The sequence below is a fragment of the Pseudomonas sp. TE3786 genome, assembly GCF_054057335.1.
In genome coordinates, this window is the sequence record NZ_JBSRZF010000020.1 from 57,672 (window position 1) to 101,878 (window position 44,207).

Here is a 44,207-nt window from a genome sequence, read left to right on the forward strand (position 1 = left end):
CGCACGCCCTGCCCTTCGAGTTCCTGGAACCAGCGCAGCAGCAGGTTGAATGCCACGGGCTGGAGGTTCACCTGCAGGCTGCCATCGCCCTGGTTGTCGATACGCTCGATGGTCAGTTGGGCAGCAGAAGCGCTGGTGGTGACCAGCCCTTGCAGTTGTTCCGGAGCCACACTGCTGCTGGGTTTTTCCACCAGCGCCCGGGCCTGGGGTGCCTTGGCCTGCAGATAGCCACTCAACTCCAGCTGTTGCGCCAAGGCTTCGCGGGCGTTGTGCAGGCGGTGCTGGGCCGGTTGCCAAAGGCTGATGTACAGCAGCGCCACGAGGATGCAGATCAGCATCAAGGCCAAGGCCAGACGCTCCCGGGGCACCAGGGTCTGCCAGCGGCGTTGCAGCGGCGAACGCTGCCAACGCTCGAGCAATTGTTCTTTAAGCACACTGCTGTTCATCCTTGACCTCCTACTACGAGACGCGCACTGACGCCGTTACCTTCACGGCTGGCCGAGCCCAGTTGCACCGGCAAACCTGCATCCGCCAAGCGCTGGCGCAGGCGTTCGAGGGCGGCGAAATCCGGTGCTTGCAGTTGCAGCGCCAGATCGCCGCGGATATCGCTGAAATCCAGTTGTTGCACCCGCACCAGACCACCATCGGCTTGCACGGCGGTGCTCGCCAGCTCCATCAGCGACAGCAGACGACTCTTGCCGCCCGCCGCGCCCTGGCCGAGGTGCTCGTCGAGCTGATGGCGCAAGTTGATCAACTTACTGTCCTGGGGAAACAACTCCCGATACAGGGCGGTGTTGGCCGCGGCAATGGCATCGCTTTTATGTTGCAGCTGCCAGGCCTGGGCCAGATTGAAACCCCATTGCAGCACCAGCCACAGCCCGACCAGGCCCAGCACCGGGCGCCAGCGCTTGAGGCCTTGGCTTTCTTCGCGGATCGCCAAGTCGCCCTGGGCCAGGTTGCAGCCGCCGGTCTGGCTGGCCAGCCACAGGTAAGGGTGTTCTTCGCGCTGGGCGGTCTCGATGCCTTCGGGTAGCGCCTGGCTTGGCGGGGCGATGGCGTGCACCGGCAACGGACACTGTGCGACTAGCGCCGGCCAGTCTTCCTGGGCCAGCGCCAGACGGGTCGCCACCTGGCCGCCAAGCAACCAGCGCTCCCCCACCCAGCACAGCTGGGTGCCCTGCTCCGGCAGCAGATCGGCATCGATCTGAATGCTCGCCGGCGGCGTGGCTGGGCACAGCGCCAGCCAGCCCTGCAGCCAGCTCTGGCGGGTGGCGTAGATACGGTGGCGACCATCGGCCAAAGGCGTGCCCAGCGCCAGGTGAAACAGCTCCACCTCTTCAGCCAGCAGCTCCTCGACCGCAAAAGGCAACGCCTGCCGCAACCAGCGCGCCTTTTGCGTGGGCAATTGCACGGCGCAGGCGGTGATCGCCTCCACCGGCACGACCAGCCGCCAGGGCCCATCCAGCTCCGCCAACGCCTCGGCCAGCAGCGGTTGATCGTGCACGCCAGCGCGCACCCGGTTGACCACCAGGCTGTCATCGACGGCCACCGCAGCGGCCGCCGGCAGAAAAATCGTTATCAGGCTCATGGTGCCTGCTCCTTGTTTACCGTGCCTTGCACCAATCCATCCTGTCCGAGGTCGCGTGCCAATACCCGCACACGGCCCTGCTCATCGCGCTGAACGGTGCTGACCACCACTTGGCGGCGCTCGCCCATACGCACCTCACTGATCACTTGAAAATACTGGGTACCCACGGTCAGCCCCTGGCCATCGATGCCCTGCCCGGCCAGAGCCGGCTGGCCGGTGAAGGCCTCCACCGTGGCAAAGCCCTGGTTGCCGCGGGCGAGAATCACGCCCTCGGCCAGATCCGGGCTCAGGCCATCGGCAAGACTGGACAGCACCATGGCCCCAGCGGTGTTGACGTTAAGCCCGACATCCGCAGGCAACGCGCTGACATAGGGCAGCAGGCGGCGGTAGTCGGCCTCGGTCATGCCCAACAATAACCGTAGCTCGGAGATGTCCTGCAGACGGCGATTGGCGGTGCGGTACGCCGGCTTGCTCAACAGGTACTGATTGTCTTCGGCGCCCTCGCCGCCCGTGGGTTCCTGATCGCTGTCCAGCCAGTCGACCAGGCGCTCGGCATACGGCGCAACTATGCCCAGGCGCAACAGCAGGCGGCGAAAGCGCGCCACGGCGAGTTCGTTGACCTGCTGCTTGTTGACCAGGCTGTTGAGATTGAATCGGCCGCTGGGGTCCTGGATACGCACATTGAGCACGCCGCCCTCGTCCAAGCTGAAGGGTTGCAACGGCTTGGCCCAGGGCTCGCCAAGATGGTCAACGGTCTGCCGCGGATCACCGCGGCGGGAATCCTGTTTGAGGATGGCCTTGGCCAGGGTTTCCCCACCCAGGGCGTAGTGCCAGGCCTGGCGCACGTCCAGCAGGTTGGCGCTGCTGCGAATGGCCACCTGCTGGCGGGCGATCATGCCGGCGCAGACCACCGTTACCACCGCTACCACCAGCAGCACGGTGATCAACGCCACCCCTTGCTGGCGCTTCATTGTTGCCCCTGCCCGGCAGCGGACTCATCGCCCTGCCCTGATTGGCCGGCGGCGGCCTTGCTGTCTTTGGGGATATCCGGCAAACGCAGCACGCGGCGCAACTGGCCGTATCGGCGATGTTCGAGCACCAGCTCCACGGCTCGCGGCAACTGTTCCAGGCGTTCGCTGGTGTTGCCATCAGTTGGCGGCCAGCTCGGCTGCCATTGGCCCTGACGATCCATATAGCGCAGGGTGAAGGACGTCACCCCGTCGAGTACCGCCTGTACCTGCGGCTGACTGTCCTGGGCCTGGTCGAGCACGCTCCAGTAGCGGCGTTGCCATTGTTCGCCGCTGAGTTCCCAGCGCACCCGCTGCAAGCGCGAACGCGCAGCACCCATGGGGTTGCGCCAGCCACTGCGGGTGAACTCCAGAGCGGTAGCATCGCCGTCCTGGCCCAGCAGCGCAGCGCGCTCTTCGCCAAAGGGGTCGCGGGTCGGGCGCGGCACCACCTGCAACATATCGCGCTCGAACGCAGCCATGGCCCGCACCAGTTCCCGCAGTTGCTGTTCATGCTCACGGGTAGCGCCATCGGCCTGCATCACACTGCTGAGCATGCGGTAGGTGGCCAGCGCCAACAGGGCGAAGATGGCCACGGCAATCAGCAATTCCAGCAAGGTAAAGCCACGCTGGTGCCTCATTGTTCGACCCCGACCGGCTCGGTGCTGACAAAGCCCACCAGATTTGCCACGGCGCGGTCCTTGAGCTCGCCGCCACGGCCGCGCTCGTCACGAACGGCCACCCAAAGGGTGATGCGGCGCATGGTCGGCTCGCTGGTGTTTTCCACCGTGCTCTGCCATTGCCATTGACGGTTGGCAAAGTCCACCTGGCCCTGCTGATCGCCGGTAGCAGGCACGCTGGGGGCCAGTTGCATCTCGCTCAATTGATTATCGGCTACCCACATGGCCAGGGTTTTGTCTTCCAGCCGCGCGGCGGTCTGCAGGCTGCGGGCGCTGACGCCCAGCACGCTGGCGGCAACCAGGGCAAAAATTGCCAGGGCCACCAGCACTTCCAGCAAGGTAAAAGCACGGGCGTGTTTCATTTCACCGCCTTCTTGCTGTCGGCCGCTTCCACCTTGGGCAGGCGAAAACCATCACTGGCCATCTCCAGGCGCACACCCTGGGGACGACGTTCAGCCATCTGCAGACGAAACGGGCTGAGTTCACCACTGGACAGGATCAACAGTTGCGGGCTGCGCTCGGCACCTTTCTGCCCCTCGTCGTCGCCGTTCGGACTCGGCAGCTTCAACGCCGAACCTTCCAGTTCCAGGGTCAGCACGGCCCACACCGGCAGCGCATGGGGCGTTTTATCCACGGCCTGCCACTTGCTGGTGACCGAGTCATAACGCAACACCTGATAGGACGAAGCATCGAACCACAGACCGTACTCACGGTTATCCAGCACCGCCTCGTCCGCCAATACGCCAATCAGGCCGGTCAGACGCTCGGCCTCGTTGCGCAGCTCCCGCGAGGGACCGGCGATGCCGGTGCTGAGCACTGCCAGACCAATCAAGGTGCCAAGGATCACCAGCACCACCATGATTTCGATCAGGGTGAAGCCGGTCTGGGCCCGTGCCCGCATTGCGATCACTGATCCCAGTTACCGATATCGGCATCGTTGTCGCTGCCGCCTTCCTTGCCATCGGCACCGAACGAGTACAGATCGAACGGGCCTTTGCTGCCTGGGGCCAGGTACTGGTAAGGGTTGCCCCACGGGTCGATCGGCAGGCGCTTGAGGTAGCCATCGGCGTTCCAGTTTTTCGCTGGCGGGTTGCCGGTGGGTTTCTTCACCAGGGCTTCGAGGCCCTGTTGGGTATTGGGGTAGACATGGTTGTCGAGCTTGTACATGTCCAGGGCGGCGCTGATGCCTTTTACATCACCCTTGGCCACGGTGATCTTGGCCTGGTCCGGACGGCTCATGACCTGGGGCACGATCAGCGCGGCCAGAATGCCGAGGATCACCACCACCACCATGATTTCGATCAGGGTGAAGCCCTGCTGTCGACGTCGCTTGTTCATTGCAATCACCCCACTAATTGGTTCAAAGACAGAATTGGAAGAAGAATCGCCAGCACGATGAGCAACACCACAACGCCCATGAATACCAGCATGAACGGCTCGAACAAGCCGACCATCAAGGCGATCTGCGCGGCCAGGTCGCCCTCCTGATTGCGTGCGGTGCGGGCCAGCATCTGGTCCAGTTCGCCGGAGCGCTCGCCGCTGGCAATCATGTGCAGCATCATCGGTGGAAACTGGCCGCTGGCCTCCAGGGCACGGGTCAGGCTGCCGCCCTCGCGCACCTTCTGCGCCGCCAGCACCACGTCGGCACGAATCACCCGATTGGAAATTACCTGGGCACCAATGCTCAGCGCCTCCACCAGCGGCACGCCACTACGGGTGAGGATCGCCAGGGTCGAAGCAAACCGCGCGCAATCGGTGGCGCGCACCAGACGACCAACCAGGGGCAGGCGCAACTGAAAGGCATGCCAGCGCCGTTTCACCTTGTCGTCACGCAAGGCCCAGCGGGCGGTAAAGCCGGTCGCCACGGCCAGCAGGACAAACAGCCAGCCCCAGCTTTTCACCGCATCACTCAGGGCGATCAGGCCGCGCGTGAGAGCCGGCAGGGTCTGCCCGGAATCGATAAACACCCGTACCACATCCGGTACCACATAGCCGAGCAGAAAGCCGACGATGATCAGCGAGGTGATCATCAACACCAGCGGATACAGCAGGGCCAGCTGCACCTTTTGCCGCGACTGTTGGCGCTGCTCGGTGTAATCGGCCAGTTGTTCCAACACAGGGCCCAGGTGCCCGGCATGCTCGCCCGCCGCCACCGTGGCGCGGTACAGCTCGGGAAAGGCCGCAGGAAATTCCTTGAGTGCCGCCGCCAGGCTATGGCCTTCAAGCACCCGAGCGCGCACCGCCAGCAACATGGCTTGCACCCGGGGTGCCGAGGCCTGGGCAGCGGCGGCGCGCAGGGCTTCTTCGATGGGCAAGGCCGCCTGAATCAGGGTTGCCAATTGCCGGGTAAGCATCGCCAGATCGCGCGCCGAAAGACCGCGAACAAAGGTGAAGTGACCGTCATTGCTGGCTTGCTCACGGGTACGGGTGGCGTTGACCTGCAGCGGTGCCAGCTGTTTATCGCGCAGCATCTGCCGTACCTGACGGGCGCTGTCGGCCTCCATCACGCCCTTTTGTTGGCGCCCCGCTTGATCCAGGGCCAGGTATTCGTACGCTGCCATCAGAGTGTGCCCAACGAATTGAATGCCGGGGCCGTATCAATCGCCATCAACGCCTGTCGCCCCTACGTTGCTGTTGAGTTGGCGCTGCGGAAGATAGTTCGCGCCGCTGGGCACCCGCAGTCGGCGCTTCGTCCTCACGGGTAACGCGCAGCACCTCTTCCAGGCTGGTGACCCCTTCGAGCACCTTGCGCCGGCCATCGTCGCGAATGCTCGGGCTATTGCCACGCGCGTGACGGGTCATTTCCTGCTCGCCGGCACCGCTGTGCACCAGGGTGCGCATATGGTCGTCGAACACCACCAATTCATAGATACCGGTACGGCCTCGATAGCCCTGCTGCTTGCATTCCGGGCAGCCGCGGGCGTGATGGATCACCGGTGTCTCGCCACTGCGTACGCCAAGCACCTGAGCCTCAGCTTCAGTGACCGGCAGTCCTTCCTTGCAATGCGGGCACAGCACCCGGACCAGGCGCTGGGCCAATACACCAAGCAGGGATGAGGACAGCAGAAAGGGTTCCACGCCCATGTCCACCAGGCGGGTGACGGCACCAATCGCGCTGTTGGTGTGCAGGGTGGAGAGCACCAGGTGCCCGGTCAACGAGGCCTGTACGGCAATCTGCGCGGTTTCCGCGTCGCGGATTTCGCCGACCATCACCACGTCCGGGTCCTGCCGCAGAATGGCGCGCAGACCGCGGGCAAAGGTCATGTCGACCTTGGTATTGACCTGGGTCTGGCCGATGCCTTCCAGGTGGTATTCGATCGGGTCTTCGACAGTGAGGATATTGCGCGTGCGGTCATTCAGGCTGACCAGGCTGGCATACAGGGTGGTGGTTTTGCCCGAGCCGGTGGGGCCCGTGACCAGGATGATGCCGTGGGGTTTGCGTACGCTGGCTTCCATCAGCTGGCAATCGCGGCTGGACATGCCCAGGTGCTGCAGACTCAGACGCCCGGCCTGCTTGTCGAGCAGCCGCAGCACCACCCGCTCACCGTTGGCCGAGGGCAAGGTGGAGACCCGCACATCCACCTCACGCCCACCTACCCGTAGAGAAATACGACCATCCTGCGGCACCCGTTTTTCCGCGATATCCAGGCGCGCCATGACCTTGATCCGCGACACCAGCAAGGCCGCCAGCTCGCGTTTTGGCTCCAGCACTTCGCGCAGCACACCGTCGACGCGAAAGCGCACCACCAGGCGTTTTTCAAAGGTTTCGAGGTGAATATCCGAGGCGTTTTCCTTGATCGACTCGCCGAGGATGGCGTTGATCAGACGGATGATCGGCGCGTCGTCTTCCTGCTCCATAAGGTCTTCGGTTTCCGGCACCTGATCGGCCAGCGCGGCCAGATCGAGGCGGCCACCGATGTCTTCAGCCAGTTGCATGGAAGCCGAGTCATGCTGGTAGGCCGAGGCCATTGCCTGGTCGAAGGCGGCAGGAGCCAGAGCGCGCAATGGCAGGCGGCGTCCCACAAAGCGCTGGGCTTCGGCCAGAGCCACCATATCCACCGCCGGGCGAAAGCCCAGGCAAACCTGCCCCTGATCGATCATCAGCACCACGCCATTGCGCTTGGCATAACTGAAAGGCAAACGGCGTGGCAGGGTTTCCACCGGAGACACGTTCATCTGTAACTCGACCTCGGCATCGTCATATTCAGTTCATGTTCAAGATTAAGGATGACGATTGCTCGCCATGCCGCTGTTTTTTTGTTGTTTTGTGTTGTGCGACTCGTAGATTTCGCAGCGGGCGCTATCTTTACCACACTGCCGAAAAAACACACGCCTCCCCAAAATAAACAGAATAGGACTACGAGGCGAAGTGGATGCTAAAAAACCCGGGCCTGCTCTATGATCGGCCGCCACCAAATGCAGCATCTAAAATCATCCGACAGTAGCGAGTAATTTCTTTGTCCGTGCCCGAAACCCTCCGCAGGCTGCTGCAAAGTGCCCCGACACTGCTGGGCGTATTGTTGATCCTGCTGATCAGCCTGAGTTTCGCCACACAAACCATCGATTGGTTACAGCTCAACCGAAGCCACGCCAATGTCCCCGCCAGTGACAACAACGAACTGAGCAGCACGCCGACACTGGACAGCATGCAAACCCTGTTCGGTGCCGCCCGCGTCAACCAGGACACCGCCCCACCCGCCACCAACCTGCGCCTGACCCTGCGCGGCAGCTTCGTGCACAGCGATGCACGCAGTTCCAGCGCGATTATCCAGCGCGAAAGCAGCAAGCCCCTGCGGTTTGCCGTGGGCAGTGAAATCGACAAGGGCATCCGCCTGCATGCGGTGTACCGCGACCGGGTGGAAATCGAGCGCAACGGCCGCCTGGAAACCCTCACGTTCAGCAAACGCAAGGGCGGTCCCGGCGGCAACCAGCCAATCAATGAAGGTGCGGTGGACGAGTTGTCCGCCCTCCAGCAACAGGATGAACAGCAGTTGCGTGACCGCATGGAAGCGTTGCGCCAACAGATGGAAAGCGCTGGCGGCCAGCCTGAAACCGCACCGGTGCCTGAGCCGGAATACCAAGGCGAACCAGCGGCTGCGCCGCAATCAAATGAACCCCTTCCCACTGAACCGTCTACGGAAAGCGATTAAGCCGATGCCCTCGACCCTTTCACGCCTGACCCTCGCCCTGCTCGCCTGCGGCCTGCTCAGCATCAGCGTTAGCGCCAACGCAGCGATCTCCCCCGCGCCAGCCAGCGCCAGCCAGGATCAGCAACAGGACCAGGAGCGTTGGACGATCAACCTCAAGGACGCCGAGATCGGCGAGTTCATCGACCAGATCGCCGATATCACCGGTGAGACCTTCGTCGTCGATCCGCGCGTGAAGGGCCAGGTCAATGTGATTTCCAAGACACCGCTGACCCTCAGCGAAATTTACCAATTGTTCCTCTCGGTGATGGCCACCCACGGGTTCAGCGTGATCACCCAGGGTGACCAGGCGCGCATCGTGCCCAACGCCGAAGCCAAGGCCGATGCCGGGGAAGGCCGGGCAGCACCGGATCGTCTGGAAACCCGGATGATTCAGGTCCAGCACGGCAATGTCGCCGAACTGATTCCGCTGATCCGCCCGCTGATTCCGCAATATGGCCACCTGGCGGCAGTGACCTCGGCCAATGCCCTGATCATCAGCGATCGCAGCGCCAACATTGCCCGCATCGAAGACCTGATCCATCAACTGGACCAGAAGAGTGACCACGATTACAGCGTGCTCAACCTGCAATACGCCTGGGTTACCGACGCCGCCGAGGCGATCAACGCCAGCGTCAACCGCGGCCAGGCCAAAGGCACCTCCGGTGGCACCCAGGTCATCGCCGACACCCGCACCAATCGCCTGATCATTCTCGGCCCGCCTGCCGCTCGCGCACGCTTGATCGGCCTGGCCAAATCCCTCGACACCCCGAGCACCCGTTCGGCCAATACCCGAGTGATTCGCCTGCGCCATAACGACGCGAAAACCCTGGCCAAGGTGCTTGGGGAAATCTCCGAAGGCATCAAGAACCCCAGCACTGGCGCAGCCGAAGGCGGCGGCAAACCGCAGAACATCATGATTCGCGCTGACGAGAGCCTGAACGCCTTGGTATTGCTGGCCGAGCCGGACACCGTGGCGATGCTCGAAGACATCGTGCACCAGCTGGATGTACCGCGGGCGCAGGTAATGGTGGAAGCTGCCATCGTCGAAATTTCTGGCGATATCACAGACGCTCTGGGCGTGCAGTGGGCGGTGGATGCCCGCGGTGACAGCGGCGGTCTGGGCGGGGTGAACTTCGGCAATACCGGGCTTTCGGTAGGCTCGGTACTGCAAGCGATTCAGGATGAAAAAGTGCCGGAAAGCCTCCCTGACGGCGCCATCATCGGCATCGGCAGCAAGAACTTCGGAGCCTTGATCACCGCCCTGTCGGCCAATAGCAAAAGCAACCTGCTCTCCACCCCCAGCCTGCTGACTCTGGACAACCAGAAAGCGGAAATTCTGGTGGGCCAGAACGTACCGTTTCAGACCGGCTCCTACACCACCAACGGCAATGGTTCAGACAACCCCTTCACCACCATCGAACGCAAGGATATCGGCGTCACCCTCAAGGTCACGCCGCATATCAACGATGGCGCGTCACTGCGCCTGGAGATCGAACAGGAGATTTCCTCGATTGCCCCCAGCGCGACCATTTCCGCCCAGGCAGTGGATTTGATCACCAACAAGCGCTCGATCAAAAGCACCATTCTTGCCGAGGACGGCCAGGTGATCGTGTTGGGTGGGCTGATTCAGGACGACGTCACCATGACCGACTCCAAGGTGCCGTTGCTGGGTGATATTCCCTGGCTGGGCCGCCTGTTCCGCTCCACCAAGGAAGGCCACACCAAACGCAACCTGATGGTATTCCTGCGGCCGACCGTGGTTCGTGACGGGGCTGGGTTGGCAGCCTTGTCCGGGAAGAAGTACAGCGATATTCGCGTACTGGGCGATGCCAGTGACAGTGCACGACCGAGCATTCTGCCGGCCAAACCGGGGCAGTTGTTTGATGGTCAGGGTAATTCGGCGATCGATTTACGGCCGCGATAAACGCACCCGGCGTAGGGCTAATATCCGCCACGCCTCCAGCGAGTCGGCGGATATCGCCAAGGCGATATTCGCCCTACGCGTAAATCATCTTCCTGGTCATGCCGCCGTCCACGACAAACTCCTGGCCGGTGACAAAACCGGCACTGGCCGACAGCAGCCAGGCCACCTGCGCGGCCACATCCTCGACCAAACCCACCCGGCCAGCCGGGTGTTGGTCGTGATCGGCATCACTCAGCGGCGCCGCACGGCGTTCGGAAGGATCACGGGCGTCGATCCAGCCCGGGCTTACAGCGTTGACGCGAATATCCGGCCCCAGGCTGACCGCCAGTGCATGGGTCAGTGACAGCAAGCCGCCTTTGCTCGCCGAATAGGCTTCGGTATCGGCTTGCGCCTGGTGGGCGCGAGTCGAGGTGATATTGATGATGGTGCCGTAATGGGCACGCAGGTACGGCGCGCAATGCTTGGCCAACAGCAAGGGACCGCTGAGATTGACCGCCAGCACCCGGTTCCAGTGCGCCAGGTCGAGGCTGTCCAGCGGTGGATTGTGCGGATCGGCAAGCGCGGCATTGTTGATCAGCGCGTCCAACCGGCCGAACTGTCCCAATACCTGGGCCACGCCCTCCACCACCTGACTTTCCTGGCTGACATCCATGGCCACAAACCAGGCGTTTTCGCCGAGGGCCTTGGCCACTTTGCCGCCGCGATCACGCTCGGTATCGGCCAGTACCACCTGCCACCCCTCGGCGATCAACCAGGCGGCAATGCCCAGGCCGATACCCCGCGCGGCGCCGGTGACCAGGGCCACCTTGCCGTTGTTGGCCAACGGCCGGTCCACCTGCAGATCAATCATCAGGGCCGCTCAATCACAGCGCCGCGAGGCCACGCGCCAGGTCGGCCTGAATGTCCTGCACTTCTTCCAGACCTACCGCGACACGGATCAGGCTGTCACGAATGCCAGCCGAAGCGCGCTCTTGCGGGGTCAGACGCCCGTGGGACGTGGTGCTTGGGTGGGTGATGGTGGATTTGCTGTCACCCAGGTTGGCGGTGATGGAAAGCAAGCGGGTGGCGTCGATAAAGCGCCAGGCACCCTCCTTGCCGCCCTTCACTTCAAAGCTCACCACCGCGCCGAAGGCACGCTGCTGACGCTTGGCCAGTTCATGCTGCGGATGGCTGGGCAAACCGGCGTAGTGCACCTTTTCGATGCCCGGCTGCTGTTCCAGCCACTCGGCGAGAATCTGCGCGCTGGCACAGTGCGCCTGCATACGAATACGCAGGGTTTCCAAGCCTTTGAGGAACACCCAGGCGTTGAACGGGCTCATGGTCGGGCCGACGGTGCGAACGAAACCGACGATTTCGTTCATCAGTTTCGAGCTGCCTGCCACCACGCCACCCAGGCAACGACCCTGGCCATCGATAAACTTGGTCGCCGAATGCACCACGATATCCGCGCCCAGGGCCAGCGGCTTTTGCAGCACCGGGGTGCAGAAGCAGTTGTCCACCACCAGTTTGGCACCATGGGCATGGGCCACTTCGGCCAGCGCCGGGATATCCACCAGCTCGGCCAGCGGATTGGATGGCGATTCGACAAAAAACATCTTGGTGTTCGGCTTGCAGGCCGCGCCCCAGCCGGCGACGTTGGCCAGCTCGACATAGTCGACCTGCACACCAAAACGCTTCAGGTATTTTTCGAACAGGCTGATGGTCGAACCGAACACGCTGCGCGACACCAGCACATGATCGCCGGCGCTGCAGAAGGCCATGACCACGCCCATGATCGCCGACATACCGGAAGCCGTGGCCACCGCCTGCTCGGCACCTTCCAGGGCGGCCAGGCGCTCTTCGAAGGTACGCACGGTGGGGTTGGTGTAACGCGAATAGACGTTGCCCGGCACTTCACCGGCAAAACGCGCAGCAGCGTCGGCCGCCGTGCGGAACACATAGCTGGAGGTAAAGAACATCGCCTCGCCATGCTCGCCTTCAGGGGTACGGTGGTGCCCGGCGCGTACCGCCAGGGTGTCGAAACCTACGCCTTCGAGGTCACTGTCCAGCCGCCCGGCATCCCATTCCTGCGTCATGCCCTTTCTCCATCAAAATTCAGTAGCACTGCAAACGTGCAGCCCGCCGAAGCGGGCTGCCGTCATCATCAGTTGTTGTACAGGTCGATGATCGCGCTGACCACATTGGTCTTGTGTTTCGACGAGTCGTTACGCGCCTGCTCGATCCTGTTCAGGTAGGCCTCGTTGACGTCACCGGTGACGTACTTGCCGTCGAACACCGCGCAGTCGAACTGATCGATCTTGACCTTGCCGCCGCCGACCGCGTCGATCAGGTCGCTGAGGTCCTGATACACCAGCCAGTCAGCGCCGATCAGCTCGGCCACTTCCTCGGTGGTGCGGTTATGGGCGATCAGTTCGTGGGCGCTGGGCATGTCGATGCCGTACACGTTCGGGTAGCGCACGGCCGGGGCCGCCGAGCAGAAGTACACGTTCTTGGCGCCAGCTTCGCGAGCCATCTGGATGATCTGCTTGCAGGTGGTGCCGCGCACGATGGAGTCATCCACCAGCATTACGTTCTTGCCGCGGAACTCCAGCTCGATGGCGTTGAGCTTCTGCCGTACCGATTTTTTCCGCGCAGCCTGGCCGGGCATGATGAAGGTGCGGCCGATATAGCGGTTCTTGACGAAACCTTCGCGGAATTTCACCCCCAGGTGGTTGGCCAGTTCCAGAGCCGAGGTGCGGCTGGTATCCGGAATCGGGATAACTACATCGATATCGTGATCCGGACGCTCGCGCAGAATCTTGTCGGCCAGCTTCTCACCCATGCGCAGGCGCGCCTTGTACACCGAGATACCGTCCATGATCGAATCCGGGCGCGCCAGGTAGACGTGCTCGAAGATGCAGGGCGAGTACTGCGGGTTGGTGGCGCACTGACGGGTGGAAATCTTGCCTTCTTCGGTGATGTACACCGCTTCGCCCGGAGCCAGGTCGCGGATCAGGGTGAAGCCGAGAACGTCGAGGGAGACGCTTTCCGACGCGATCATATATTCCACGCCTTCGTCGGTGTGACGCTGGCCGAAGACGATCGGGCGGATGCCGTTGGGGTCGCGGAAACCGACGATACCGTAGCCGGTGACCATGGCCACCACCGCATAACCACCGGTGCAACGCTTGTGCACGTCGGTGACGGCGGCAAACACGTCGTCCTCGGTGGGCTGCAGCTTGCCGCGTACCGCCAGCTCATGGGCGAACACGTTAAGCAGCACTTCGGAGTCGGAGCTGGTGTTGACGTGGCGCAGGTCGGACTCGTAGATCTCTTTGGCCAACTGTTCAACGTTGGTCAGGTTGCCGTTGTGCGCCAGGGTGATGCCGTACGGCGAGTTGACGTAGAACGGCTGCGCCTCGGCCGAGGTGGAGCTGCCTGCGGTCGGGTAACGCACATGGCCGATGCCCATGTGGCCGACCAGGCGCTGCATATGGCGCTGGTGGAACACATCGCGCACCAGACCATTGTCTTTGCGCAGATACAACCGGCCGTCATGGCTGGTCACGATACCGGCAGCGTCCTGGCCGCGATGCTGGAGTACGGTAAGCGCGTCATACAGCGCCTGATTGACGTTCGACTTACCGACGATGCCGACGATGCCACACATGCGACCAACCCCTTTCTAGTGGAAACTACTGCGCTCGGCTATGCATCGTTAAAAACAGACTCGCGATGCTCATTGGCTACAGCCAACTCCGCTTACTCGTCCGCTTTTGCACTAAAGAGTGCCTCGCCTAGCCTTCGTTCGCTACGTTTCTAAATTGCTGATTTCTACAACGATTTTGGCTGCAGAACATTTTTAAACGACAACTCTGACGGCCCGGAAACACCACTGGCAAGCCATTGGCTGGCCAGGGTCAGAATCAGATTTTTCGACCAGTCGGCCACAATCAGAAAATGCGGAACCAGTGCTGACTGCTGCCACCAGGAATCCTGAGTCACCGGTGCCAGGCTGAGCAGGCCGACCAGCAACACCACCAGCAAGCCGCCGCGCGCCGCACCAAAAACCATACCCAGCACGCGGTCGGTGCCAGATAGTCCGGTAACGCGAACCAGCTCGCCAATAAGAAAATTAAATAGGGCACCCACTAACAACGTGGCTACGAAGAGAATGGCACAGCCGGCGATAACCCGGGCTGAAGGGGTGTCGATGTAGTCCACCAGGTGCTGGGACAGAGCGCCGCCAAACATCCAGGCAACGACCCCGGCAATGATCCAGGTCACCAGCGACAGGGCCTCTTTGACGAAGCCGCGTTTCAAGCTGATCAAACTGGAGATCGCGATAACGGCGATGATCGCCCAATCGACCCAGGTAAATGGCACGTTGCAGGCCTACCGACGGAAGAGGCGCGGGATTTTAACAGAGCGCTACGCAAGGAGTAAGCCGCGATTTATCGAACGCGGTTCAATTAATTGCCGCCGGGCTAAAAGCATCGCGACTGAAGCCGCTCCTCCAAGATCGTACTCCCCGCAGGAGCGGCTTCAGCCGCGATGCTTTTTTCAGTGAGGCAATCAGCTGCTTTCTGGCTGAAAGCGCACCACAAACCCTTTGAGTTTCTGCTGCTTGGTCAACTGATCACGCAGACGCTCCGCTTCGGCGCGTTCGATCAGCGGGCCGACAAATACCCGGTTCATGCCTTCGGCGCTGCGGATATAGGCGTTGTAGCCCTGGCTGCGCAGGGTCTTCTGCAGGCTTTCAGCGCTGGCCCGGCTGGACAGACTGGCCAACTGGATCGACCAACTGATCGGCAGGCTATTGGCGTCCAGACGGTTAGGCGTGGCAGCCGGCACAGCCGGAGTGGCACTGGCAGTAGCCGCCGGTTTCGGCGCAATCGGGGCAGAAGGCGCGGCCGAGGCAATCGGCGCGGACGGCAATGGTGCTGGCGTGGTGGCTGGGGCATCGGCAGGTACCGGCTCTTCCGGCAGCAACTCCGGCTCCGGAACGGCCACGGCGTCCTGGCTCACCTCGGGCATAGCCGGCGCTTGCGGCATGGCCGGGGCGTCCACCACCACATGGCGGGACTCATCCTGACGTGACAGCAGCATCGGCAAAAAGATGATCGCCAGGGCCAACAGCACCAAGGCGCCAACGATCCGTTGCTTCAATCCTTTATCCAGCAAAGCCATTCCCCACTTCTCCCATGGCATGGCGGGCCAGCCATTCCAGGGCCTCGGCCACGCAGTAAAAAGATCCAAACAACAGAATTTCGTCGTCTGCCGTCGCGCGTTCCAGCTGCGCTTCCAACGCTGCGGCGATATCACCGTAGGCTGCGACACTGGCACCTTGGTTCAGCAAGGCGGCCTGCAGCTCGGCAGCCGGGCGGGTCCGCGGCGTCGGCAAAGGTGCCACCGCCCAGCTCGAAACCTGACTCAGCAACGGCGCGAGAACACCCGGCAAGTCCTTGTCAGCCAACAAACCGAACACCGCCAGACGCTTACCCACAACAGGCTGACTGGCCAGACGCTGCGCCAGGTATTCGGCGGCATGGGGATTATGCCCAACATCCAGCAGCAGCGTGAGTGCCTTGCCGCGCCAATTTACCGCTCGTCGATCCAGGCGTCCGGTTACCCGGGTGCGCTGCAGGGCAGTGACCATCTGGTCAGGCTGCCAGGGCAGGTCGAGCAAGGCATAGGCCTGCAGGGCCAGGGCGGCATTTTCCATAGGCAGATCGAGTAAAGGCAGGTCGTGCAGGCGCAGGTGCTCACCGGCGCTATTGAGGCCGCGCCAGTGCCAGCTGTGTTCGCCAAATGCCAGGTCGTAATCCGGCCCACGCAGCAGCAGAGGACAAGGCAGCGCTTTGGCTTTCTCGCGCAGCGGTGCGGGAGGATTGAGGTCGCCGCACACCGCCGGCACGCCGGCGCGGAAAATACCGGCCTTTTCAAACGCCACCGACTCGCGGGTATCGCCCAGGTAATCGGCATGATCCAGGCCGATGCTGGTGACCAGCGCCAGGTCCGGGTCGATCAGATTGACCGTATCCAGGCGACCGCCCAGGCCCACTTCGAGTACGGCCGCATCCAGGCCACTGCGCTGGAACAACCAGAACGCGGCCAGGGTGCCGACTTCGAAATAGGTTAAGGAGATTTCGCCACGCGCCGCTTCAACCGCGGCGAAGGCTTCGCACAACTCAGAGTCGGTCGCTTCGACGCCGGCCACCTGCACGCGCTCGTTGTAACGCAGCAGATGCGGTGAGCTGTACACACCCACCTTGAGGCCCTGCTCTGCGAGCAACGAGGCCAGCAAGGCACAGGTGGAACCCTTGCCGTTGGTGCCGGTGACGGTGATCACCTTGGCCGCCGGACGTCCCAGACCGAGGCGGCTGGCCACTTCTCTGGAACGCTCCAGACCCATGTCGATGGCTACTGGATGCAACTGCTCCAGATAGCTCAGCCACTCGGCAAGGTTGCGCTGGATCATGCGCTGATAGGTGTCGGCGCAGCGACCGGGGTCGGCAGGTTCTGCATTTGCGCCAACAGGCGCGCCAGACGCGGGCGCAGTTCCTGACGGGAAATGATCATATCGATGGCACCGTGGGCCAGAAGGAACTCGCTGCGCTGGAAGCCTTCGGGCAACTTCTCGCGTACGGTCTGCTCGATAACCCGTGGGCCGGCGAAACCGATCAGCGCCTTGGGTTCAGCGACAATGACATCACCGAGCATCGCCAGACTGGCGGAAACGCCGCCGTAGACCGGATCGGTCAGCACGGAAATAAACGGCACCCCCTCTTCTCGCAGACGGGCCAGCACGGCGGACGTCTTGGCCATCTGCATCAGCGAGATAAGGGCTTCCTGCATGCGCGCACCACCCGAAGCGGCGAAGCACACCAGCGGGCAACGCTGCTCAAGGGCCACGTTGGCCGCACGGACAAAGCGCTCACCCACGATGGCACCCATGGAGCCGCCCATAAAGGCGAACTCGAACGCACAGGCGACCACGGGAATCTGCTCCAAGGTGCCACGCATGGCGATCAGCGCGTCTTTCTCGCCGGTCTGCTTTTGCGCAGCAGTCAGGCGGTCTTTGTATTTCTTGCTGTCGCGGAATTTCAGACGGTCGACTGGCTCCAGATCGGCGCCAATTTCTTCACGACCCTCGCTGTCCAGGAAGATATCCAGACGGGCGCGAGCGTCGATACGCATATGGTGGTTGCACTTGGGGCAAACATCCAGGGTCTTTTCCAGCTCGGGGCGGTACAGCACCGCTTCGCAGGATGGGCACTTGTGCCACAAGCCCTCGGGGACAGAGCTCTTTTTCACCTCGGATCGCATGATCGATGGGATCAGCTTGTCTACCAGCCAGTTACTCATGCACTCATTCTCCAAAGCTGTTGGCTTGTACAGGCGCTATTAGCGGCTACCTGTCACAACGCAAAAATTCAGGTTTGCTGTCCAGCCATCGCCCCGTAGGCGTCTGACCCGGACCCGCTATTGCCATAAACCGCTGTAAGGGTTTAACCACATAGCTGTCGCGAAGTTCACGCGCTTGCGTGGCGACAGGCTTATGGACGGCCACTGATGGACTGCCGTCACATGCGATCAGCTTGCTCGGGTACGCTTCACCGCCGCGATAAACGCGCGCACCTTTTCCGCACTTTTAATCCCTTTGCTCTGCTCTACCCCGCCACTGACATCCACGGCATAGGGTTGTACCTGTTCGATGGCATCCGCCACATTCTCCGCGGTCAGACCGCCAGCAAGAATGATCGGCTTGCTTGGCTGCGCCGGCACCAGGCCCCAGTCGAACGCCTCACCGGTGCCTCCGGGCACGCCGGCAACAAAGGTGTCGAGCAGAATGCCTGAAGCTTCGGGATAAAGCGCGATCATCGCCGCCACATCATCACCAGCCTGCACCCGCAGCGCTTTGATATAGGGACGACCATAGCCGGCACAGTCTGCAGCCGCCTCGTCGCCATGGAATTGCAGCAGATCCAACGGCACCCGCTGTAACAGCGCTTCCAGCTCGGCGCGCGGCATATCGACAAACAACCCGACGGTGGTCACAAACGGCGGCAGCGCAGCAATGATCGCGCGCACCTGCTCGGCTGTTACCGCCCGCGGGCTTTTGGCGTAAAACACAAAACCAATGGCATCGGCACCCGCCTCGACTGCCACCAGCGCGTCTTCCAAGCGGGTGATGCCACAGATTTTGCTACGAACGATGGACACGGCGCGCACCTGAAAAATACCGGACTGGGGATGGTAGCAAAGCCCATTGCCGGGCGTCAGCCAAGGTCCGCCAGCCCGGAGAGGAAATGCGGGCCGATATAGCGCTCCGGCAAGACGAACTCCGCCGGGTACTCCACCTGCACCAGATACAGGCCAAACGGATGGGCCGTCACCCCGCCAGTACGGCGAATCCGCGACTCCAGCACGTCCTTCATCCACTCCACCGGGCGCTCGCCGGCACCGATAGTCATCAGCACGCCGGCAATATTGCGCACCATATGGTGCAGAAAGGCGTTGGCGCGCAGGTCGAGCACGATCATCTTGCCGTGCTGGGTCACTCGCAGGTGGTGCATCTTCTTGATCGGCGACTTGGCCTGGCACTGACCGGCGCGGAACGCGCTGAAATCATGTTCGCCCACCAGATACTGGGCGGCCTCACGCATGCGCTCGACATCCAGCGGGCGGTGGTTCCAAGTGATTTCCTCGCCCAGATGGGCCGGACGGATCTGGTCGTTATAGATGACGTAGCGATAACGCCTGGCCACCGCCTTGAACCGCGCATGAAAATGCGCCGGCATCACCTTGGCCCAGGTCACGCTGATGTCGTGCGGCAGGTTGATATTGGCACCCATCACCCAGGCTTTCAGGGTGCGTTCGGCCTGGGTGTCGAAATGCACCACCTGACCACAGGCGTGCACCCCGGCATCGGTACGCCCGGCGCAGTTGAGAATCACCGGTGAGTCGGCCACGCGGGACAGGGCTTTTTCCAGCTCTTCTTGAATAGTCGCCACGCCCGAAGCCTGGCGCTGCCAGCCGCGGTAACGCGAGCCTTTGTATTCCACGCCGAGGGCGATTCTGGAAAAGCCAACGGCGGCCATCTCGGCCGCCGCTGTGGGTATTGCTTCAGTCATGAATCAGACGATACGGGCGATCAGCTCGCGCGCTTCCTGTTGTTGGGCGTCGCTACCCTCGCTGATCACTTCATCGAGGATGTCGCGGGCGCCTTCGGTGTCACCCATGTCGATATAGGCACGGGCCAGATCGAGTTTGGTGGCGGTTTCGTCGGTGCCGGACAGGAAGTCGAAATCGTCGTCGGCGTCCAGGCTAGCAGCAGATGGGCTGCTGGCCGGGGCGATCAACGAGTCGAAGTCGTCTTCTTCCGGCAGGTCCAGTTTTTCGCTCATCTGATCCAGTTCGGCAGTCACTTCATCCAGTTTGGCCGCGAAGGTCTCGTTGGATACCGGCGCGCTCGGGGCGTCGTCAGGCAGGGACAGATCGAAGTCCGCCGGCAGTTCGTGCTCGGCATCCAGACCGGCGTCCAGTTCCGGCGCAGCGTCCGGCTCCAGGCTGAGGTCGGCGAAATCGTTGCTGGCGCTGCTGCCCAGGTCGTCATCCAGGCTCAGCAGGAAGTCATCTTCCTCGCTGCTGGTGGCGGCTTTCGGCTCTTCCAGATCGAGACTGAAGTCCGCCAGGTCGTCGCTCAGCGCGGCGCTGCTGGTGCTCGGACTGTCGTCCAGGCTCAGGTCGAAATCCAGGTCGCTGATGCCGCTGCCGGCTGGCGAGCTGGTGGAAGTCAGGTCGAGTTCGTCGTCCAGGCTCAGATCGCCGAAATCATTCAGCGAGTCGCCGCTGCCCGAGGTCAGATCGCGATCCAGTTCGGCTTCGAGGTCATCGAGGCTCAGGTCCATCTCATCGGCTGGCGCGGCAGCGGCTGGCTCGTCCAGGGTCAGGTCGTCGAGGCTGAAGTTATCCGCGTCGTTATCCAGTGCCGAAGCAGCAGCGGCACCGGCGAAGCCTGCGAAGGCCGCAGCAGCCATGCCTGGGTAACGGGACTTCAGCTGTTCGATGTCGCTCTGCGCGCCACCGATTTCAGTCAGCTCGCGCTCCTGACGGGCGAAGCCTTCCTGGTCGCCCAGCTCAGCCTGCACTTCCATCAGTTTCAGGCGCAGGTCAGCGCGCTGCGGTTCGTTGTTGATGGCGTCTTGCAGCAGTTCTGCAGCCTGAGTGAAGCGACCGTAGGCGATATAGATATCGGCCTCGCCCAGCACATCACCGGTTTGCGCGGTAACACGCTCTTCTTTGGCTGGTGCAACAGGGTCGTCGCCTTCCACGTCCAGACCGGCGAATGTGGTGTCCGGCACGTCCAGATCGCTGTCGAACGGGCTCGGCTCTTCCTGGGCAGCCAGGTCATAGTGCAGCTCGGCTTCTTTCTGCGCATTGCGGCGCGACAGCACCATCAGACCCACCAACAGCAGCAACAGCGCGCCACCACCGGCAATGCCGAGGAGCATCGGGTTGGCCATCAGGTCGTCGACAAAGCTGGTTTCTACCGGCGCAGGCTCAACCACTGGCGCGGGTTTTGGCTTGACCGGTTTCTCGACTGTCGGTGCGGGTGCAGGAGCCGGTGCGGCTTCTGGTGCCTTGGCAGCGTCAGCCGGCTTGGCCGCTTCTTCGCTGTAGTTGAAATCGGTGGCTGGCGGCTTGTCGCCGACTGGCGGGGTGGCCTCAGGCGCTACTGCCGGTTTGACCGGCTCGGCAACTGGGGTGGCGCTGGCAGTTGGGGAGGTAGCTGGGGCTGGAGTAGCCGGCTTGGCCGCCGCAGCTGGGGCCGTTGCAGCAGGCTGATTGCCCTTGGCGGCGATATCGGCTTGTAGCTTGGCCATCTGGCTGTCTTTCAGCTGGATCAGACGGTTGAGCTTGTCCAGTTGGCTTTGCAGGTCGCCCATACGGCTCTTCAGCTCGTCGTTCTCACGGCGAGTGGAGTCGAGGCTTTCCTTGGTCACAGCGAGTTTGTCGTTAAGCGCCTTGGTGTCACCGCTGGCACCTTTTTCGCCGCCTTTGGTGGCCTTGCCGGCATCACCGGAGAGCAGCTTCAGGCTGTCTTTATCGTCGGTCTTGGCCGGGGCATCACCGGCAGTGGCGCGCTTGGTGGCGTCCAGTTGACGGGCACCGCTGGCCGCTACGCTGCGACCTTCACGCCAGGCGGCGTTCTGCGAAGCAACCTGGGCAATGGCATCGCTCTGCGAGCGCGACTTGATCCGTTGCTCGTCGGGCAGACGCAGCACCTGACCGCTTTTCAGACGGTTGATATTGCCGTCGACGAAGGCGTCCGGATTGAGATCCTGGATGGCCAGCATGGCCTGGTGTACCGAACCGGTGGAACGGGTGCGCTGGGCAACTTCCCACAGCGTGTCGCTCGAGGTGGTTTTGTAGGAATCGTCAGCTACTTTGCCAGCCGGTGCCGCGGCGCTTGGCGCAGGCGCTGCCGGACGGGCAGTTGGGGCCACTGGAGCGGGCTCAGCAGCGACCGGCGCAGCTGGACGCGCAGTTGGCGCAACCGGAGCAGGCTTGACGGCCGGCTTGGCGACCGGAGCGGCCACTGGCGGTTTCGGCGCAGCAGCGGCAGCGGCTTGTGGCGAGTACAGCGGCGGATCCAGCAGCAGGGTGTACTCGCGTAGTACGCGACCACTTGGCCAGAGCACTTCTACCAGGAAGTTCAGGTAGGGCTCACGCACCGGCTTGCTGGAGGTGACGCGGATAACGCTCTTGCCGTTGGGCTTGAGTACCGGGGTGAATTTGAGGTCCGTCAGAAAATACTGACGGTCAATACCGGCCTTATTGAATTCATCCGGGGATGCCAGATTGGGAACCACCTCGTTAGAAGCCAGATCTCGAACCTCGACCAATTCGATCTCTGCGTCCAATGGCTGATTCAGCGCCGACTTCAGGGTCACTTCCCCGAGCCCCAACGCGTGCGCCATACCGGACGTCAGCGCCGAAGCAGCCGCGATTGCCAGCACCAGTTTGCGAACCCGAGCCATAGCGATATCCCTTGTTTTATCTTTTTTCTCGACGCGCGAGAGGGTCTTAATACAGTTGCTGCCTGTTCCGCCGAATGGCGGCTCCCCAACCAACAACAGCTCAGCCCCCGGATGTACCAAGATAGGCCAAGCTAGAATGATTCTTCAAATTTCTAGGTAAGTATCTTTTACAGATAGTGTTTTATCAATAACTCAGCAATTTGCACAGCGTTCAGAGCGGCGCCTTTGCGCACATTATCAGACGCAATCCACAAATTGAGTTCGGACAAATCGTCGAATCCGACGCGAACACGTCCTACATAGATCACATCCTGGCCTACGGCATCGCCGACTACGGTCGGATAATCGCCCTCTTCCACCAGCTCGATACCCTCCGCCGCCTCCAGCGCAGCGTTCACCGCCGCCAGATCGACCGGTCCCGCACATTGCAGGGAAACGCTCAGGCTGTCACCGAAAAACACCGGTGCCAGCACGCAGGTGGCAGACACTTTAAGGTTCGGCTCGGCCAGCACCCACTTGAGCTCTTCGACCAGACGTTTTTCTACCCGGCTATAACCGCTGGCATCCGGCTTACCCACCTGTGCCAGGACATTGAACGCCACCTGGCGATCAAAGAAGCGCGGCTCCAGCGGGCGCACATTGAGCAACTCCGCCGTTTGCCGGGCCAGTTCCGACACCCCTTCCCGACCGACACTGGAAATCGCCAGACACGCCGTCGCATTGACTCGTTGAATACTCACCAGCTGCCGCAGCGGTGCCAACGCCACTGCCAAGGCAATAGCGCACGGGCTCGGGCTGTTGATCTGGAACGGTGCTTTCAGGCTGGCCAGCACGCTGGCGTTGGCTTCCGGCACCAGCATCGGTGCCTGTTCGGCCGGCAGCGCGCCAGACAGATCGATCAGATGGCAACCTGCGGCCTGGGCGCGCGGGGCAAAACTCAGGGTGACCTGTTCGGCCGCCGCAAAGAACACGATTTGCACCTGATTGAAATCGAACTGCTCAACCTCACGCACCCGCACGTTCTTGCCGCGAAACGGCACTGAAGCGCCCGCCGACTCGATGCTAGCCAGCAAATGCAGGGTACCGATGGGGAATTCGCGCTCTTCCAGCACCTGCACAAGGGTTTCGCCGACGGTGCCGGTGGCGCCAATAATGGCGATATCGAAGGTCTGGCTCATGCTGTTACCTCTGCTGAAATACTGCCGGGCGGAACGCGGGGAGCGGCACTGTACCCGTCCGGACATAAAAAAACAGCCTTGGCGTTGCGCCGGCACTGACCGGTGAACCCCAAGGCTGTTTTTTTTACGCTGGCCACCCCACCCGCTAAGCAGACTGGGAAGCCAAGGCCATCAACGCTCCAACAGAATCCGCAGCATGCGCCGCAGCGGTTCGGCCGCGCCCCACAGCAGCTGGTCACCAACGGTGAAAGCACCCAGGTATTGCGAACCCATATTGAGCTTGCGCAGACGGCCGACAGGAACGGTCAGGGTGCCGGTCACGGCAGTCGGGGTCAGTTCCTTGATGCTCAGCTCGCGCTGGTTCGGCACCAGTTTCACCCAAGGGTTGTGCTGGCTGATCAGGCCTTCGATATCGCTCAACGGCACGTCTTTGTTCAGCTTCAGGGTCAGCGCCTGGCTGTGGCAACGCATCGCGCCGATACGCACACAGATGCCATCCACCGGGATCGGGCTCTTGAAGCGGCCGAGGATCTTGTTGGTCTCGGCCTGGCCTTTCCACTCTTCGCGGCTCTGGCCGTTCGGCAGTTCCTTGTCGATCCACGGAATCAGGCTGCCAGCCAGCGGCACGCCGAAGTTCTCGGTGGGGAAGGCGTCACCGCGCATGGCTTCAGCCACTTTGCGGTCGATATCGAGGATGGCGCTGGCCGGGTTGGCCAGTTCATCCGCCACCGCAGCGTGGGTAGCGCCCATCTGTTTGATCAGCTCGCGCATGTTCTGCGCACCAGCACCGGAGGCTGCCTGGTAGGTCATGGCATTCATCCACTCCACCAGACCGGCTTCGAACAGACCGCCGAGGGCCATCAGCATCAGGCTGACGGTGCAGTTGCCGCCGATATAGTTCTTGGTGCCCGCATCCAGCGCCTGGTCGATGACCTTGCGGTTGACCGGGTCGAGCACGATCACCGAGTTGTCATCCATGCGCAGCGACGAAGCCGCGTCGATCCAGTAGCCATTCCAGCCCGCTTCGCGCAGCTTGGGGAATACTTCGCTGGTGTAGTCGCCGCCCTGGCAGGTCAGGATCACATCGAGGCCTTTGAGCTCATCAATGCTGTAAGCGTCTTTCAGCGGCGCAATGTCCTTGCCCACGGCAGGGCCTTGGCCACCGACATTGGACGTGGTGAAGAACACCGGTTCGATCAAATCGAAATCCTGCTCTTCGAGCATCCGCTGCATGAGTACGGAACCGACCATCCCGCGCCAACCGATCAGACCTACACGCTTCATCGCAACTACACCTTAAAAAAACATGAATACGAACCCCCGCTTTCGAGGGGGCCGCAGAGAGTAACCGACTTGTTGTCGCTCTTGCGACCCCTGAAAGCGGTTCTTATAACGCTGTTGCTTTACAGCGCTTTTAGCGCGGCTACTACTGCATCACCCATCTGCTGAGTGCCAACCTTGGTATTGCCTTCGGACCAGATATCGCCCGTACGCAGGCCCTGATCCAGCACCACGCCAACCGCCTTCTCGATGGCATCGGCCGCAGCGGCCTGGTTGAAGGTGTAACGCAGCAGCATGGACACCGACAGAATGGTCGCCAACGGGTTGGCAATGCCCTGCCCGGCGATATCCGGCGCCGAACCGTGGGACGGCTCGTACATGCCCTTGTTGTTGGCATCCAGCGAGGCGGACGGCAGCATGCCGATGGAACCGGTCAGCATGGAAGCCTGATCCGACAGAATGTCGCCGAACATATTGTCGGTCACCAGCACGTCGAACTGCTTGGGCGCACGCACCAGCTGCATGGCCGCGTTGTCGACGTACATATGGCTGAGTTCGACGTCCGGGTAGTCCTTGGCCACTTCTTCAACCACTTCGCGCCACAGTTGGCTGGACGCCAGCACGTTGGCCTTGTCGACCGAGCACAGCTTCTTGCCGCGTACGCGCGCCATGTCGAAACCCACACGGGCGATACGGCTGATTTCGCTCTCGCTGTACGGCAGGGTGTCGAAGGCGAAACGCTCGCCGTTTTCCAGGGTCTTGGTGCCGCGTGGTGCGCCGAAGTAGATGCCGCCGGTCAGCTCACGCACGATCAGCACGTCCAGGCCCGCAACGATTTCACGCTTGAGCGACGAGGCGTCTGCCAGTTGTGGGTAGAGAATGGCCGGACGCAGGTTGGCAAACAGCCCCAGGGCCGAACGAATTTTCAGCAGGCCACGCTCCGGGCGAATGTCGCGCTCGATCTTGTCCCATTTCGGGCCACCGACGGCACCCAGCAAGATGGCATCGGCCGCCTGGGCACGGGCCAGGGTTTCGTCAGCCAGCGGTACACCATGCTTGTCGATGGCCGCGCCGCCGATGACGTCTTCGCTGAATTCAAAGCCGAGCTGGAACTTGTCGTTGGCCAGCTCCAGCACCTTGACCGCTTCGGCCATGATTTCCGGGCCAATACCGTCACCGGGAAGAATCAGAATCTGCTTGCTCATAACGCCCTCAAATCAATCAATGGACGAGCCTGCGCGGCACGCCGTACAAAAACGCAAATCTTACCCCGTCATTCCGGCGCAGGCCGGAATCCAGACTTGATCAGGCAACGCTGTTCGTCGTGACATTCTGGATCCCGGCCTGCGCCGGGATGACGGTGGGTTCTCAGGAAATCGCCGTTATTACTTCTCGGCCCACAGCACCAGCACATCGGTACTAAAGGTGCCGTCTTCAGCAATCTCAAAATACTCGCGCACTTCTGCGCCCATGGCCTGCTGCAGTTCGCGAATCGCCACCCGCAAGTTTTCCGGGGTGCGCATGCGTTCGACCCAGGAGCTGTACTCCAGCTGCAAACGCTGGCGGCTGTAGCTGCGGGTCGCCAAGCCAGCGTCACTGACAAAGCGCAGCCATTCGCTGGCCGAATAGTCGCGCACATGGCTGGTGTCGCGCAGCACTTCCACGGTCTGCAAATAAGTGTCCAGCAGCGGGCTGCCCGGCGACATCACGTCGATAAACGCCGCCACCCCGCCCGGCTTCAGCACGCGGCGCACTTCGCGCAGAGCCTGGCCGACATCGCTCCAGTGGTGCGCCGAATAGCGGCTGAAGACGAAGTCGAACTCGCCATCGGCAAACGGCAGACGCTCGGCGGCACCTTGCTGGGTGCGGACATTGGCCAGGCCACGATCCACCGCCGCTGCGCTGACCACATCGAGCATCTGCTGGGACAAGTCATAAGCCACCACTTCGGCCACCAAGGGCGCGACATGGAAACTCACATGCCCGGCACCGCAGCCCAGGTCCAGCACCCGAGCCGCGTCATGACCCGCCAGCTCCGCCTGGAGCAGAGCGAATTCAGTACCTTGGGCGTGCACAGCACTGCTCAGGTAGGCGGCAGCCTGTTCACCGAATTGTTTCTGTACCACTTGGGCGTGGGCGTTGCTGGTCATGGTGACGTCCTTTTTATATGCGCCGCGTTTTCTGTAGGAGCGGCTTCAGCCGCGATGCTTTTGACGTTCAAGCCCATGTTTGCAGGCCAGGCCAATCGCGGCTGAAGCCGCTCCTACAGCATTTTGATCGGCTTCTTAATCGCGGAACAACCAAGGCTGCGAAGCGCGATGTTTGGTCTCGAAGGTGCTGATCGCCGCTGCGTCCTGCAGGGTCAGGCCGATATCGTCCAGGCCGTTCAACAGGCAGTGTTTGCGGAACGTATCCACGTCAAAACCGATGACCTTGCCGTCGGCACGGGTCACGGTCTGCGCGGCCAAATCCACGCTCAGCTGGTAGCCGACATTGGCTTCCACCAGTTCGAACAGTTCATCCACTTCCGCTTCCGGCAGGATGATCGGCAGCAAGCCGTTCTTGAAGCTGTTGTTGAAGAAGATATCGGCGTAGCTCGGCGCGATGATGGCGCGGAAACCGTACTCTTCCAGAGCCCATGGCGCGTGCTCGCGGCTGGAGCCGCAGCCGAAGTTTTCACGGGCCAGCAACACGCTGGCACCTTGGTAACGCGGGTGGTTGAGCACGAAGTCCTGGTTTACCGGACGCTTGGAGTTGTCCTGGTTGGGCTGCCCCACGTCCAGATAACGCCACTCATCGAACAGGTTCGGGCCAAAGCCGGTGCGCTTGATCGACTTCAAGAACTGCTTGGGAATGATCTGGTCGGTGTCGACGTTGGCGCGATCCAAGGGAGCGACCAGGCCGGTGTGCTGGGTAAACGCTTTCATCTGCTGGTCCTCAAGCCTGGGTCAATTCACGAACATCGATAAAACGGCCGGTCACCGCCGCAGCAGCAGCCATGGCCGGGCTGACCAGGTGGGTACGCCCACCGGCACCCTGACGGCCTTCGAAGTTGCGGTTGGAGGTGGACGCGCAATGCTCGCCACTGCCGAGTTTGTCCGGGTTCATCGCCAGGCACATGGAGCAGCCCGGCTCACGCCATTCAAAACCGGCTTCCAGGAAAATGGTGTGCAGGCCTTCTTTCTCGGCCTGCTCTTTCACCAGGCCCGAGCCCGGCACCACCATGGCCTGCTTGATGGTCGAGGCCACTTTGCGGCCCTTGGCGACCACGGCCGCGGCGCGCAGGTCTTCGATGCGCGAGTTGGTGCAGGAGCCGATGAATACGCGGTCCAACTGGATATCGGTAATCGCCTGATTGGCGGCCAGGCCCATGTACTTGAGGGCACGCTCGATGGAATCCTTTTTCACCGGGTCGGATTCTTTGCTTGGGTCCGGCACGTTGGCGGCCACCGGCAAGACCATCTCCGGCGAGGTGCCCCAGGTCACTTGCGGCTGGATCTGCGCGGCGTCCAACTCGACCACGGTGTCGAACACCGCATCATCGTCGGATACCAGGTCTTTCCAGGCTTCTACCGCTGCATCCCAATCGGCACCTTTAGGGGCGAACGGGCGGCCTTGAATGTAGGCCACGGTTTTTTCATCCGCCGCCACCAGGCCAACGCGCGCGCCGCCTTCGATGGACATGTTGCAGATGGTCATGCGCCCTTCCATCGACAAGTCGCGGATGGCGCTGCCGGCGAACTCCAGGGCATGGCCGTTGCCACCCGCGGTGCCGATCTTGCCGATCACGGCAAGGACGATGTCTTTGGCCGTCACGCCAAAGGGCAATTTGCCCTCGACGCGCACCTGCATGTTTTTCATTTTCTTGGCCACCAGGCACTGGGTGGCGAGCACATGTTCCACTTCCGAGGTACCGATACCGTGGGCCAAGGCGCCGAAAGCACCGTGGGTGGAGGTATGGGAGTCGCCGCAAACCACGGTCATGCCCGGCAAGGTCGCGCCCTGCTCCGGCCCGACGACGTGAACGATGCCCTGACGGATGTCGTTCATTTTGAATTCGAGGATGCCGAACTCGTCGCAGTTGTCGTCCAGGGTCTGTACCTGAATGCGCGACACTTCATCGGCGATGGCGGCGATGCCACCCTGGCGCTCGGTGAGGGTGGTCGGCACGTTGTGGTCCGGGGTGGCGATGTTGGCGTCGATGCGCCATGGCTTGCGACTGGCCAGACGCAGCCCCTCGAACGCTTGCGGGGAAGTCACTTCGTGAAGGATATGGCGGTCGATGTAGATCAGCGACGACCCGTCATCCCGCCGTTTAACCTCGTGCGCTTCCCAGAGTTTGTCGTAGAGCGTCTTGCCAGCCATCAGTCATTCCTCATCAGCGTTTCTATGCGTCAGGCCGTTCCAACCGGGTGGAAATGACCTTATTGCTTATGGGGTCGAATCGTAAGGACTTGCTTTAAATAACTCAAATTCATATTTTTCATACTTTGCATAACCAAGTGGAATCCAAGTATGGATCTGGCCAACCTCAATGCCTTTATCGCCATCGCCGAAACCGCCAGCTTCTCTGGTGCCGGCGAGCGCCTGCACCTGACTCAACCGGCGATCAGCAAACGCATCGCCAGCCTCGAGCAGCAATTGAACATGCGCCTGTTCGATCGCCTGGGTCGTGAAGTGAGCCTCACCGAGGCCGGTCGCGCCCTGCTGCCGCGCGCTTACCAGATTCTCAATGTGCTGGATGATACGCGCCGCGCCCTGAGCAACCTCAACGGCGAGATCAGCGGGCGTCTCACTCTCGCCACCAGTCACCACATCGGCCTGCACCGCCTGCCGCCGCTGCTGCGCGCCTTTACCCGGGCGTATCCGCAGGTGGCGCTGGATATCCAGTTTCTCGATTCCGAGGTGGCCTATGAAGAAATCCTTCACGGCCGCGCCGAGCTGGCGGTGATTACCCTTGCACCGCAAACCCATGCGCCGGTGAAGGCGGTGGCGGTATGGGACGACCCGCTGGACTTTGTGGCAGCCCCCGAGCACCCACTGGCACGCCTGAAAAAAATCGACCTCAAGGCCATCGCCCAGCACCCGGCGGTGTTTCCCGGGGAAAACACCTTTACCAACCGCATCGTCAGCAAGCTGTTCGCCGAGCAGGGCCTGACGCCCAATATCGGCATGAGCACCAACTACCTGGAAACCATCAAGATGATGGTGTCCATCGGTCTGGCCTGGAGCGTTCTGCCGCGCACCATGCTCGACGATCAGGTGGCGCGCCTGCCGATTCCCGGCATCCAGCTGCGCCGCGAGCTGGGTTACATCCTGCATACCGAACGAACCCTGTCCAACGCAGCCAAAGCTTTTATGGCGCTACTGGATGCGCAACGAACGGACGCCTGAGCAAGGGATCAGTAGTGGCATCTTGCCTAAGCGCCCAGGCTGAGGCTAACGTGCTACACATAATGATAAGAAGGGCTAGTCGATGACCCCACCCCGCGTTTGCACCACCCTGCCGCTTCCCCCCACTGAATGGGCCCTCTATGCCCAAACCTTCTGATCACCTGCCGCCGCGCCCGTTTGTTCCCGCGCTGGACCCCGTGGAACGGGAGCAAGCCTGGCAAGACGCACCGCGCCTGCTCGCCGCCCTCAATGGCGCACGGCTGGGTGCCTGGCACTGGGAAGTGGAGAGCGGACGGATCAACTGGTCGCGCGGTGCCCAGGCGATCTTCGGCCTGGACCCCAATCGGCCGATCCGCACTCAGGTCGACTATTTCTCGCTGATTCCCGATGAAGAACGGGGTGCCGTGCAGCAGCTGTTCCAGGAGGCCATCAGCGGCCTGCCGACCAACCGCGCGTTTCGCCACCGCATCCGCTGGCCGGATGGCAGCCTGCATTGGTTGGAGGTGTCCGGCAGCCTGCAACGCGACGCCCACGGCAAGCCAAGCATCATGGGCGTGGTGCGCGACGTGACCGAGCAACAGGAACGCGAGCACGCCCTACGCGCCTCCGAGCAACGCTTCGCCAGCCTGTTCCACCTGAGCCCCGACGTGATTCTTTTGGTGCGCTACGAAGACAACGTACTGATCGACGCCAACCAGCATTTCGAAACCCTGTTTGGCTGGAGCCCCAATGACCGCCTCGGCCGCTCGGTGATCGAGCTGAATCTGTGGGGCGACCCGCAGAGCCACGAACAATACCTGCTGGACCTGACCCAGACCGTCGAACCGGTGTTGCACGATGTGCAACTGCTCACCCGCGAAGGCCACCCGTTGGACGGCCGACTGTCGAGCCAATTGATCGAGCTGGAAGAACAAAACTACATCCTCAGCACCTTTCTCGACCTCAGCGAGCACAAACGCCGCGAGCAGGCGCTGCGGGCCAACGAAGACAAATTCGCCAAGGCCTTTCGCAATACCCCGGATTCGGTGGTGATCGCCGACTATCCCAGCGGCGAGCTGATCGAGGTGAACCCCGGCTTCGAAGCCCAATTTGGCTGGAGCGCCGCCGAAGCCCTGGGGCGCACCTCCATCGAACTGGGCCTGTGGCACAACATCGACGACCGCCGGCGCATGCTGGAAAACCTCGAACAGCAGGGTCGCATCGAGCAGATGGAACTGATCCTTCTAGACCGTGCCGGCCGGCAAAGCATCAACCTGATCTACGGCGGCAAGATCGAGCTGGATGGCCGTGAGTGCCTGGTGCTGTCGATGCGCAACATCACCCAGCAACGGGAGCAGGAACAGGAGCTGCGCGACAGCCGTGAACGCCTGTCGCTGGCCCTGGAGTCCGCCGAACTGGGCACCTGGGACTGGCATATCCCGAGCAATATGCTCTACGGCTCGCCGCGCGCCTCGCAGTTGCACGGCATGTCCGCCGAGCCCTTCCACGGCAGCTTCGCCAGCTTTTTCGATAGCGTGCCGGAGGTCGAACAGCTCGCCATGCGCCAAGCCTACCGCGACGTGGTGGATGGCGAGCGCAAGGATTACCAGATCACCTACAGCTCACAATTCCCCAATGGCGAGGTGCACTACCTGGAAAGCACCGCCAAGCTCTACCGCGACAGCGAAGGCCGGCCGTTGCGGATGGTCGGCATCCTTATGGATATCAGCGAGCGCGTGCAGCGGGTGCAGCGCCTGGCCGCCTCGGAAGAAAAATTCGCCACCCTGTTCCAGGCCAGCCCGGACCCGATCTGCGTGTCACGGGTGGTGGACGGCGTGTTTATCGAGGTCAATCCGAGTTTCTGCCGCACCTTCGGCTGGGAGTCGAGCGAGATCACCGGCAAAAGCGCCAAGGACATTCGCTTCTGGGCCGACCTGGAGCTGCGCGAGAGCCTGGGCGCGCAGCTAAGGAGCGACAAAGAGCTGAATAACGTCGAAGCCCGTTATTTCACCCAGAGCGGCGAAGAGCTGACCTGCGTGGTATCCAGCCGTTATATCCACGTCGACCGCCAGCGCTGCATCACCACCACCTTCCGCAACATCACCGAACGCCAACAGGCCCAGGCCGCGCTCAAGGCCAGCGAAGAGAAATTCGCCAAGGCGTTCCACTCGAGCCCGGACGCCATCACCATCACCGAGCGCAAGGACGGTCGTTATATCGAGGTCAACGAGGGCTTCTGCCGCCTCACCGGCTTCCGCCCCGAGGAAGTGATCGGCCGTACCTCGGACGATATCAACGTATGGGCCAAGCCCAGCGAGCGTGAGCGCATGGTGGAAATGATGAAACGCGACGGCCGCGTGCATCACCTGGAAATGCTCGGCCGCCACCGCGACGGCACGCTGAAACAGGTGGAAGTGTCGGTGGAGCCCATCGACCTCAATGGTCAGGACTGCTTGCTACTCACCGCTCGGGATATCGACGAACTGAAAAAAGCCCATGCGCAGATCCAGCACCTGGCCTACCACGACCCACTGACCAACCTGCCCAACCGCGCCCTGCTGATGGACCGCCTGACCCAGCAGATCGCCCTGCTGACCCGCCACGACCTGCGCGGTGCCCTGCTGTTTATCGACCTCGACCACTTCAAACACATCAACGACTCCCTCGGCCATCCGGTCGGCGATTCGGTGCTGAAGATGGTCACCGCGCGCCTGGAAGCCAGCGTGCGCCAGGAAGACACGGTGGCGCGTCTGGGCGGCGATGAATTTGTGGTGTTGCTCTCCGGGCTGGAAGGCAAACGTTCGGAGGTGATGCGCCAGGTGCGGCAGATCGCCGACAAGCTGCGCAAACTGCTGGCCGAACCCATGCTGCTGGACAACCACCGCCTGCAGGTGACGCCGAGCATGGGCATCGCGCTGATTCCCGACCACGGCAACACCCCGGCGGACCTGCTCAAGCGTGCGGATATCGCCCTGTACCGGGCCAAGGATTCCGGGCGCAACGCCATTCAGATGTTCCGCAAAAGCATGCAGGAAGCGGCCAGTGAGCGCCTGCGCCTGGAAAACGACTTACGCCAGGCCTTGGTACGCGGCGAATTCGACCTGCATTTCCAGCCCCAGGTGGACGCCCGCAGTGGTGCCGTGATCGGTGCTGAAGCGCTGCTGCGTTGGCACCACCCGACCTTCGGCCCACAGTCGCCGGCGCAATTTATTCATGTACTGGAAGAAAGCGGGCTGATTCTGGAGGTGGGCGGCTGGGTGATGGCCGAGGCCTGTCACGCCTGCGCGCAATTGCTGCAGGACGGCCTGATCGATGGCGACACCTTCAGCCTGTGCGTGAATATCAGCCCCCTGCAGTTCCGCCAGAACAACTTTGTCGAACGGGTCTCCACCAGCCTGCGCGACAGCCAGCTGCCCAGCAGGATGCTCAAGCTGGAGATCACCGAAGGCATCGTGATCCAGAATATCGACGACACCATCGCCAAGATGCTGCGCCTGAAAAAGCTCGGCGTGAGCTTTGCTATGGATGACTTCGGCACCGGCTATTCGTCGCTGACCTACCTCAAACGTCTACCGGTGGATGTGCTGAAGATCGACCAATCGTTCGTGCGCGACGCCACCAACGACCCCAACGATGCCGAGATCATTCGCGCCATTGTGGCGATGGCTCGAAGCCTCGGGCTGGAAATGATTGCCGAAGGGGTTGAGCAGCAGGACCAGTTGGACTTTCTGCTCAAGGAGGGCTGCCATTTCTACCAAGGGTATTTGTATAGCCGACCGGTGCCGCTGGCTGAATTCCGCGCGCTGCTTGCGCATGCGGCGCAGCGGCCGTTGGTATAGAGCGCGGAAAAGACACCGTCATCCCAGCGCAGGCTGGGATGACGGTGGTGGGTGAGGTTACCCCGATCAGCTATTCAACATCGGACGCGAACCATTACGCGCCAGGTCGATACGCAGGCGTAGCGGCCAGCAAGCTGATTGGCGGAAACGACAAGGGCGCCAATAGGCGCCCTTTTTACATTACTCAGCGTTCTCCGCCGTCATCCCAGCGCAGGCTGGGATCCAGATTTTCAGAACGAACGACATAACCTGAAAGAATCTGGGTCCCAGCCTGCGCTGGGACGACGGTGGTGGGTAAAGTTACCCGTCTTAGCTATTCAACGCCGGACGCGCACCACTGATAGGAATGCGCTTGGCCTTGGCCTCTTCCGGCACGACGCGTACCAGGTCGATGCTCAACAGGCCGTTGGCCAATTGCGCCGCCTTGACCTCGATATGGTCAGCCAGGCGGAACGACAACTTGAACGCTCGCTGGGCGATGCCTTGGTGCAGGAAGGTGACGTCTTTGCCGGCTTCGGCACGCTTGCCACCACTAACGGTCAGTACGCCGCGCTCAACTTGCAGATCAAGGTCTTCGTCTTGAAAACCGGCTGCCGCGACGACAATGCGGTACTGATCATCACCGTGTTTTTCCACGTTGTAGGGTGGGTAGGAGCTGGCTTGCTCATTGCGTTGTGCGGCTTCGAACAGATCGTTGAAACGATCGAAACCAACGGAGCTGCGGAACAGTGGCGCGAGGGAAAATGCAGTGCTCATGTGTCTCTCCTGAAAATCAGCAAAAGGTTGAATCCGGGACCCGACTTCGGCATCCCGTAACCCTTAAATAGGGACACGCTGAACAGTTTCAAGAGCTCTTTTCTAAATATTCAGAAGCTCGCGGCTGAAGTCGCTCCTACGGAACACGCATAGCCTGCAGGAGCGGCTTCAGCCGCGAGCATTTAGATTTGCACCCGTAACATCTGATCAATGCGCTCGCAATCGCTTTCCCGGCGAACCTGACTGAACAATTCCATGGCCTGCGGGTAGTTGCGCGTCAGCTGGCCCAACCACTGCTTCAAGCGCCCCGGCGCATAGCGCGGCGACAGCTTGCCGCGTGCCTGTAGCCAGAACGACTGCAGCAGCGGCATCAGCTCAGCCCAGGTCATCGGCGCAATTTCCACCCCTGCGCGGGCCGCGGCGATCTGCCGGGCCAGGTCGGGCAATGCCACCAGACCGCGACCCAGCATGATGTCTTCAGCGCCGCTGATTTCCCGGCAACGGCGCCAATCATCGACGCTCCAGATTTCGCCGTTGGCATACACCGGCACCTTCACCACATCCTGAATCCGCGCCACCCACTCCCAATGGGCAGGCGGCTTGTAGCCTTCGCGCTTGGTGCGGGCGTGCACGACGATTTGCGCCGCGCCGCCGTCGGCCAGGGCGCGAGCGCAATCCATCGCGTAATCCGGCACTTCATAGCCCAGGCGCATCTTTGCCGTCACCGGAATCGCCGCCGGCACGCTACGGCGCACTTCGCTGACGATGGCATGCAGCAGCTCCGGCTCTTTCAGCAAGATCGCGCCGCCACGGGATTTGTTTACGGTCTTGGCTGGGCAGCCAAAGTTCAGATCCAGCACCGGTGCGCCCAGTTCGCAGGCCAGCGCGGCGTTGTCGCCCAGGCACACCGGGTCCGAGCCCAGCAGCTGCACGCGCATGGGCACGCCGGCGCGGGTTCGCGAGCCGTCTTGCAGCTCCGGAGCCATTTTGTGGAAGTGGCTGGCGGGCAGCAGACGCTCGCTGACACGGATAAATTCGGTCACGCACCAGTCGATGCCGCCCACCTGGGTCAGCACGTCACGGAGGATTTCGTCGACCAAACCTTCCATGGGTGCCAGGGCGATCTGCATAACGGGTTTCTCTTTAGAGCAGGCGAAAAAGGCACCTAGTGTAAGGACCGCCGCCGGGCAAGGCGATGATTCAATCTGAATTCCAGCGGATAGCACGCGGTCACAGCCCATAGAACCCGATGAAAGGAACCCTGCTATGCGCGCCCTACTCCCTTTGCTGGCACTGACCGGCTTGTTAATCCTGGGCCCCGCCAACGCCGAATCGCTGGTACCGCCGCCGGATGTGCCGCTGGGCACCACACCGGACAGCCAGGCCACGGCGCGCCTGGTGGTGAGCCGCGACAATAGGGCACCAAACGCCTGCGCGGTGGATTTGTATGTGCAGAATCAACTGGTGGCGCAGCTGGCACCCAAGCAATCGATTGCCGTGGATGTGCCGGCCGGGGAAGTGTCGATCAGTGTGTCGCGGGGTGGTTCGGGGTACTGCGTGAGCGATATGCCGGCCAATGCACAGTCGGCGGTGTTTACCCCAGGGGAGACCCGGCAATTCAAGATTGTCGTGGACGACACCGGGGCGTTTCTTTCACCGGCAGATACGCAGGCCCCGTAAGCACCCACTCTCCGTAGGAGCGGCTTTAGCCGCGATGGGCCGGACCTGAAACCGCAATGACCGCCCAAGAGCATCGCGGCTAAAGTCGCTCCTACAGGGAAAGATGGTTAGCGGTTAAGCACCGCAGGGCCGTAGCCTTCGAGGAACTCGGGTGGCATGCGCTTGGGTTTGCCAGTACTCATCTCGATGCACACGAAGGTGGTTTTGGCCCGTAGCAGGGTTACTCCGTCCGCCGGGCGAATCAGCTGGAAATGTCGGCTCATACGCAGTTTCTGATCCGACTCGATGATCCAGGTCGCCACCTGCAAGTCATCGCCCTCGTAGGCACTGGCCAGGTAGTCCACCTCATTGCGCACCACGGCCATGGCGCGATCCAGACGGCGGTACTCGACCAGATCCAGCCCCAGGCTCTGCGAATGGCGCCAGGCGCAGCGCTCCAGCCAGCTCACATACACGGCGTTGTTGGCATGACCGAGGCCGTCGATATCCTCGGCAGCAACCTGCAGGTCGATCACAAAAGGCGTTGGCAAATCCCAGTTCATACGTCTCTCCATGGCGGCGAGGCGGCAGTTTAGCAACGTGGGCGGATGGCGGGATACGAGATCAGACTCGTGAATGGACATCGAAACACCGTCAACCCCAGCGCTACTCGAGAGCGAGCGAGCTAGAGCGCAGCAAGGCAAAAAAGTTTTTTAAAGCACAGCGGGCTGGAGCCCATGAGCATTTAAAAAACATTTTTAACGCAGCCCCCCCGACGCGCAGCCGCTCGCTTAGACACCCTGGAAAAACAAAAGGGCCATTCCGTAAAGAATGACCCTTCAAAAGTCCGCAGAGCGGATAAATTGGCGTCCCCTAGGGGACTCGAACCCCTGTTACCGCCGTGAAAGGGCGGTGTCCTAGGCCACTAGACGAAGGGGACAAAACCTTCAAAAACAAGGCCAGCATTTAGCTGGCCCGTGGCACTCGTGAAGCGTAGTGCAAAATTGGTGGAGATAAACGGGATCGAACCGTTGACCTCTTGCATGCCATGCAAGCGCTCTCCCAGCTGAGCTATACCCCCAGATTTATCGCCTCACGGCTCACAGCGCCTTGCGGTGCTGCATTTTAAATCGTGGCGTCCCCTAGGGGACTCGAACCCCTGTTACCGCCGTGAAAGGGCGGTGTCCTAGGCCACTAGACGAAGGGGACGCAAAACCCTTCTAACAACTCAACCCGTTCAATGAACCGGTTGTGGCAAGCCTTTCGGCTTTAGAGATTGGTGGAGCTAAACGGGATCGAACCGTTGACCTCTTGCATGCCATGCAAGCGCTCTCCCAGCTGAGCTATAGCCCCATCTCGAGGACGGGGCGCATGTTAAGCGTGGGTCTTAGGGCTGTCAACATTATTTTTCCAAGAATCGTATTTTTTATGCTGGCAGAACAACTACTTACCCTGCCCCGCCAGCATTTTCCATACTTCGAACGGGTGTCAGGCGATGCTCGCCAGCAGCTTTTCCCACTCCTTGGTTTCCTTCTTCGACACCCCACCCAGCAGCTCGATGGCTTGACGCAAGCGGAAGCGGGTGAGGTCCGGGCCGAGAATTTCCATGGCATCCAGCACCGACACCGAACTGGCCTGGCCGGTGATGGCGACAAACATCAACGGCATCGCATCACGCAGTTTCAGCTCCAAGTGCTCGACCACCGCCTGAATGCAGCCGGTGATCTTGTCCTTTTCCCACTGACGAAGCGCTTCGAGCTTCCACAGGATCAACTGCAGCACCTGGCGCACCTGCTCGGGCGACAGTTTCTTGTGCTCGAACAAGGCAGCATCCAGCGGCAAGGCGCCGGCAAAGAAGAAGTTGGCCAATGGCGCGACCTGGCTCAGGGTTTCCACGCGCCCCTGAACGTGCGGAGCGATCCGCATCAGGTACTCGGGGTTCAACGCCCATTTCTGCACCTGAGCGGCGAAGTCTTCAACGCTCAGTTCGCGAATCCACTGACCATTGAGCCAGGAGAGTTTTTCCAGATCGAAGATCGGCCCGCCCAGCGACACGCGCTGAATGTCGAAGTGCTCGACCATCTCGTCCAGGGTGAATTTCTCCCGCTCATCCGGCATCGACCAGCCCATACGGCCCAGATAGTTGAGCATCGCCTGGGGCAGATAACCCATGCGCTCATAGAAGGTGATCGAGGTCGGGTTCTTGCGCTTGGACAGCTTGCTCTTGTCCGGGTTACGCAGCAGCGGCATATAGCACAGCTGCGGCTGCTCCCAGCCAAAGTACTCGTACAGCTTGATCAGCTTCGGTGCCGACGGCAGCCACTCTTCGCCGCGCAATACGTGGGTGATGCCCATCAGGTGGTCGTCGACCACGTTGGCGAGGAAGTAGGTGGGCAGCCCGTCGGTTTTCATCAGGACTTGCATGTCCATGCGGTCCCATGGGATTTCCACGGTGCCACGCAACATATCCGGCACCACGCACACGCCTTCGGTCGGCATCTTCATACGGGTGACATGGGGCTCGCCGGCGGCAATACGCTGGGCCACTTCGGCGGCTGGCAGGTTCATGCACAGGCCGTCATAGCGCGGGGTTTCTTTCTTTTCGGTTTGCTCGGCACGCAGCTTGTCCAGGCGCTCGGCGGTGCAGAAGCAGTGGAAGGCATGGCCTTTCTCCACCAGTTCGGCGTTGTATTTCTGGTAGATCGGGCCACGCTCGCTCTGCCGGTACGGGCCGTGGGGGCCACCGACGTCCGGGCCTTCGCTCCACTCGATGCCCAGCCAGCGCAGGGCGTCGTAGATCTGCTGCTCCGACTCGCGGGTGGAGCGCACCTGGTCGGTGTCTTCGATACGCAGAATGAACTCACCACCGTGCTGACGGGCAAAGCACAGGTTGAACAGCGCGATATACGCGGTGCCAACGTGGGGATCGCCGGTGGGCGATGGTGCGATACGGGTGCGTACTTTAGTCATGGACAGTCTCGAATCAGCAGATCAATTAAGGACACCTCACCGCTGGCGCTGAGGCCGGCGAGCGAGAAATCAGAAAGTGGGCGGCAATGTTACCAGCCGCACCACGGAAGGCTCCAGCAAACCGCCTTCTTCCAGGCGCAGGCTGCGCATCAGAAAGTCGAGAAAGGCTTTGACCTTCATCGCCTGGAAGCGCCGCGACGGGTAAACGGCATACACCTCGCCCACCGGCAGCCGCACTTGCGGCAGCAGCTCGATAAGTTCGCCGCGTACCACCTGATCCTCACTGAGCATCAGCGGCAGCGCGGCAATGCCCGCACCGGACAACGCCGCCTCGCGGGCAAAGGTCAGGTTGTTGCACGACAACACGCGCTGGCAGGGGATGTTCTCGCCCAGCAGCGGCCAATAGCGGATGGAGTCCTGCGGCAACAGAATGGCGCGGTGCCCGGCCAGGTCCTCGACCTTGCGTGGCGTACCGTGGGCGGCCAGGTACACCGGGCTGGCACACAGCCGGCGGCCACTGGAAAACAGCTTGCGGGCGATCAGGGTGGAATCCTGCGGCTGGCCGATGAGGATGGCGATGTCCACGCCCTCCTCCAGCGGGTCCACATGCCGTGAGGTGATTTCCACCTCGGCGGAGATCTGCGGGTACTGCAGCATAAAGGCCCCCAGCACGCGGCCGAGGAACAACTGGCCAAACTCGATGGGCGCGGTAATGCGCAGCAAACCGGAAGGTTCCTGCTGCAACTGCATCACCGCCTGCTCGGCTTCAGCGAAGTCGAGCATGATCTGCCGGCAGCGCTCGTAATAGGCCTGCCCTACTTCGGTCAGGCGCAATTTGCGCGTGGTGCGGTTCAATAAGCGCACGCCGAGGCGCTCTTCGAGCAAGGCGATTCGCCGGCTTACTGTCGATTTTTGCATCGCCAATGCCTGCGCCGCCTGGGTGAAACTGTGGCATTCCACGACCCGGGTGAAGATCAGCGCATCATCCAGCCCCATTATTGTTCCCCATAAGCAACAAAGTTTCTGAATTGTATCGGCTACTTAGCTGCATGGAACACTGTTAGATTCCCTTACACTTTTGCCCGCCCTTCGAGCACCAGAATGCCTGCCAAATTGCAACGTCGACTTTTCCTGTTTATCGCAATCATTGTCCTAGTAGCCGGTGGCTTCTTTGCACAGTGGTTTTTTGTCGGTCGTTTTGTCGAAACCACCGACAACGCCTACGTTCAAGGCGAGATTACCCGCGTTTCCAGCCAGTTGAGCGCACGCATCGACAAGGTGCTGGTGCACGACAACCAGCATGTGCAACAAGGCGAGCTGCTGGCGGTGCTGGACGCCGAGGACTTCCGCATTGCCGTCGACCGCGCCGAAGCTGCCCTCGCCACTCGCGAAGCCGAGCTGGCCCAGTCGCAAAGCAAGCTGACCCAACAAGACAGCATGATCGCCGCCAGTGCTGCCGACGTGAGCTCCTCCGAAGCCACCCTCGGCCGCGTGCAGATGGACCTGTCCCGCGCACAAACCCTGCGCAAACCCGGTTATGTATCGGAAGAGCGGGTCACCACCCTGGCCGCCGACAACCGCGTGGCCCACTCGCAAGTCAGCAAGGCTCAGGCCGATCTGCAGGCCCAGCGTCAGCAGGTGAACTCGCTGAACGCCGATATCAAGCGCCTGCAAGCGCAGATCAGCAACGCCCGCACCGACCTCGAACAAGCCAAGCTCAACCTCAGCCGCACGGAAATCCACGCCCCCATCAGCGGCATGATCGGCCAGCGCGCCGCCCGCAACGGTCAGTTCGTGCAGGCCGGCGCTTACCTGATGTCGCTGGTGCCGGATGAAGACATCTGGGTACAGGCCAACTTCAAGGAAACCCAGATCGGCGACATGCAGCCCGGCCAGAAAGCCGAGCTGGAGTTCGACGCCTACCCCGGCAAGCCGATCGAAGGCACCGTGCAGAGCCTGTTCGCCGCCTCCGGTGCGCAGTTCAGCCTGCTGCCGCCAGACAACGCCACCGGCAACTTCACCAAGGTGGTGCAGCGCATCCCGGTGAAACTGACCTTTGCCGCCGACAACCCGCTCAAAGGCAAGATCCGCCCAGGCATGTCGGTTAGCGTAAAAGTCACCATCAAGGCGGACCACAGTGGTAGCTGACGCCCTGGTTCGCCCGGAAGGCGAACCCACGCGGCGCGACTGGATTGCGGTGATGAGCGCCATGCTCGGTGCCTTTATGGCCGTACTGGATATTCAGATCACCAACTCCTCGCTCAAGGATATCCAGGGCGCGCTGTCGGCCACCCTGGAGGAAGGCTCGTGGATTTCCACCTCCTACCTGGTGGCGGAAATCATCATGATCCCGCTCACCGCCTGGCTGGTGCAGCTGCTCTCGGCGCGGCGTTTGTCGGTGTATGTGTCCATCGGTTTTCTGATCTCTTCCCTGCTCTGCTCCATGGCCTGGAATCTGGAGAGCATGATCGTCTTTCGCGCCATGCAGGGCTTTACCGGCGGCGCGCTGATCCCCCTGGCGTTCACCCTGGTGCTGATCAAGCTGCCGGAAAGCAAGCGCGCGGTGGGTATGGCCATGTTCGCCATGACCGCCACCTTCGCGCCCTCCATCGGTCCGACCCTGGGCGGCTGGCTGACGGAGAACTGGGGCTGGGAGTACATCTTCTATATCAACGTGCCGCCCGGCCTGCTGATGATCGCCGGCCTGCTCTACGGTCTGGAGAAAAAGGCACCGCACTGGGAGCTGCTGAAAAGCACCGACTACGCCGGCATCCTCACCCTGGGTATCGGCCTGGGCTGCCTGCAGGTATTCCTCGAAGAAGGCCACCGCAAGGACTGGCTGGAGTCGGCGTTTATCGTCACCCTCGGCAGCATCGCCCTGATCAGCCTGATCAGCTTTGTCATCGTGCAGATGTCCAAGCCCAACCCACTGATCAACCTGCGCATCCTCGGCAACCGCAATTTCGGCCTGTCGAGCATCTCCAGCCTAGGCATGGGAGTTGGCCTGTATGGCTCGATCTACCTGCTGCCGCTGTATCTGGCGCAGATCCAGGGCTACAACTCGATGCAGATCGGCGAAGTGATCATGTGGATGGGGATTCCCCAGCTGTTCCTGATTCCCTTCGTGCCCAAGCTGATGAAGTTTATTTCGCCGAAATGGCTGTGCGCGGCGGGCTTTGGTCTGTTTGGTCTGGGCAGCTTTTTGTCCGGGGTACTCAACCTCGACTTCGCCGGCCCGCAGTTCAACCATATCCAGCTGCTGCGCGCCTTTGGCCAGCCACTGATCATGGTGACCATCTCGCTGATCGCCACCGTGTATATCAGCGCCCAGGACGCCGGCTCGGCCTCCAGCCTGTTCAATATCCTGCGCAACCTGGGCGGTGCCATCGGTATCGCCCTGCTCGCCACCCTGCTGGATGCACGGACCAAGATCTACTTCGACTACCTGCGCGAAGCCATTGTGCCAAGCAACCCGCAAGTGGCCGAACGCCTGAACAGCCTGACGCAAACCCTGGGCAACGAAACCGCGGCGCTGGCCAAGCTCAGCGAGATCACCCATCAGCAGGCGATGATCATGGCCTACAATGACGCCTTCCATTTTGTCGGCCTGGCCCTGGCCATCAGCATGATTGCCGTACTGCTGACCAAAGCGCTGCCGGCGGGTGCCACGGGCGGCGCAGCCCACTAACTCAACCCATTTACGCCGCGCCGGCGCTCTGCCGGCGCAGGTCTTTCAGGTTCCCCATGTCTTCCTCGCTCTCCCCTCGCGCCCATTCGCTGGTGCTACTGCTGTCGTTCGCTGCGGTATACATCGGCTGGGGCACGACTTATCTGGCCAACCACTTTCTGCTGCTGGAACTGCCGCCGTTTGTCATCGTTACCCTGCGCTTTTTCCTCGCTGGCAGCCTGGCGCTGATCTGGGTATTGGTCAGTGGCCAGGCGCGGATTCAACGCAGCGACTGGGGCGGTGCCTTTATCGGCGGGCTGATGCTGATCACCGTCGGCCAGGGTGCCCTGCTCTACGCCAACCAATACCTGCCCACCGGTTTACTGGCGATGCTCTACACCACCCTGCCGATCTGGAGCGTGGCGCTGGAATGGCTGCTGGGTGATCGCCCGCCGCTGTGGGTGTTGTGCGGCCTGACGCTGGCCTCCATCGGCATCGTGCTGCTGATGAGCAACGGCCTGGGCCACGCCGCCAATGCTCAGCAATGGTTTGCCGGCAGCCTGGTGGTGGCCGCCACCTTGATGTGGGCGGTGGGTGCCTGGTTGCTGCGCAGCCGGCCCTCGTTCCGCTCCACCTGGCTGGGCATGAGCCTGCAGATGCTGATTGGCGCGCTGATGCTGGCGCTGTTCGCCGCCTGGCGTGGCGAGTGGAGCGAGCTGCATCTGAGCCAGCTGTCGCTGCACGGCTGGTGGTGGCTGGCCTACCTGGTGTTGCCGGTCAGCCTCGGGGTGTACCCCGCCTACTTCTGGCTGCTGCGTGAAGTACGGCCGAGCCTGGTGTCGACCTTTGCCTTCGTCAATCCGGTGATTGCCCTATTGCTCGGCTATCTGCTGCTAGGCGAAAGCCTGGGCATGGCGGCGCTGGTGGCGTGCCTGGTGACGCTGGGTGGGGTGATGTTGATTATCTTCGGCCGTCGCTGATGCGCTTTTGCTTTTATGGGAGGGGGGTGGGGCGCGCGGGGGTGTTGTTTAAAACTCGGGGGGGGAGGGCCCCCCCCCAAAAAACACGAC

Annotated in this window: 38 protein-coding genes and 4 tRNA genes (1 of these 42 only partly in view); 8 read left to right on the top strand and 34 right to left on the bottom strand. The window is 61.7% G+C overall.

Translation table 11 applies throughout. The features are described from left to right. The 9 genes in view from ACVW0Y_RS19645 to gspE are tightly spaced (at most 46 nt apart) and all read right to left on the bottom strand, a layout consistent with a single transcriptional unit that may run on beyond the window. On the bottom strand, positions 1–446 hold the 5' portion of the coding sequence (locus ACVW0Y_RS19645) for a type II secretion system protein M (protein WP_457440665.1). Its footprint begins 76 nt before the window's first position; only the first 446 of its 522 coding nucleotides appear in the window; its start codon is at positions 444–446; its stop codon lies off the left edge, out of view. Next, entirely contained in the window at positions 443–1,588 is a 1,146-nt protein-coding gene (gene gspL / locus ACVW0Y_RS19650; protein WP_457440667.1) for a type II secretion system protein GspL, read from the bottom strand. The genes ACVW0Y_RS19645 and gspL overlap by 4 nt, the downstream gene beginning before the upstream one ends. Next, positions 1,585–2,559, bottom strand: coding sequence for a type II secretion system minor pseudopilin GspK (gene gspK, locus ACVW0Y_RS19655; RefSeq protein ID WP_457440669.1), 975 nt, complete (start codon positions 2,557–2,559; stop codon positions 1,585–1,587). The genes gspL and gspK overlap by 4 nt, the downstream gene beginning before the upstream one ends. Further along, entirely contained in the window at positions 2,556–3,236 is a 681-nt protein-coding gene (gspJ, locus tag ACVW0Y_RS19660) for a type II secretion system minor pseudopilin GspJ (protein WP_457440671.1), read from the bottom strand. Before gspJ ends, gspK begins: the two co-directional genes overlap by 4 nt. Next, positions 3,233–3,637: a type II secretion system minor pseudopilin GspI gene (gene gspI / locus ACVW0Y_RS19665; RefSeq protein WP_457440673.1), complete on the bottom strand. Its 405-nt coding sequence runs from the start codon at positions 3,635–3,637 to the stop codon at positions 3,233–3,235. Before gspI ends, gspJ begins: the two co-directional genes overlap by 4 nt. Then, entirely contained in the window at positions 3,634–4,176 is a 543-nt protein-coding gene (gspH, locus tag ACVW0Y_RS19670) for a type II secretion system minor pseudopilin GspH (protein ID WP_457440674.1), read from the bottom strand. The genes gspI and gspH overlap by 4 nt, the downstream gene beginning before the upstream one ends. A gap of 5 nt (positions 4,177–4,181) precedes the next feature. Continuing rightward, on the bottom strand, positions 4,182–4,613 hold the full coding sequence (gspG, locus tag ACVW0Y_RS19675) for a type II secretion system major pseudopilin GspG (RefSeq protein WP_457440676.1): 432 nt from the start codon (positions 4,611–4,613) through the stop codon (positions 4,182–4,184). Positions 4,614–4,618: 5 nt separating this feature from the next. Further along, positions 4,619–5,836 carry a GspF family T2SS innner membrane protein variant XcpS gene (gene xcpS, locus ACVW0Y_RS19680; protein ID WP_457440678.1) on the bottom strand — a complete coding sequence of 406 codons (1,218 nt, stop codon included), beginning with the start codon at positions 5,834–5,836 and terminating at the stop codon, positions 4,619–4,621. 46 nt (positions 5,837–5,882) lie between these two features. After that, the gene (gene gspE / locus ACVW0Y_RS19685) at positions 5,883–7,451 is read right to left on the bottom strand and encodes a type II secretion system ATPase GspE (protein ID WP_457440680.1); all 1,569 of its coding nucleotides are present in this window, start codon (positions 7,449–7,451) and stop codon (positions 5,883–5,885) included. A gap of 287 nt (positions 7,452–7,738) precedes the next feature. Here gspE and ACVW0Y_RS19690 point away from each other — a divergent pair, with 287 nt between their 5' ends. Both ACVW0Y_RS19690 and gspD read left to right on the top strand, forming a co-directional pair. Beyond that, positions 7,739–8,425: a type II secretion system protein N gene (locus ACVW0Y_RS19690; protein ID WP_457440740.1), complete on the top strand. Its 687-nt coding sequence runs from the start codon at positions 7,739–7,741 to the stop codon at positions 8,423–8,425. A gap of 4 nt (positions 8,426–8,429) precedes the next feature. Continuing rightward, complete coding sequence (gene gspD / locus ACVW0Y_RS19695; protein ID WP_457440682.1) at positions 8,430–10,388, top strand: type II secretion system secretin GspD; 1,959 nt, start codon at positions 8,430–8,432, stop codon at positions 10,386–10,388. A gap of 73 nt (positions 10,389–10,461) precedes the next feature. Here the strand turns inward: gspD and ACVW0Y_RS19700 are convergent, their stop codons facing one another. From ACVW0Y_RS19700 to leuC, 16 genes are all read right to left on the bottom strand, one after another. Then, a complete protein-coding gene (locus tag ACVW0Y_RS19700; protein WP_457440684.1) occupies positions 10,462–11,238 on the bottom strand; it encodes an SDR family oxidoreductase in 777 nt (258 codons plus the stop codon). A 13-nt stretch (positions 11,239–11,251) separates the two neighbouring features. Beyond that, positions 11,252–12,463 (bottom strand): O-succinylhomoserine sulfhydrylase, encoded by a 1,212-nt coding sequence (locus ACVW0Y_RS19705; protein WP_457440685.1) that lies wholly within the window; start codon positions 12,461–12,463, stop codon positions 11,252–11,254. Positions 12,464–12,531: 68 nt separating this feature from the next. Beyond that, positions 12,532–14,037 (bottom strand): amidophosphoribosyltransferase, encoded by a 1,506-nt coding sequence (gene purF, locus ACVW0Y_RS19710; RefSeq protein WP_457440687.1) that lies wholly within the window; start codon positions 14,035–14,037, stop codon positions 12,532–12,534. Positions 14,038–14,201: 164 nt separating this feature from the next. Next, positions 14,202–14,753 carry a CvpA family protein gene (locus ACVW0Y_RS19715; RefSeq protein WP_457440689.1) on the bottom strand — a complete coding sequence of 184 codons (552 nt, stop codon included), beginning with the start codon at positions 14,751–14,753 and terminating at the stop codon, positions 14,202–14,204. Between the two features lie 189 nt (positions 14,754–14,942). After that, a complete protein-coding gene (locus ACVW0Y_RS19720; RefSeq protein WP_457440691.1) occupies positions 14,943–15,557 on the bottom strand; it encodes an SPOR domain-containing protein in 615 nt (204 codons plus the stop codon). Continuing rightward, on the bottom strand, positions 15,541–16,848 hold the full coding sequence (folC, locus tag ACVW0Y_RS19725) for a bifunctional tetrahydrofolate synthase/dihydrofolate synthase (protein WP_457440693.1): 1,308 nt from the start codon (positions 16,846–16,848) through the stop codon (positions 15,541–15,543). The genes ACVW0Y_RS19720 and folC overlap by 17 nt, the downstream gene beginning before the upstream one ends. Next, positions 16,845–17,735 (bottom strand): acetyl-CoA carboxylase, carboxyltransferase subunit beta, encoded by an 891-nt coding sequence (gene accD, locus ACVW0Y_RS19730; protein WP_457440695.1) that lies wholly within the window; start codon positions 17,733–17,735, stop codon positions 16,845–16,847. Before accD ends, folC begins: the two co-directional genes overlap by 4 nt. 228 nt (positions 17,736–17,963) lie before the next feature. Beyond that, positions 17,964–18,593 (bottom strand): phosphoribosylanthranilate isomerase, encoded by a 630-nt coding sequence (locus ACVW0Y_RS19735; RefSeq protein WP_457440697.1) that lies wholly within the window; start codon positions 18,591–18,593, stop codon positions 17,964–17,966. 56 nt (positions 18,594–18,649) lie between these two features. Then, positions 18,650–19,471, bottom strand: a complete 822-nt coding sequence (gene truA / locus ACVW0Y_RS19740) for a tRNA pseudouridine(38-40) synthase TruA (protein ID WP_457440742.1) — start codon at positions 19,469–19,471, stop codon at positions 18,650–18,652. Between the two features lie 36 nt (positions 19,472–19,507). After that, on the bottom strand, positions 19,508–22,414 hold the full coding sequence (locus ACVW0Y_RS19745; RefSeq protein WP_457440699.1) for a FimV/HubP family polar landmark protein: 2,907 nt from the start codon (positions 22,412–22,414) through the stop codon (positions 19,508–19,510). Between the two features lie 167 nt (positions 22,415–22,581). After that, entirely contained in the window at positions 22,582–23,592 is a 1,011-nt protein-coding gene (locus ACVW0Y_RS19750) for an aspartate-semialdehyde dehydrogenase (RefSeq protein ID WP_457440701.1), read from the bottom strand. Between the two features lie 171 nt (positions 23,593–23,763). Next, positions 23,764–24,876 (bottom strand): aspartate-semialdehyde dehydrogenase, encoded by a 1,113-nt coding sequence (gene asd / locus ACVW0Y_RS19755; protein ID WP_457440703.1) that lies wholly within the window; start codon positions 24,874–24,876, stop codon positions 23,764–23,766. Positions 24,877–24,995: 119 nt separating this feature from the next. Next, positions 24,996–26,078, bottom strand: a complete 1,083-nt coding sequence (gene leuB, locus ACVW0Y_RS19760; protein WP_457440706.1) for a 3-isopropylmalate dehydrogenase — start codon at positions 26,076–26,078, stop codon at positions 24,996–24,998. 180 nt (positions 26,079–26,258) lie between these two features. Then, on the bottom strand, positions 26,259–27,023 hold the full coding sequence (locus ACVW0Y_RS19765; RefSeq protein WP_457440708.1) for a class I SAM-dependent methyltransferase: 765 nt from the start codon (positions 27,021–27,023) through the stop codon (positions 26,259–26,261). Between the two features lie 135 nt (positions 27,024–27,158). Next, positions 27,159–27,800 carry a 3-isopropylmalate dehydratase small subunit gene (gene leuD / locus ACVW0Y_RS19770; RefSeq protein ID WP_457440710.1) on the bottom strand — a complete coding sequence of 214 codons (642 nt, stop codon included), beginning with the start codon at positions 27,798–27,800 and terminating at the stop codon, positions 27,159–27,161. Between the two features lie 10 nt (positions 27,801–27,810). After that, positions 27,811–29,238 carry a 3-isopropylmalate dehydratase large subunit gene (leuC, locus tag ACVW0Y_RS19775; RefSeq protein WP_457440712.1) on the bottom strand — a complete coding sequence of 476 codons (1,428 nt, stop codon included), beginning with the start codon at positions 29,236–29,238 and terminating at the stop codon, positions 27,811–27,813. A gap of 150 nt (positions 29,239–29,388) precedes the next feature. Between leuC and ACVW0Y_RS19780 the strand changes: the two genes are divergently transcribed. Further along, positions 29,389–30,267 (top strand): LysR family transcriptional regulator, encoded by an 879-nt coding sequence (locus ACVW0Y_RS19780; RefSeq protein WP_457440714.1) that lies wholly within the window; start codon positions 29,389–29,391, stop codon positions 30,265–30,267. 140 nt (positions 30,268–30,407) lie between these two features. After that, positions 30,408–34,085 carry a PAS domain S-box protein gene (locus ACVW0Y_RS19785; RefSeq protein WP_457440716.1) on the top strand — a complete coding sequence of 1,226 codons (3,678 nt, stop codon included), beginning with the start codon at positions 30,408–30,410 and terminating at the stop codon, positions 34,083–34,085. A gap of 309 nt (positions 34,086–34,394) precedes the next feature. Here the strand turns inward: ACVW0Y_RS19785 and ACVW0Y_RS19790 are convergent, their stop codons facing one another. Then, entirely contained in the window at positions 34,395–34,841 is a 447-nt protein-coding gene (locus ACVW0Y_RS19790; protein WP_457440718.1) for an Hsp20 family protein, read from the bottom strand. Between the two features lie 182 nt (positions 34,842–35,023). Continuing rightward, positions 35,024–35,971, bottom strand: a complete 948-nt coding sequence (locus ACVW0Y_RS19795) for a tRNA dihydrouridine synthase (RefSeq protein ID WP_457440720.1) — start codon at positions 35,969–35,971, stop codon at positions 35,024–35,026. A 136-nt stretch (positions 35,972–36,107) separates the two neighbouring features. Between ACVW0Y_RS19795 and ACVW0Y_RS19800 the strand changes: the two genes are divergently transcribed. Next, a complete protein-coding gene (locus ACVW0Y_RS19800) occupies positions 36,108–36,521 on the top strand; it encodes a hypothetical protein (RefSeq protein ID WP_457440722.1) in 414 nt (137 codons plus the stop codon). Between the two features lie 107 nt (positions 36,522–36,628). Here the strand turns inward: ACVW0Y_RS19800 and ACVW0Y_RS19805 are convergent, their stop codons facing one another. The 7 genes from ACVW0Y_RS19805 to ACVW0Y_RS19835 form a co-directional block, all read right to left on the bottom strand. Then, positions 36,629–37,063 carry an acyl-CoA thioesterase gene (locus tag ACVW0Y_RS19805; protein WP_457440724.1) on the bottom strand — a complete coding sequence of 145 codons (435 nt, stop codon included), beginning with the start codon at positions 37,061–37,063 and terminating at the stop codon, positions 36,629–36,631. A gap of 301 nt (positions 37,064–37,364) precedes the next feature. Continuing rightward, positions 37,365–37,440 (bottom strand) — tRNA-Glu (locus ACVW0Y_RS19810). Positions 37,441–37,505: 65 nt separating this feature from the next. Beyond that, positions 37,506–37,581, bottom strand: a tRNA-Ala gene (locus ACVW0Y_RS19815). 52 nt (positions 37,582–37,633) lie between these two features. Next, positions 37,634–37,709, bottom strand: a tRNA-Glu gene (locus ACVW0Y_RS19820). Between the two features lie 68 nt (positions 37,710–37,777). Continuing rightward, a tRNA-Ala gene (locus tag ACVW0Y_RS19825) sits at positions 37,778–37,853 on the bottom strand. 135 nt (positions 37,854–37,988) lie between these two features. Continuing rightward, positions 37,989–39,470: a glutamate--tRNA ligase gene (gltX, locus tag ACVW0Y_RS19830; RefSeq protein ID WP_457440726.1), complete on the bottom strand. Its 1,482-nt coding sequence runs from the start codon at positions 39,468–39,470 to the stop codon at positions 37,989–37,991. Between the two features lie 69 nt (positions 39,471–39,539). Next, positions 39,540–40,466: a LysR family transcriptional regulator gene (locus tag ACVW0Y_RS19835; RefSeq protein ID WP_457440728.1), complete on the bottom strand. Its 927-nt coding sequence runs from the start codon at positions 40,464–40,466 to the stop codon at positions 39,540–39,542. 105 nt (positions 40,467–40,571) lie between these two features. Here ACVW0Y_RS19835 and ACVW0Y_RS19840 point away from each other — a divergent pair, with 105 nt between their 5' ends. The 3 genes from ACVW0Y_RS19840 to ACVW0Y_RS19850 are packed head-to-tail and all read left to right on the top strand — an operon-like array spanning position 40,572 to position 44,117. After that, positions 40,572–41,618 carry an HlyD family secretion protein gene (locus ACVW0Y_RS19840; protein WP_457440729.1) on the top strand — a complete coding sequence of 349 codons (1,047 nt, stop codon included), beginning with the start codon at positions 40,572–40,574 and terminating at the stop codon, positions 41,616–41,618. Positions 41,619–41,667: 49 nt separating this feature from the next. Continuing rightward, positions 41,668–43,158 (top strand): MDR family MFS transporter, encoded by a 1,491-nt coding sequence (locus ACVW0Y_RS19845; protein ID WP_457440744.1) that lies wholly within the window; start codon positions 41,668–41,670, stop codon positions 43,156–43,158. Positions 43,159–43,214: 56 nt separating this feature from the next. Next, complete coding sequence (locus tag ACVW0Y_RS19850) at positions 43,215–44,117, top strand: EamA family transporter (protein ID WP_457440731.1); 903 nt, start codon at positions 43,215–43,217, stop codon at positions 44,115–44,117. The last annotated feature ends 90 nt before the right edge of the window (positions 44,118–44,207 follow it).

What these genes read in the sequence shown, in the direction of transcription:
- ACVW0Y_RS19720 (WP_457440691.1), bottom strand. Translation starts at nt 15,557, where the DNA reads ATGGCTTTGCTGGATAAAGGATTGAAGCAACGGATCGTTGGCGCCTTG.
- ACVW0Y_RS19785 (WP_457440716.1), top strand. Translation starts at nt 30,408, where the DNA reads ATGCCCAAACCTTCTGATCACCTGCCGCCGCGCCCGTTTGTTCCCGCG.
- ACVW0Y_RS19745 (WP_457440699.1), bottom strand. Translation starts at nt 22,414, where the DNA reads ATGGCTCGGGTTCGCAAACTGGTGCTGGCAATCGCGGCTGCTTCGGCG.
- folC (WP_457440693.1), bottom strand. Translation starts at nt 16,848, where the DNA reads ATGATCCAGCGCAACCTTGCCGAGTGGCTGAGCTATCTGGAGCAGTTG.
- ACVW0Y_RS19790 (WP_457440718.1), bottom strand. Translation starts at nt 34,841, where the DNA reads ATGAGCACTGCATTTTCCCTCGCGCCACTGTTCCGCAGCTCCGTTGGT.
- asd (WP_457440703.1), bottom strand. Translation starts at nt 24,876, where the DNA reads ATGAAGCGTGTAGGTCTGATCGGTTGGCGCGGGATGGTCGGTTCCGTA.
- gspJ (WP_457440671.1), bottom strand. Translation starts at nt 3,236, where the DNA reads ATGAGGCACCAGCGTGGCTTTACCTTGCTGGAATTGCTGATTGCCGTG.
- gspE (WP_457440680.1), bottom strand. Translation starts at nt 7,451, where the DNA reads ATGAACGTGTCTCCGGTGGAAACCCTGCCACGCCGTTTGCCTTTCAGT.
- ACVW0Y_RS19795 (WP_457440720.1), bottom strand. Translation starts at nt 35,971, where the DNA reads ATGCAGATCGCCCTGGCACCCATGGAAGGTTTGGTCGACGAAATCCTC.
- accD (WP_457440695.1), bottom strand. Translation starts at nt 17,735, where the DNA reads ATGAGTAACTGGCTGGTAGACAAGCTGATCCCATCGATCATGCGATCC.
- ACVW0Y_RS19800 (WP_457440722.1), top strand. Translation starts at nt 36,108, where the DNA reads ATGCGCGCCCTACTCCCTTTGCTGGCACTGACCGGCTTGTTAATCCTG.
- ACVW0Y_RS19700 (WP_457440684.1), bottom strand. Translation starts at nt 11,238, where the DNA reads ATGATTGATCTGCAGGTGGACCGGCCGTTGGCCAACAACGGCAAGGTG.
- ACVW0Y_RS19780 (WP_457440714.1), top strand. Translation starts at nt 29,389, where the DNA reads ATGGATCTGGCCAACCTCAATGCCTTTATCGCCATCGCCGAAACCGCC.
- ACVW0Y_RS19805 (WP_457440724.1), bottom strand. Translation starts at nt 37,063, where the DNA reads ATGAACTGGGATTTGCCAACGCCTTTTGTGATCGACCTGCAGGTTGCT.
- gspH (WP_457440674.1), bottom strand. Translation starts at nt 4,176, where the DNA reads ATGCGGGCACGGGCCCAGACCGGCTTCACCCTGATCGAAATCATGGTG.
- gspK (WP_457440669.1), bottom strand. Translation starts at nt 2,559, where the DNA reads ATGAAGCGCCAGCAAGGGGTGGCGTTGATCACCGTGCTGCTGGTGGTA.
- ACVW0Y_RS19765 (WP_457440708.1), bottom strand. Translation starts at nt 27,023, where the DNA reads ATGACCAGCAACGCCCACGCCCAAGTGGTACAGAAACAATTCGGTGAA.
- gspD (WP_457440682.1), top strand. Translation starts at nt 8,430, where the DNA reads ATGCCCTCGACCCTTTCACGCCTGACCCTCGCCCTGCTCGCCTGCGGC.
- xcpS (WP_457440678.1), bottom strand. Translation starts at nt 5,836, where the DNA reads ATGGCAGCGTACGAATACCTGGCCCTGGATCAAGCGGGGCGCCAACAA.
- gspG (WP_457440676.1), bottom strand. Translation starts at nt 4,613, where the DNA reads ATGAACAAGCGACGTCGACAGCAGGGCTTCACCCTGATCGAAATCATG.
- gspL (WP_457440667.1), bottom strand. Translation starts at nt 1,588, where the DNA reads ATGAGCCTGATAACGATTTTTCTGCCGGCGGCCGCTGCGGTGGCCGTC.
- gltX (WP_457440726.1), bottom strand. Translation starts at nt 39,470, where the DNA reads ATGACTAAAGTACGCACCCGTATCGCACCATCGCCCACCGGCGATCCC.
- gspI (WP_457440673.1), bottom strand. Translation starts at nt 3,637, where the DNA reads ATGAAACACGCCCGTGCTTTTACCTTGCTGGAAGTGCTGGTGGCCCTG.
- ACVW0Y_RS19750 (WP_457440701.1), bottom strand. Translation starts at nt 23,592, where the DNA reads ATGAGCCAGACCTTCGATATCGCCATTATTGGCGCCACCGGCACCGTC.
- purF (WP_457440687.1), bottom strand. Translation starts at nt 14,037, where the DNA reads ATGTGTGGCATCGTCGGCATCGTCGGTAAGTCGAACGTCAATCAGGCG.
- leuC (WP_457440712.1), bottom strand. Translation starts at nt 29,238, where the DNA reads ATGGCTGGCAAGACGCTCTACGACAAACTCTGGGAAGCGCACGAGGTT.
- ACVW0Y_RS19840 (WP_457440729.1), top strand. Translation starts at nt 40,572, where the DNA reads ATGCCTGCCAAATTGCAACGTCGACTTTTCCTGTTTATCGCAATCATT.
- leuD (WP_457440710.1), bottom strand. Translation starts at nt 27,800, where the DNA reads ATGAAAGCGTTTACCCAGCACACCGGCCTGGTCGCTCCCTTGGATCGC.
- ACVW0Y_RS19705 (WP_457440685.1), bottom strand. Translation starts at nt 12,463, where the DNA reads ATGACGCAGGAATGGGATGCCGGGCGGCTGGACAGTGACCTCGAAGGC.
- leuB (WP_457440706.1), bottom strand. Translation starts at nt 26,078, where the DNA reads ATGAGCAAGCAGATTCTGATTCTTCCCGGTGACGGTATTGGCCCGGAA.
- ACVW0Y_RS19850 (WP_457440731.1), top strand. Translation starts at nt 43,215, where the DNA reads ATGTCTTCCTCGCTCTCCCCTCGCGCCCATTCGCTGGTGCTACTGCTG.
- truA (WP_457440742.1), bottom strand. Translation starts at nt 19,471, where the DNA reads ATGGCCGCCGTTGGCTTTTCCAGAATCGCCCTCGGCGTGGAATACAAA.
- ACVW0Y_RS19835 (WP_457440728.1), bottom strand. Translation starts at nt 40,466, where the DNA reads ATGGGGCTGGATGATGCGCTGATCTTCACCCGGGTCGTGGAATGCCAC.